The sequence below is a fragment of the Nocardia sp. NPDC055002 genome, assembly GCF_053608825.1.
This window is the reverse complement of the sequence record NZ_JBSGWE010000001.1, coordinates 114,361-170,480: the sequence shown is the minus strand read 5'-3', so window position 1 is coordinate 170,480 and position 56,120 is coordinate 114,361. Positions and strand designations below refer to the sequence as shown.

The 56,120-nt window shown below is 66.9% G+C and carries 57 protein-coding genes (2 of these 57 only partly in view); 32 read left to right on the top strand and 25 right to left on the bottom strand.

Annotated elements, in window-relative coordinates:
* The 9 genes from ACWF99_RS00845 to ACWF99_RS00805 all read right to left on the bottom strand — a co-directional run.
* Positions 1-176: the beginning of an aldo/keto reductase gene (locus tag ACWF99_RS00845; protein ID WP_452533814.1), read on the bottom strand. The gene continues 868 nt to the left of window position 1, outside the view; only the first 176 of its 1,044 coding nucleotides appear in the window; it begins with the start codon at positions 174-176; its stop codon lies off the left edge, out of view.
* 17 nt (positions 177-193) lie between these two features.
* Positions 194-1,531, bottom strand: coding sequence for an NtaA/DmoA family FMN-dependent monooxygenase (locus ACWF99_RS00840; RefSeq protein ID WP_452533813.1), 1,338 nt, complete (start codon positions 1,529-1,531; stop codon positions 194-196).
* Complete coding sequence (locus tag ACWF99_RS00835) at positions 1,531-2,871, bottom strand: LLM class flavin-dependent oxidoreductase (protein ID WP_452533811.1); 1,341 nt, start codon at positions 2,869-2,871, stop codon at positions 1,531-1,533. The genes ACWF99_RS00840 and ACWF99_RS00835 overlap by 1 nt, the downstream gene beginning before the upstream one ends.
* Entirely contained in the window at positions 2,868-4,058 is a 1,191-nt protein-coding gene (locus tag ACWF99_RS00830; RefSeq protein WP_452533809.1) for an acyl-CoA dehydrogenase family protein, read from the bottom strand. The genes ACWF99_RS00835 and ACWF99_RS00830 overlap by 4 nt, the downstream gene beginning before the upstream one ends.
* 293 nt (positions 4,059-4,351) lie before the next feature.
* On the bottom strand, positions 4,352-5,257 hold the full coding sequence (locus ACWF99_RS00825; RefSeq protein ID WP_301900819.1) for a LysR family transcriptional regulator: 906 nt from the start codon (positions 5,255-5,257) through the stop codon (positions 4,352-4,354).
* A gap of 110 nt (positions 5,258-5,367) precedes the next feature.
* Positions 5,368-7,149 (bottom strand): dipeptide ABC transporter ATP-binding protein, encoded by a 1,782-nt coding sequence (locus tag ACWF99_RS00820; RefSeq protein WP_452533806.1) that lies wholly within the window; start codon positions 7,147-7,149, stop codon positions 5,368-5,370.
* On the bottom strand, positions 7,146-8,009 hold the full coding sequence (locus ACWF99_RS00815; RefSeq protein ID WP_449983375.1) for an ABC transporter permease: 864 nt from the start codon (positions 8,007-8,009) through the stop codon (positions 7,146-7,148). Before ACWF99_RS00815 ends, ACWF99_RS00820 begins: the two co-directional genes overlap by 4 nt.
* The gene (locus ACWF99_RS00810; protein WP_378628609.1) at positions 8,006-8,959 is read right to left on the bottom strand and encodes an ABC transporter permease; all 954 of its coding nucleotides are present in this window, start codon (positions 8,957-8,959) and stop codon (positions 8,006-8,008) included. The genes ACWF99_RS00815 and ACWF99_RS00810 overlap by 4 nt, the downstream gene beginning before the upstream one ends.
* A 3-nt stretch (positions 8,960-8,962) precedes the next feature.
* Positions 8,963-10,618, bottom strand: a complete 1,656-nt coding sequence (locus tag ACWF99_RS00805) for an ABC transporter substrate-binding protein (protein ID WP_452533805.1) — start codon at positions 10,616-10,618, stop codon at positions 8,963-8,965.
* A 219-nt stretch (positions 10,619-10,837) separates the two neighbouring features.
* Here ACWF99_RS00805 and ACWF99_RS00800 point away from each other — a divergent pair, with 219 nt between their 5' ends.
* The 8 genes from ACWF99_RS00800 (at position 10,838) to ACWF99_RS00765 (ending at position 21,210) form a co-directional block, all read left to right on the top strand.
* Positions 10,838-12,472 carry an ABC transporter substrate-binding protein gene (locus ACWF99_RS00800; protein WP_452533803.1) on the top strand — a complete coding sequence of 545 codons (1,635 nt, stop codon included), beginning with the start codon at positions 10,838-10,840 and terminating at the stop codon, positions 12,470-12,472.
* Positions 12,473-12,481: 9 nt separating this feature from the next.
* Positions 12,482-13,525: an ABC transporter permease gene (locus tag ACWF99_RS00795; RefSeq protein WP_452533801.1), complete on the top strand. Its 1,044-nt coding sequence runs from the start codon at positions 12,482-12,484 to the stop codon at positions 13,523-13,525.
* Positions 13,522-14,406 (top strand): ABC transporter permease, encoded by an 885-nt coding sequence (locus tag ACWF99_RS00790; protein ID WP_452533800.1) that lies wholly within the window; start codon positions 13,522-13,524, stop codon positions 14,404-14,406. Before ACWF99_RS00795 ends, ACWF99_RS00790 begins: the two co-directional genes overlap by 4 nt.
* Positions 14,403-16,055, top strand: coding sequence for a dipeptide ABC transporter ATP-binding protein (locus ACWF99_RS00785; RefSeq protein ID WP_378628604.1), 1,653 nt, complete (start codon positions 14,403-14,405; stop codon positions 16,053-16,055). The genes ACWF99_RS00790 and ACWF99_RS00785 overlap by 4 nt, the downstream gene beginning before the upstream one ends.
* On the top strand, positions 16,052-17,353 hold the full coding sequence (locus ACWF99_RS00780) for an acyl-CoA dehydrogenase family protein (RefSeq protein WP_452533798.1): 1,302 nt from the start codon (positions 16,052-16,054) through the stop codon (positions 17,351-17,353). Before ACWF99_RS00785 ends, ACWF99_RS00780 begins: the two co-directional genes overlap by 4 nt.
* Entirely contained in the window at positions 17,350-18,726 is a 1,377-nt protein-coding gene (locus ACWF99_RS00775) for an acyl-CoA dehydrogenase family protein (protein ID WP_452533796.1), read from the top strand. Before ACWF99_RS00780 ends, ACWF99_RS00775 begins: the two co-directional genes overlap by 4 nt.
* A gap of 25 nt (positions 18,727-18,751) precedes the next feature.
* Positions 18,752-19,783: an aldo/keto reductase gene (locus ACWF99_RS00770; protein WP_452533794.1), complete on the top strand. Its 1,032-nt coding sequence runs from the start codon at positions 18,752-18,754 to the stop codon at positions 19,781-19,783.
* Positions 19,784-19,875: 92 nt separating this feature from the next.
* Complete coding sequence (locus ACWF99_RS00765) at positions 19,876-21,210, top strand: NtaA/DmoA family FMN-dependent monooxygenase (RefSeq protein WP_452533792.1); 1,335 nt, start codon at positions 19,876-19,878, stop codon at positions 21,208-21,210.
* 64 nt (positions 21,211-21,274) lie between these two features.
* Here the strand turns inward: ACWF99_RS00765 and ACWF99_RS00760 are convergent, their stop codons facing one another.
* The 3 genes from ACWF99_RS00760 to ACWF99_RS00750 are packed head-to-tail and all read right to left on the bottom strand — an operon-like array spanning position 21,275 to position 24,686.
* Complete coding sequence (locus tag ACWF99_RS00760) at positions 21,275-22,531, bottom strand: MFS transporter (protein ID WP_378628597.1); 1,257 nt, start codon at positions 22,529-22,531, stop codon at positions 21,275-21,277.
* Positions 22,528-23,589, bottom strand: coding sequence for an LLM class flavin-dependent oxidoreductase (locus tag ACWF99_RS00755; RefSeq protein WP_378628595.1), 1,062 nt, complete (start codon positions 23,587-23,589; stop codon positions 22,528-22,530). The genes ACWF99_RS00760 and ACWF99_RS00755 overlap by 4 nt, the downstream gene beginning before the upstream one ends.
* A gap of 26 nt (positions 23,590-23,615) precedes the next feature.
* Entirely contained in the window at positions 23,616-24,686 is a 1,071-nt protein-coding gene (locus tag ACWF99_RS00750; protein WP_452533789.1) for an acyl-CoA dehydrogenase family protein, read from the bottom strand.
* Between the two features lie 450 nt (positions 24,687-25,136).
* Between ACWF99_RS00750 and ACWF99_RS00745 the strand changes: the two genes are divergently transcribed.
* Together ACWF99_RS00745 and ACWF99_RS00740 are read left to right on the top strand one after the other, a co-directional pair.
* Complete coding sequence (locus ACWF99_RS00745) at positions 25,137-26,345, top strand: LLM class flavin-dependent oxidoreductase (protein ID WP_452533788.1); 1,209 nt, start codon at positions 25,137-25,139, stop codon at positions 26,343-26,345.
* A gap of 10 nt (positions 26,346-26,355) precedes the next feature.
* Complete coding sequence (locus ACWF99_RS00740) at positions 26,356-27,720, top strand: NtaA/DmoA family FMN-dependent monooxygenase (protein ID WP_452533787.1); 1,365 nt, start codon at positions 26,356-26,358, stop codon at positions 27,718-27,720.
* A gap of 160 nt (positions 27,721-27,880) precedes the next feature.
* Here the strand turns inward: ACWF99_RS00740 and ACWF99_RS00735 are convergent, their stop codons facing one another.
* From ACWF99_RS00735 to ACWF99_RS00715, 5 genes are all read right to left on the bottom strand, one after another.
* Positions 27,881-29,023 carry a serine hydrolase domain-containing protein gene (locus tag ACWF99_RS00735; RefSeq protein ID WP_452533785.1) on the bottom strand — a complete coding sequence of 381 codons (1,143 nt, stop codon included), beginning with the start codon at positions 29,021-29,023 and terminating at the stop codon, positions 27,881-27,883.
* An 83-nt stretch (positions 29,024-29,106) separates the two neighbouring features.
* Positions 29,107-29,940, bottom strand: a complete 834-nt coding sequence (locus tag ACWF99_RS00730) for a DUF1707 domain-containing protein (protein WP_452533784.1) — start codon at positions 29,938-29,940, stop codon at positions 29,107-29,109.
* 98 nt (positions 29,941-30,038) lie between these two features.
* Positions 30,039-30,656 carry an NPCBM/NEW2 domain-containing protein gene (locus ACWF99_RS00725; protein ID WP_452533783.1) on the bottom strand — a complete coding sequence of 206 codons (618 nt, stop codon included), beginning with the start codon at positions 30,654-30,656 and terminating at the stop codon, positions 30,039-30,041.
* Positions 30,657-30,884: 228 nt separating this feature from the next.
* Complete coding sequence (locus tag ACWF99_RS00720; RefSeq protein ID WP_378653133.1) at positions 30,885-31,421, bottom strand: hypothetical protein; 537 nt, start codon at positions 31,419-31,421, stop codon at positions 30,885-30,887.
* A 48-nt stretch (positions 31,422-31,469) separates the two neighbouring features.
* Positions 31,470-33,845 (bottom strand): NB-ARC domain-containing protein, encoded by a 2,376-nt coding sequence (locus ACWF99_RS00715; protein WP_452533781.1) that lies wholly within the window; start codon positions 33,843-33,845, stop codon positions 31,470-31,472.
* Positions 33,846-33,967: 122 nt separating this feature from the next.
* On the opposite strand from ACWF99_RS00715, the gene ACWF99_RS00710 reads away from it, so the two are divergent.
* From ACWF99_RS00710 to ACWF99_RS00680, 7 genes are all read left to right on the top strand, one after another.
* Positions 33,968-34,237 (top strand): hypothetical protein, encoded by a 270-nt coding sequence (locus tag ACWF99_RS00710; protein ID WP_378653137.1) that lies wholly within the window; start codon positions 33,968-33,970, stop codon positions 34,235-34,237.
* On the top strand, positions 34,234-35,061 hold the full coding sequence (locus ACWF99_RS00705; protein ID WP_452533779.1) for a Mov34/MPN/PAD-1 family protein: 828 nt from the start codon (positions 34,234-34,236) through the stop codon (positions 35,059-35,061). The genes ACWF99_RS00710 and ACWF99_RS00705 overlap by 4 nt, the downstream gene beginning before the upstream one ends.
* Positions 35,062-35,267: 206 nt before the next feature.
* Positions 35,268-36,323 carry an SEFIR domain-containing protein gene (locus tag ACWF99_RS00700; protein ID WP_452533777.1) on the top strand — a complete coding sequence of 352 codons (1,056 nt, stop codon included), beginning with the start codon at positions 35,268-35,270 and terminating at the stop codon, positions 36,321-36,323.
* 201 nt (positions 36,324-36,524) lie between these two features.
* Complete coding sequence (locus tag ACWF99_RS00695; protein ID WP_378653145.1) at positions 36,525-36,752, top strand: hypothetical protein; 228 nt, start codon at positions 36,525-36,527, stop codon at positions 36,750-36,752.
* A 17-nt stretch (positions 36,753-36,769) separates the two neighbouring features.
* Positions 36,770-37,093 carry a hypothetical protein gene (locus tag ACWF99_RS00690; protein ID WP_452533775.1) on the top strand — a complete coding sequence of 108 codons (324 nt, stop codon included), beginning with the start codon at positions 36,770-36,772 and terminating at the stop codon, positions 37,091-37,093.
* A 58-nt stretch (positions 37,094-37,151) separates the two neighbouring features.
* Positions 37,152-37,985, top strand: coding sequence for a hypothetical protein (locus ACWF99_RS00685; protein WP_452533773.1), 834 nt, complete (start codon positions 37,152-37,154; stop codon positions 37,983-37,985).
* A complete protein-coding gene (locus ACWF99_RS00680; protein WP_452533771.1) occupies positions 37,921-38,646 on the top strand; it encodes a GNAT family N-acetyltransferase in 726 nt (241 codons plus the stop codon). Before ACWF99_RS00685 ends, ACWF99_RS00680 begins: the two co-directional genes overlap by 65 nt.
* A gap of 46 nt (positions 38,647-38,692) precedes the next feature.
* On the opposite strand, the gene ACWF99_RS00675 is transcribed toward ACWF99_RS00680, so the two are convergent.
* Complete coding sequence (locus tag ACWF99_RS00675) at positions 38,693-39,058, bottom strand: VOC family protein (RefSeq protein ID WP_378653154.1); 366 nt, start codon at positions 39,056-39,058, stop codon at positions 38,693-38,695.
* Positions 39,059-39,208: 150 nt separating this feature from the next.
* The gene (locus tag ACWF99_RS00670; protein ID WP_378653157.1) at positions 39,209-40,006 is read right to left on the bottom strand and encodes a TetR/AcrR family transcriptional regulator; all 798 of its coding nucleotides are present in this window, start codon (positions 40,004-40,006) and stop codon (positions 39,209-39,211) included.
* 83 nt (positions 40,007-40,089) lie between these two features.
* On the opposite strand from ACWF99_RS00670, the gene ACWF99_RS00665 reads away from it, so the two are divergent.
* From ACWF99_RS00665 to ACWF99_RS00650, 4 genes are all read left to right on the top strand, one after another.
* Complete coding sequence (locus ACWF99_RS00665; RefSeq protein ID WP_452533769.1) at positions 40,090-41,595, top strand: MFS transporter; 1,506 nt, start codon at positions 40,090-40,092, stop codon at positions 41,593-41,595.
* A gap of 395 nt (positions 41,596-41,990) precedes the next feature.
* Positions 41,991-42,419: a DUF7144 family membrane protein gene (locus ACWF99_RS00660; RefSeq protein ID WP_378628582.1), complete on the top strand. Its 429-nt coding sequence runs from the start codon at positions 41,991-41,993 to the stop codon at positions 42,417-42,419.
* Between the two features lie 65 nt (positions 42,420-42,484).
* Positions 42,485-43,618, top strand: coding sequence for a carboxylate-amine ligase (locus tag ACWF99_RS00655; RefSeq protein WP_452533767.1), 1,134 nt, complete (start codon positions 42,485-42,487; stop codon positions 43,616-43,618).
* Positions 43,619-43,704: 86 nt separating this feature from the next.
* Positions 43,705-43,932 (top strand): three-helix bundle dimerization domain-containing protein, encoded by a 228-nt coding sequence (locus tag ACWF99_RS00650; RefSeq protein WP_378628578.1) that lies wholly within the window; start codon positions 43,705-43,707, stop codon positions 43,930-43,932.
* Positions 43,933-43,961: 29 nt separating this feature from the next.
* On the opposite strand, the gene ACWF99_RS00645 is transcribed toward ACWF99_RS00650, so the two are convergent.
* A complete protein-coding gene (locus ACWF99_RS00645) occupies positions 43,962-44,783 on the bottom strand; it encodes a class II glutamine amidotransferase (protein WP_378628576.1) in 822 nt (273 codons plus the stop codon).
* A gap of 83 nt (positions 44,784-44,866) precedes the next feature.
* Between ACWF99_RS00645 and ACWF99_RS00640 the strand changes: the two genes are divergently transcribed.
* Together ACWF99_RS00640 and ACWF99_RS00635 are read left to right on the top strand one after the other, a co-directional pair.
* Positions 44,867-45,037 (top strand): VOC family protein, encoded by a 171-nt coding sequence (locus ACWF99_RS00640; RefSeq protein ID WP_378628574.1) that lies wholly within the window; start codon positions 44,867-44,869, stop codon positions 45,035-45,037.
* Positions 45,038-45,197: 160 nt separating this feature from the next.
* Complete coding sequence (locus ACWF99_RS00635) at positions 45,198-45,914, top strand: phosphodiesterase (RefSeq protein ID WP_378628572.1); 717 nt, start codon at positions 45,198-45,200, stop codon at positions 45,912-45,914.
* A 17-nt stretch (positions 45,915-45,931) separates the two neighbouring features.
* On the opposite strand, the gene ACWF99_RS00630 is transcribed toward ACWF99_RS00635, so the two are convergent.
* Positions 45,932-46,450: a hypothetical protein gene (locus tag ACWF99_RS00630; RefSeq protein WP_452533765.1), complete on the bottom strand. Its 519-nt coding sequence runs from the start codon at positions 46,448-46,450 to the stop codon at positions 45,932-45,934.
* Positions 46,451-46,835: 385 nt separating this feature from the next.
* On the opposite strand from ACWF99_RS00630, the gene ACWF99_RS00625 reads away from it, so the two are divergent.
* On the top strand, positions 46,836-47,459 hold the full coding sequence (locus ACWF99_RS00625; protein ID WP_378628569.1) for a carbonic anhydrase: 624 nt from the start codon (positions 46,836-46,838) through the stop codon (positions 47,457-47,459).
* Between the two features lie 112 nt (positions 47,460-47,571).
* Here ACWF99_RS00625 and ACWF99_RS00620 read toward each other — a convergent pair whose 3' ends face one another.
* Positions 47,572-48,453, bottom strand: a complete 882-nt coding sequence (locus ACWF99_RS00620; RefSeq protein WP_452533763.1) for a hypothetical protein — start codon at positions 48,451-48,453, stop codon at positions 47,572-47,574.
* A gap of 244 nt (positions 48,454-48,697) precedes the next feature.
* Between ACWF99_RS00620 and ACWF99_RS00615 the strand changes: the two genes are divergently transcribed.
* Both ACWF99_RS00615 and ACWF99_RS00610 read left to right on the top strand, forming a co-directional pair.
* Positions 48,698-49,219, top strand: coding sequence for a hypothetical protein (locus ACWF99_RS00615; RefSeq protein ID WP_452533761.1), 522 nt, complete (start codon positions 48,698-48,700; stop codon positions 49,217-49,219).
* Between the two features lie 130 nt (positions 49,220-49,349).
* Complete coding sequence (locus tag ACWF99_RS00610) at positions 49,350-50,999, top strand: FAD-dependent monooxygenase (protein WP_452533760.1); 1,650 nt, start codon at positions 49,350-49,352, stop codon at positions 50,997-50,999.
* A gap of 45 nt (positions 51,000-51,044) precedes the next feature.
* Here ACWF99_RS00610 and ACWF99_RS00605 read toward each other — a convergent pair whose 3' ends face one another.
* The 3 genes from ACWF99_RS00605 to ACWF99_RS00595 form a co-directional block, all read right to left on the bottom strand.
* Entirely contained in the window at positions 51,045-51,446 is a 402-nt protein-coding gene (locus ACWF99_RS00605; protein ID WP_452533758.1) for a hypothetical protein, read from the bottom strand.
* 115 nt (positions 51,447-51,561) lie between these two features.
* Positions 51,562-51,963 carry an ester cyclase gene (locus tag ACWF99_RS00600; protein WP_452533756.1) on the bottom strand — a complete coding sequence of 134 codons (402 nt, stop codon included), beginning with the start codon at positions 51,961-51,963 and terminating at the stop codon, positions 51,562-51,564.
* 141 nt (positions 51,964-52,104) lie between these two features.
* Positions 52,105-52,740, bottom strand: coding sequence for a TetR/AcrR family transcriptional regulator (locus tag ACWF99_RS00595; protein WP_452533754.1), 636 nt, complete (start codon positions 52,738-52,740; stop codon positions 52,105-52,107).
* 236 nt (positions 52,741-52,976) lie between these two features.
* Between ACWF99_RS00595 and ACWF99_RS00590 the strand changes: the two genes are divergently transcribed.
* The 6 genes from ACWF99_RS00590 to katG form a co-directional block, all read left to right on the top strand.
* Positions 52,977-53,444, top strand: a complete 468-nt coding sequence (locus ACWF99_RS00590; RefSeq protein ID WP_378628559.1) for an SRPBCC family protein — start codon at positions 52,977-52,979, stop codon at positions 53,442-53,444.
* Between the two features lie 319 nt (positions 53,445-53,763).
* Positions 53,764-54,183: a phage holin family protein gene (locus ACWF99_RS00585; RefSeq protein WP_378653192.1), complete on the top strand. Its 420-nt coding sequence runs from the start codon at positions 53,764-53,766 to the stop codon at positions 54,181-54,183.
* Positions 54,180-54,587 (top strand): DUF3618 domain-containing protein, encoded by a 408-nt coding sequence (locus ACWF99_RS00580; protein WP_378653195.1) that lies wholly within the window; start codon positions 54,180-54,182, stop codon positions 54,585-54,587. The genes ACWF99_RS00585 and ACWF99_RS00580 overlap by 4 nt, the downstream gene beginning before the upstream one ends.
* The gene (locus ACWF99_RS00575) at positions 54,584-54,844 is read left to right on the top strand and encodes a DUF4235 domain-containing protein (RefSeq protein WP_452533752.1); all 261 of its coding nucleotides are present in this window, start codon (positions 54,584-54,586) and stop codon (positions 54,842-54,844) included. The genes ACWF99_RS00580 and ACWF99_RS00575 overlap by 4 nt, the downstream gene beginning before the upstream one ends.
* A gap of 687 nt (positions 54,845-55,531) precedes the next feature.
* A complete protein-coding gene (locus ACWF99_RS00570) occupies positions 55,532-55,960 on the top strand; it encodes a Fur family transcriptional regulator (RefSeq protein WP_378629990.1) in 429 nt (142 codons plus the stop codon).
* Between the two features lie 22 nt (positions 55,961-55,982).
* Positions 55,983-56,120, top strand: partial view of a catalase/peroxidase HPI gene (gene katG, locus ACWF99_RS00565; RefSeq protein WP_452533751.1) — the beginning only. The gene runs 2,094 nt beyond the window's last position; 138 of the gene's 2,232 nt are visible here — the first part of the coding sequence; the start codon lies at positions 55,983-55,985; the stop codon falls past the right edge of the window.

Below are 56,120 nucleotides of genomic sequence, written 5' to 3'. Positions count from 1 at the left end.
TCTCCCTGGGAGTACACGTCGGCGGTGTCGACGACGTTGATGCCCGCGTCCAGGGCGCGGTGGATGATCGTCGCCGCGTCGTCGTGGTCGGGGTTGGCCCAAGCGCCGAAGTTCATGGCGCCCAACGTGAGTGGGCTCACCAGTACGCCGGTGCGGCCGAGGTGTCGCAGTGTCATGGAGTGGGTTGTCACTTTCAGGTCGTGGAAACGGTTTCGCGGGCAAAGGAGTTCGCGGGTTCGGACAGGCCGAGGTGCCCGCGCAGGGTGGTGTGTTCGTACTCGCGACGGAAAAGCCTGCGCTTGCGCAGTTCGGGCACGACCTGGTCGACGAAGTCGGTGAGATAGCCGGGCAGGACGGCCGGGATGATGGTGAAACCGTCGATGCCCGCGTTGCGGTGCCACAGCTCGATGTGGTCGGCGACCGTCTGTGGTGTCCCGATCACCACGCGATGCCCGCCCAGGAACTCGGTGAGCAATTGCCGCACGGTGTGGCCGGTTTCGAGCGCGTAGCCGGTAAGTGAGGCGAAGAAGCCCTGCGGGCCGATCCGGTCGGCGGGCAGCGTGGTGAGCTGGTGCGGCAGCGGGGAGTCGAGGTCGAGTTCGACGTCGGGATAGCCCAGCCAGCGGGCGAACTGGCGCACCGGAGCGCTGTCGGGGTGCAGCCGCCCCTGCAACTCGTCGAACCGTGCGCGGGCCTCGGCTTCGGTGGATCCGATCACCGGGACCAGGCCGGGAAGGATCCGGATCGCGTCGCCGTCGCGGCCGGAAGCCACCGCTGCCGAACGGATCTCGGCCGAGAAACTGCGCGCGGCCGACAAGCTGAGCTGGGTCGTATAGATCGCCTCGGCGTGGGCGGCCGCGAAGGCCCGGCCCTGCGGGGACGCTCCGGCCTGCACGAGAACCGGGCGGCCCTGCGGAGAGCGCAGCACGTTCAGTGGCCCGGCGACGGAGTAGAACTCGCCCCGGTGGTCCACCGCGTGTACCCGATCCGGATCGGCGAAGACGCCGGCTTCCTGGTCGCCGATCAGCGCGTCGGATTCCCAACTGTCCCAGAGCTTCTCGATCAGCGAGACGTACTCGGCGGCGCGCCGGTACCGTTCGTCGCGCTCGGGCAGCTCGGCGAAGCCGAAGTTGCGAGCGGCGTTCGGTTCGAACGTGGTGACCACATTCCAGCCCGCTCGGCCCCCGCTCACGTGGTCGAGCGAGAGGATCCGCCGGGCCAGGTTGTAGGGCAGGTTCAGTGAGGTGGTCGCGGTGGGGATCAGCCCGATGCGCTCGGTCGTCACGGCCAGCGCCGAGCTGAGCAGGATCGGATCGAGCGTGGCAGCAGGCGCGCGGGCGATGCCGGGCTGCTGCACCGGGATGTCCGGGAACAGCAGGCCGTCGAGTCCGCCGCGTTCGGCCTCGGCTGCGACCCGCTGGTAGTGCGAGAGCTGGATGAAGGCGTCGGCGGGCAGGGTCGGTTCGAGCCAGGCGGCCGGGTGGTAGCCGGCGCTGCCGACGTTGACGAGGAAGTGCAGTCTGCGTGCCATCAGGCAGCCCCTTCTGCGATGGTGCCCGGGAAAGTGGGGACGGGCAGGCCGAGGTGACCGCGCAGGGTGGTCGCCTCGTAGTCGGTGCGGAACACGCCGCGCTCGCGCAGGATCGGCACGACACCGTCGACGAAGTCGTCGAAGCCGCCGGGCAGGACATCGGGCATCAGGTTGAAGCCGTCGGCGATGCCCGCCTCGACCCAGTCGATGATCGCGTCGGCGACCTGTTCCGGCGTGCCGGTGACGATGCGGTGGCCCGCGCCGCCGCCGAGGCGCCGCAGCAGCTGGCGCACCGTCAGGTTCTCGCGCCGGGCGAGGCCGAGGGCGATCTTGTAAAAGGTCTGTGACCCGCCCGCCTCGTCGGGGTCGGCCAGCAGGTGCCACGGGAGCTGGCCGTCGAGGGTGAGATCGTCGCGGTCGACGCCGAGCTGGGTGGCGAGCCGATCGAGCGCGTAGTCCGGTGGCACGAGCTCGGCCAACAGTTCACGGCGCTGGGCGGCCTCGGCTTCGGTGGAACCGAGCACGGTGGACAGGCCGGGCAGGATCAGCACGTCCTCGGCCCTGCGCCCGTAGCCGACCGCACGCGCCTTCACGTCGCGGTAGTACTCCCCCGCCTCGTCCGCGGTCTGGGCGGCGGTGAAGATCACCTCGCCGACCCGGGCGGCCAGTGCCCGGCCGTCTTTCGACGCGCCGGCCTGCACGACCACCGGTTCGCCCTGCGGCGAGCGCGGAACATTCAGCGGACCGGCCACGTCGAAGTGCGGGCCGTGGTGATCGACGGCGTGGATGCGCGTGTAGTCGGCGAAGCGGTGGGTGGCCTTGTCGCCGATCAGCGCGTCGGGCTCCCAGCTGTTCCAGAGCGCGCGCACCACCTCGACGAATTCGGCGGCGCGTTCGTAGCGGGCGCCATGGGCCGGTTCGGCGTCGAAGCCGAAGTTGCGCGCCGCGTCGACACCGGCGGTGGTGACCACGTTCCAGCCGGTGCGCCCGCCGCTGAGCAGGTCGAGCGAGGCGAAGCGGCGGGCGACGTCGTAGGGGTCGTTGTAGCTCGACGACAGGGTAGCGATGAGGCCGACGCGCTCGGTGGCCGCGGCGAGGGCGGCCAGGATCACGGTCGGTTCCAGGCTGTTGAACGGCCGGTACCGGATGTCCTCGCGGATGGCGGGCCCGTCGGCGAGGAAGATCGCGTCGAACTTGGCTTCCTCGGCGCGCTGGGCGATGCGCACGTAGTGGTCGAGGGTGAAACTCGCGGCGGGGTCGGTGCCGGGGAAGCGCCATGAGCCGCCGAACACGCCGGCGTTGAGAATGTTGACATTGAGGTGCACCTGTCGGCGGGTCACGGCTGTTCCTCCTCGGCACGGCCCGCCGCCAGCGCGGCGCGACCGAGATCGGCGAGCACGAAATCGCTCTGCGGGAAATGGATTCGCCCGACCATGGCATCGCGATGGTGGCGTTCGAGCGGATGACGGCGGTCGAGGCCGGGGTTGCCGGTCAGGTCGAGCGCGGACTCGGTGACCCGGATGGCGGTGGAGGTGGCGACGTGTTTGGCCAGTGCGGGCAGGCGCCCGTGCTCGTCGTCGGCCAGGCTCGCCACGCCCTGGCGCACCAGTGCGCGGCTGGTCTGGATCCAGGCTTCGATCTCACCCACACGGTCGTGGAAACGCGGCACGGTGGCCAGCGAATCACCCAGTGCGGTGGGCACTCTGGTGTGCAGGTAGCGCACCAGCCAGTCCCGCGCCGCGATCGCGACGCCGTTGTAGTTCGCGGCCAACAGCAGGGGCAGCGATTGGCGCCCGGCTCGGCGAATCTTGGCGGTACCGCCGTGGGGGTCGCGCAGGTCGACGAGCCTGGCCTCGGAGACGACCGTGCCGTCGAAGACCACCGACTGGGTGTCGGAAGCGCGCAGGCCCAGGTGATTCCAGGTCGGTTCGACGTGCCAGTCGGTGGCGGTGCGGTCGAGCAGGAAGGTCGCCACACGCGGGCTCGGCTCGGCGGTCCTGGTGGTGACGGTGAACCAGCTCAGCCCGGAAATGCCGGTGGCGTAGGCCTTCTCACCGTCGATGCGCCAGTCCCCCGACTGCAGCCGGGTGGCGGTGGTGGCCGGGATGCCGCCGCGGGAGAGGCTGCCCAGTTCGCGTTCGACGGCGAGGCCGTTGATCAGCGCGCCGTCCGTCGCGGCCGAGCGCAGCACCAGTTCCTTCAGCTCGGCGGGCCATGGACTGTCGTCGCGGAGCAGACTCAGATGGTTGGTGTAGTTCCACTGCAGGATCAGTCCGACCGACGGGTCGGCTGCGCCGACGCGTTCGATCACCTCGACCGCCTCGGCGAGACCCGCACCGAGACCGCCGTATTCCACCGGAACCGTGAGCGCGGGCGCGCCGATCGCGCGCAACGCCTCGAAGGCGGCGAACGGAAAGGCCCCCGCCCGGTCGTGTTCGGCGGCGCGATCGGCGATCAGCGCGAGCGCGTCGGCGAACGCGTCCTCGTCGAGACCGTGCACGGTGTGTGCTGGTGCCACAGCGGTCATGCGGGTGTCACTCTCCTGGTCGCGTCACGACCGCTCGGCGGCGGTCGAACGCAGATCTGTGCGACGCACCGGAATTCACCGGAAAGGGAACCGGGGCGCGATGAAGTGGATCGTCGAAATCAGCGACGACAGAGCGGAACCGTGGCGGCGGCCTCGATCCGGATATTCGGTAATTCCACGAGACCCCCTTTCCACGTTCGGCATCCGTAATCCAGTATCGGAACCTCCGACACCACCGAACAAGACAGCCGGTCTACCGGATTCGTTCAGTTTTTCTCGATCGTCGACCGCGATCAGGACGCCAACTGCTCGGGCGCGGCGATGGTGCGCAGCATCCGAATGGCCGCGGCGACAGCGGGCCGTTCCAGGGAAGCTTGCCGGTAGGTCACGCCGACCTGGCGCGACCCATTGGCGATGGTGCAGGCGACCAGGTGCCGGTACTCCGGTGGCACCGACATCTCCGGTACCACCGCCACGCCCAGCCCGTGGTCGACGATCTCGGCCATCCCGGCGAAGGTGCCGCTGCGGTGCTCGATCCGCGGGGCGAACCCGGCCTCACGGCAGGCGTACATCACCGACACGATCGACGGCGCGCCGTCGCGGGCGGCGATCCAGTCGGCGTCGCGCACCGCGGACAAGCCCTGCTGGCGGGCCCGTTCCCGCAGGCCGGGTGGGGCGAGCAGCACGAGCGGATCGTCGAACAGGTACTCCGAGGACAGCCCGAGCGGCAGATCCCGAGCCCGGAACGAATACGAATAGGTGATCGCGATGTCGACCTCCTGCTGGCGGACCGCGGGCACCGCGTCCACCGGAATCAGGTCGACCACCTGCACCCGAAGGCCGGGGTTCTCGTTCATCAGTCTCGCCGCGGCGGGCAGCGCGAGCCGGGTCTGCGCGGTGCGGAAGGTGGCCAGGGTGAGCACACCGGTGATGGCCTCCGCGGTGGCGGCCACCGCGCTCTCGGCTTCCTCGAGCGCGGTGATGATGCGCGAGGTGTAGTCCACCAGCACCCGCCCCGCGTGGGTCAGGCGCAACACCCGGCCTTCACGGCGGGTGAGCACCGCGCCCACTTCCTCTTCGAGAATGCGCAACTGTTGCGAGACCGCCGAGGTGGTGATCCCGTGCAATTCCGATACGGCGGTCATGGTGGTTCGCTCGGCGAGATCGCGCAACAGGACAAGGCGTCGAATGTCGTACATGAATTCCTCGCTTCGACCGGTTGGCGTCCGGATTCGCCCATCATCCGCAGTAGCGACATTCCAGGAAATCCTTACGATCAGAGCGATTCTGTGCAGCTGCGCTTCGCCGATCACGCCACCACGGCATCGACGGCGACGGACGTGCCCGCACCGACCGGTACCGCGTCGAGCAGCCGTCGGGTGTAGTCCTGGGTGGGGTTCTCGAAAACACTGGTGACAGAACCGGATTCGACCACCGCGCCCGCGCGCATCACTGTCACCTCGTCGGCGACCAGCCGCACCACACCCAGGTCGTGGGTGATGAACAGGTACGTCAGACCCTGCTGGTGCTGGAGATCGACCAGCAGACGCAGGATCTGTGCCTGCACCGAGACATCGAGGGCCGAGACCGCCTCGTCGAGGACGAGTACTCGCGGTCCGGCGGCGAGCGCGCGGGCCACGGCGACGCGTTGACGCTGTCCACCCGAGAGTTCGGCGGGCTTACGCGCCAGATGTTCTCGCGACAGGGCTACCTCGTCGAGCAGTTCACGCACCCGATCGCGGCGTCGCGGCCCACGCGGGAGCAGGCCGAGCGCGACGAGCGGTTCGGCGATGATCTGCTCCACGGTGAACTTCGGGTCGAGCGACGAATACGGGTTCTGATAGACGAATTGGACCTCGCGACGGATCGGACGAAGCTTCGCGCGCGAGAGCCCGTCTATGCGGGCACCGTCGAACCACACCTGACCCGAGTCCAGTGCGGTGAACCCCGCCGCGATCCGGGCGACGGTCGATTTGCCCGCCCCCGATTCCCCCACCAGCGCGTGTGTTGTTCCCGCGCGGACGGCCAGGGAGACGTTGTCGACCGCGCGCACGCCACCGTGCGCGAAGGTCTTGGTCAGTCCCCGGACCTCGAGCAGTGGCCCGGTCGCTTTCGGCACAGGCGTCGCCCGCCCCGGCGACGAGCTGATGGCCGTCGGCGCCGACCGCGCACGCACGGCCGACGATCCGGTCCCCGTCGACGAAGCCGATATTGCGGGAACCGGGGCCGCACCGGCGACGGAGGACTGGCCGCCTGCTTCGAGCCGGGGTTCACTGCTCGTCAGACGGGTGCTGTGCCGGGTGGGTGCCGCCGCGACCAGTCGGCGCGTGTAGTCGTGCCGGGGGTCGGCGAGAATGCGGGCGGCTCGGCCTTCTTCGACGATGCGGCCGTGTTGCATCACGATGAGGCGGTCGGACCGTTCAGCGGCCACGCCCAGGTCGTGGGTGACCAGCAGGACGCCGAGGCCGAGGGTGTCGCGCAGGTGGACGAGGTGGTCGAGGATCACCTTCTGCACGGTGACGTCCAGGGCCGAGGTCGGCTCGTCGGCCACCAGCAGCGCGGGGTCGTTGGCCAGCGCGATGGCGATGAGCACCCGCTGTTTCATACCGCCGGACAGTTCGTGCGGGTACTGCCGGAACACCCGTTCCGGTTCGCGCAATCCCGCCGTGGCCAGTTTCGCCACCGCGAGTTCGCGCCCCGGCCCGGATTCGACGCGCCGGTGCAGACGTAGTGCCTCGAGCACCTGGGTGCCGACCCGTTTGACCGGGTTCAGCGAGGTGCCGGGGTCCTGGGGCACGAAACCGACGAACGGGCCGCGCAAGCGGGCGAGTTTGCGGTCGTTCCACGACACGGTGTCGTGCCCGTTCAATGCCAGCGCCGTGGCCTCGACCGTTGCCGAGCGTGGAAGCAGGTGCAGCGCGGCGTGGATGGTAGTGCTCTTGCCCGACCCGGATTCGCCCACGATCGAGACGAATTCGCCCCGGCCCACCGTCAGCGACACACCGTCGACCGCGGCCTGCTCGTTCGTGCCACGGGTGCGGTACCTGACGGACAGGTCCGCGATCCGCAGCAACGTTTCCTTCTCGCTCATCGCTTCTCTCCCAGCGCTCGCCCGATTCGATTGGTGGACAGCACGACCACGGCGATCACGATGCCGGGCAGCAGCGAGATCCACGGGTAGGTGGCCAGAAAGTCCCTGCCCTCGGAGACCGCGAGGCCCCATTCCGGGTCCGGCGGCGGTGCGCCGTAGCCGAGGAAGCCCAGCGCCGCCACGGCCAGCACTGCCGTGCCGCATTCGAGCGCGGCCAGTGACAGCACCGCCGAGACCGAGTTCGGCAGTACATGCCGCACCACGACCCGTCCGAAACCGGCCCCGGAGCCGTAAGCGGCCTCGACGTAGTCGGTGCCCGCGACCTTGAGCACCTCCGAGCGCATCACCCGCGCGAACGCCGCCACCGCCGAGATGCCCACGGCGACAGCGATGTTCACCGTGCCGTAGCCCAGCGCGGTGACCACGGTCATGGCCAGCAACAGGCTCGGGATGGCCAGCAGGACGTCGACGAAGCGCATGATCACCGCGTCGACCCGGCCACCGAGGAACCCGCTGAGCAGACCGATCGCCGATCCGATCACGAACCCCAGGGCCACCGCGAGCAGGGTCGCGGTGAGCGTGGTCGAGGTGCCGTAGATGGTGCGGGCCAGCAGATCGCGGCCGAGGCGATCGGTGCCGAACAGGTGCTCGAGACTCGGCGCGCTGAAACTTGCGTCCGAATCCCCCTCCAAGGGTGAGTATTTCGTGAACAGGGACGGGACGAGCGCCCAGGCGAGCACGGTGGCGATCACCAGCCACGCCAGGGTCAGCCCCGGCGCGGCAGTGATCGCCGCGGTCGCGGTGCGCACGCGATCGGCAACCGTCGGTGCGGTACGGATGTCGTTGTCGAGGACGGTCATGCGGAGGTCCTTGCTCGCACACGGGACCGCAGCCGCGGATCCGCCAGCGGATAGACGAGATCGACGAGGAAGTTCACCGTGACGAACACCAGCGCTGCGAACACCACCACCGCCTGCACCAGCGGCACGTCCTGGGTACGCACCGCCGTCTCGGTCAACCGGCCCAATCCCGCACGGGAAAAAACGGTTTCGACGATCACCGCGCCGGCGAGCAGGTTGCCGAAGGTGACACCGGCGATCGTGAGCGCGGGCAGGGCGGCGTTCTTCAACACCTCCCGCACCAACACCCACAGCCGCGTCGCACCCTTGGCCACCGACACCGTGACGTACCCGGCGTGCAGTTCGGCGTCGAAGTTCTTGATCAGCAGCTGCGCGATCGGCGCCGACACCGGAATCGCCAGCGTCACCGCGGGCAACACCAGCGCGCCGAAGCCTTCGTTGCCGATCGGCGGGAACCAGCCCAGCTGGAACGAGAACACCTGCAGCAGTGCGAGTCCCACCAGGAACACCGGCACCGACACCCCCGCCGCGGGCAGGGTCGCGACCAGATCGGCGACCCATTTGGTGCGGGTGTAGCCCGCGGTGGCGGCGACGGCGAAGGCCAGCGCGACGGCGAGGACCAGCGCGGCGCCCGCCAGCAGGGCAGTGTGCGGCAGCACCGACACGATCAGCGGCCACACCTGCTCGCCGGTGCGGGTCGAGACCCCGAAATCACCGGTCAGCGCGGCGAACAGCCGGTGCGTGTACTGCCCGACCAGTTGCTGATCCAGGCCGAAGTACTCCCGTGAGTTCTGTTTGTCCTCCTCGGAGATCAAGTCGCCCTGCGACGGGTCGAACAGGAAGTCGACCGCGTCGTAGGGCAGCACGAACAGCAGTACGAAGGTGAGGGTGTAGGCGCCCCACACCACGAACACCGCTTGCCCCAGCTTGGCGAGCACATAGCGCGACATCGGTTACCTCGGCTCGATCCAGGTGTCGTAGAAGACGTTGCGCGACTGCGCTTCATAGCCCACGTTGTGCACCCGCGGGGACGCCGCGGTCACCTGCGCCGGGTTGTACACCGGCACGGTGAGCACCTGATCCACGAGCAGGAACCGCTGCGCCGCCTGGGCCGCCTCGGCGCGCTTGCCCGGGTCGAGGGTCTTGCTCACCGCGCTGAGCTTGTCGATCGCCTGCTGGTAGAGCGGGTTCTCCGGCGCCAGCTTCGAGGAGTTGGTGTACTGCGGCGAGTACACCTGCTCGAGCACCGCCACATCGGCGCGACTCTGGTTGGCCACCTGGATGTTCCAGCGTTTCTGCTGGGTGGCGGCGGCGGTGTAGTCGGGGATCGGCAGCACGTCGAGTTTCAGGTCGATGCCGATCTTGCGCAGATCCTGCTGGATCAGCTCGTAGGCGGGCTTGTTGTTGACCAGGTTGTTGATGCCGAGCAGGGCGAGTTCGAGTCGACGGCCCTGCGCGTCCACCCGGATACCGTCGGAGCCCTTCTTCCAGCCCGCCGACTCGAGGATCTGCTCGGCCTTCGCCCTGTCCTGCTTCAGTTCCGCGGAGAAGTCGACGTGGCCGGGCACGCGCGAGGAGATCACCGAGCTCGACACCTTGTAGCTCGAGGTGAGCACTGTCTTCGCGAGCGCGTCGCGGTTCCAGCCCAGCTTCACGGCCTCCCGCACGGCACGGTCGTCGGTCGGGAACCGGTCGGTCTTGAGGTCGAAGGAGATATCGCGCCCGGGAATCAGCTGCGCGACGATCCGGTAGCCCTCGGCTTTCAGCGGTGCCTCGTCGGTGTTGTTGACGTCGAGGATCGCGTCGACCTGACCCGCGCGCAACGCACCCGTGCGGACCGCGGCCTCGGGAATCACCGAGATCTCCACGGCGTCGAGGTAGGCCTCGCCGTTGTGTTTGCGGCTGGCGGGCGCCCAGTTGTATCCGGGACGCTTCCTCAGCACCGTTTTCTGCTGGTAGACGTGCTCGGCGACGACGAAGGGACCGGTGGTTACCAGATTCTGCGCCAGCGCGCGCTGCTCTTTGGTCAGCTGCAGGGTCGAGTGACCGACGATGCCGGAGAAGTACAGCGAAAGCGCTTGCAGGAAACCGGCATTCGGTCGATTGAAGACGACCTTGACCGTCGTCGGGTCGAGCACCGTGGTGCTGGTGTAGCCGACCCAGTACGCGGTCACCGGCACGATGCCCAGCGCCTTGTCACCGAATCCGAGCAGGTCGAAATTCTCTTTCACCGAATCGGCGGTGAATTTCGAGCCGTCGGTGAAGGTCACGTCGTCGCGGAGCCGGAACGTGAATTCGGTCAGCTCCGGGTTGATATCCCAGGATTTGGCCAGCCACGGTTCGATGGCCCCGGTTTCGGGATTCTGGTAGGTCAATTTGTCGGTGATGTTGCTCGTGATGAGCGACTCCGGATACGAGCTGCCCGAATGCGGATCGAGGTTGGCGGGTGCGTCGAGGACGGCGAAACGCAGAGTCCCACCGGCGACCGGCGGGCCCGCGTCGTCGCTACCCGCGACCCGGTTACCCGAGGCCGCGCAGCCCGTCAGCACGGAGCCGACGAGGGCGAGGGCTACGAGCACCGTCGCCGCGGAGAATGTTTTCGATGACATTTCGCGAAGTCTGCACAACGACAACTCCGCGAACAACCAAGTTGCACTTCGCGATTTGTTCAGTTTTAGTGAATCGGGAGCACTACACGATCGTGAAGCGAAACTTCAAAAACGGTGTAGGAATTCTTGGCGATCCGAAATCGCGGAATGTGGCGGTCGCGGACTTAACCTCCGGAGTGTAAGCAACACAGTCCGCTTCGACGAAAGACCCACGACCACATGAGGAATATTCGATCCCGTCACCTTCTGGCCACCGGCACCGCGGCCATCGCCCTCGCCACCGTGCTGGCCGCGTGTGGTGGGCCGTCGTCGCAGAACGAGGTGGGGGGCGACCCGGTTTTCGGTGGCACGCTGAACTTCTACGATCCCATCGAGTACGCGGCGTGGACGCCGGTCAACTCGATCTGGTCCAACAGCCAGGTCGCCAACAACCTCGCCGAGCGCCTGACCTGGCAGGATCCTGAGACCGGGGAGATCAAGCCCTGGCTTGCCACATCGTGGGAGGTCAGTCCCGACAAGCTGAAGTACACCTTCCGTCTGCGCGAAGGCGTCACGTTCAGCAACGGTGATCCGCTCGACGCGGCGGTCGTGAAGGCCAACTACGACCAGCACGCGCTCGGCGACAAAGCGCTCGGCATTCCGCCGGATCGGTTCTTCTCCGACTACCGGGCCTCGACCGTGATCGACCCGCTGACCGTAGAGGTGGCCTTCACCAAGCCCAATGCCGGTTTCCTGCAGGTGGCTTCGTTCTACCGGGCCGGCTCCATCCTGGCCAAGCCGTTCCTGGAGCGAGATCTCAACGGGCAGAGTCAGGCCATGAATTGGATCGGCTCCGGCCCGTTCGTGGTGGAGTCGGTCACCGGCAACACCGGGATCACACTGAAGCGGCGCGAGGACTACAACTGGGCCCCGGCGGGTTCGGGCCATCAGGGCAAGGCCTATCTGGAGCGAGTGGTGTTCAAGACCGTGCCCGAGGCCGGGACCAGGGTCGGTGCGTTGCAGTCGGGTGAGGCGCACATCGCGCGCAATATCAGCCCTTACGACGAGGAGACGGTGACCGCCAACGGTGGCCGGATCGAGGCGTTCGCCGTGCAGGGCCAGACCAACAAGCTCTCGGTGCAACTGGATTCGACCACGCCGGTCGTGGACAAGCAGGTGCGCCTGGCATTGCAGGCCGCCACCGATCGCAAGGAGATCAACGAGACGGTCCTCTCGCCGAGCTACCCGATCCCGAACAGCATCCTGGTCAAGGACACGCCCAACCGCGGCGACGCGAGCAAGTACCTGGGTTATGACCTGAACAAGGCCAATTCGCTGCTCGAGGGAGCTGACTGGAAGAAGGGTGGCGACGGCATCCGGGTCAAGGACGGCAAGCGCCTGCAGTTCGAGGTGTGGGTGGCGCCGTTCTACCAGGTGTCGCAGCCAGTGCTGGAACTGCTGCAGTCCCAGTGGAAAAAGGCAGGCGTCGATCTGGTGATCCACACCGTGTCGCAAACCGAATACGAGTCGATCCGCAATTCCCGTCCCGACAACTGGTCTCTGGTGCAGGGCCAGACCTCGCGCGCCGAGGCCGACGTACTGCGCACCGCATTCGACAGCACCGCGCAGAACGAGTTCTTCGCTCCCGTGCCGGACGCGACGCTCGACGAGTTGGTGCGCGCGCAGGCCTTCGAGTTCGATCCGGCCGCCCGCACCAAGGCCATTCAGGCCGTCGAGGACCGGGTCTTCGGCGAGGGCTACGCCATTCCGCTCTACGACGAGACACAGGTGTTCGGCCTGGCGCCGACCGTGCACGGTTTCACCACCGAGTCCACGGCCCGCACCTGGCTCTACGACACCTGGATCACCGGGTAGGGGCCGGCGATGCGCAGCTATGTCCTGCGGCGGCTGGTACAGGCGGTACTGGTCCTCTGGGCCGCCTACACCCTGTCGTTCCTCTTGCTCAGCGCGCTGCCCGGGGATTCGGTGAACAACCGCATCCAGAACCCGGAAGCGCAGATCACCCCGGAGGCGGGCCGGTTGATGCTCGAGTTCTACGGGCTCGACCGGCCGGTCTGGGAGCAGTACCTGCACGCGCTGTGGGCCCTGTTACGCGGTGACCTCGGATTCTCGCTCACCTCGGGGAGGCCGGTGACGCAGGCGGTCACCGAGGCGCTGCCCTCGACGCTGACCCTGACCGGGTTCGGCCTGGTGTTCGGGCTGGTCTTCGCGGGCGTCGTCGCGGTGGCGGCCAACTACGCGCCGTGGGCGTGGCTGCGCGGCGTCTTCGATTCCGCGCCTGCGCTGTTCGCCTCGGTTCCCACCTTCGTCGTCGGTGTGCTGGTGCTGCAATATCTTTCGTTCCGCTGGCACCTGATCCCCTCGGTCGACGACGGCACGATGCTCGCGCTCATCGCACCCGCTGCCACGTTGGGGCTGATCGTGGCCGCGCCGCTGGCCCAGGTGTTCGCCACCTCGGTGCGCACGACCCGGCAGCAACCCTTCGTGCACGTGGTGGCGGCCAGGGGCGCGGGTGAGGGCTATATCTTCCGCAAGGACGTGCTGCGCAATTCGTCGCTGCCGGTGCTCACGCTGCTCGGGCTGGCCTTCGGTGAGCTGATCGCCGGCGCGGTGGTGACCGAGTCGGTGTACGCGCGTCAGGGCATCGGCCAGCTCACCGTCGGTGCGGTCGACACGCAGGACCTGCCGGTGGTGCAGGGCGTGGTGTTGCTCTCGACGCTGGCCTATGTGCTGGTGAATCTCGCGGTGGACCTGGCCTATCCGTTCATCGATCCGCGGGTGCTGGTGGACGGGCGCACGCACCGGGTCACCCGGTCACAGGCGGTCGAACGCAAGCAGACCACTGTATCCGTTCCGGTCGTCGCGGCGGTCTCGCGTCGGCTGCCAGCCGAGGTAGCGATGCCATGACGGCACTCGAAAAGTTCGAAGCTGTGCCGGTCCGACCTGATTCGGCGGCAACTGCCGGTCGGGCATGGTCCACACTGCGATGGACCCGTCGGCACTGGACCGTCGCGCTGGCGTTGCTGGTGGTAGCCACCATCCTGGCGTGGGCGATCGTGCCGCAGCTGTTCACCGGTTACGACCCGCTGGCGGTGAATCCGGCCCAGAAGCTCAAACCGCCCTCGGGCGAGCACTGGTTCGGAACCGATCAGCTCGGCCGCGACCTCTACGCGCGCATCGTCTACGGTACGCGGGCCTCCCTGCTGGGTTCGGCGATCGCCGTCGGAGTCGGTGTGGTCGTGGGATCCCTGCTCGGCGCGGTCGCGGGCTGGTTCACCGGGTTCCCCGACAGCGCGGTGATGCGGCTCATCGACGTGGTGCTCTCGATTCCGGGCTTCCTGCTGGCCATCACCATCGTGGTGCTGCTCGGTTTCGGGGTGTGGCAGGCGGGGATCGCGGTCGGGCTCACCTCGTCGGCGACCTTCGCCCGGCTCATCCGCTCGGAGGTGGTCAAGGCCCGCACCAGCACCTACGTCGAGGCGGCAACCACGAGCGGGGCCTCGACCGGCGCGATTCTGCGGCGACACGTGATCCCCAATTCGATCGCGCCGACCGTCTCGCTGGTCACTGTGCAGTTCGGCATCGCGATCATCTGGATCGCCTCGCTGAGCTTCCTCGGGCTCGGTGCGCAGCCGCCGGACCCGGAATGGGGTCGGCTGGTCTCCGACGGGCGCAACTACATCGCCACGCGCGGCTGGCTGACGCTGTGGCCGGGGCTCACCATCGTGGTGATGGTGCTGGCGACCAATCACCTGTCCCGCCATCTCTCCAGGAGGGGCTCCGCATGAGCGTCGTCCACGAAATATCAACGCCTACCAGAGAAATCGATGTGCGGCCGGTGCTGCGCGTAGCGAACCTGCGCGTGGGCTACCGGGTGGACGACCGGGTCTCGCCGGTGGTGCGCGACGTCTCCTTCGACGTCCCGCCCGGCACCGTGCTGGCGCTGGTCGGCGAGTCCGGTTCGGGCAAGACCACCACCGCCCACGCCGTGCTCGGGCTGCTCCCCGGCAACGGCGAGGTCACCGGCGGCACCATCACCTTCCGCGACCAGGTCCTCACCGAGCTGAGCGCGAAAGGCTGGCGCTCGATCCGGGGGCGCGCGATCAGCCTGATCCCCCAGGATCCGACGGTCTCGCTCGACCCGGTGCGCCGGGTCGGCCACCAGGTCGAGGATGTGCTGCGGCTGCACACCGAGCTCGATGCCGACGCTCGCCGCGAACGGGTGCACGAACTGTTCGAGCTGGTCGGCTTCACCGATGTCGAGCGCCGCTATCGCCAGTACCCGCACGAACTCTCGGGCGGGATGCGCCAGCGGGTGCTCATCGCCGCCGCGGTCGCGGCCGAACCGGATCTGATCATCGCCGACGAGCCGACCTCGGCGCTGGACGCCACGGTGCAGAAACAGGTGCTCGACCTCCTCGACGAAGTCCGGCTGCGCACGGGGACCAGCGTGGTGCTGGTGACCCACGATCTCGGCGTGGCCGCCGATCGCTCCGATCTGATCGGGGTGCTACATCAGGGCGAGTTGGTCGAGTTCGGGCCGACCGCGCAGCTGGTCGCCGACCCGCGACACCCCTACACCCGGCGACTGCTCGACAGTGTGCCGTCGCGGCGGCCGTGGGTACGGGAGCGCGCACCGGTCGCGGTCGGCACCGAGACGGTCATCGAGGTCGACGAGCTGCGCAAGGACTACGGCGGCGTACCCGCCGTCGACGGCATCTCGTTCCGGGTGCGACGCGGCGAAACCTATTCCATCGTGGGCGAATCCGGCAGCGGGAAGTCGACGACGGCGCGGGTGCTGACCGGGCTCACCGAAGCGGACTCGGGTCGGGTCGCGCTGCTCGGTACCGACATCACCCGGCTGAGCCGCCGGGAGTTCCGTCCGCTGCGCCGGGACGTGCAGATCGTGTACCAGAACCCGTATTCCTCGTTCGATCCGCGCTTCGACGTCTACCACGTGGTGGACGAGCCGCTGCGCTCGTTCGAGCCGCGCCGTGGGCTTCGCCGCGGCAGGCCGAATCGGGATCGGGTGGTGGCCGCGCTCGAGGCCGCCGCCCTGCCCGCCGATTTCGTCGACCGGCATCCGCGCGAATTGTCGGGCGGCCAACGTCAGCGGGTGGCCATCGCTCGCGCGCTGGTGCTCGAGCCGAAGGTGATCGTGCTCGACGAGCCCATCTCGGCGCTGGACGTCTCGGTCGCGGCGCAGATCCTCGACCTGCTCCGCGGCCTGCAGGAAGAACGCGGGCTCACCTACGTCTTCATCTCTCACGACCTGGCCGTGGTGCGCGCGATCTCCGATCGCGTCGCGGTGATGCGCGAAGGCCGCATCGTCGAACAAGGCACCGTGGACCAGGTCTTCTCCTCTCCCGCCGACGATTACACCGTGCGTCTGCTCGACGCGATCGCCGGCCGCGACCTCATCGGAGGACTGACATGACCACCACCATCGCGCCCGCCACCCTGGCCGAGGCACTGCCCCGCATCCGGTCCATCCTGACCGAGTTCGTCCCGGGCACGGGCGAGCGCGACCTCGCCTTCGAGCATCCCGACGCGCTGATCCAGGCGCTGGCCGACGCGGGCTTCGGCCGATTGCGGGTGCCGGTGGAGTACGGCGGTTTCGATGTCGACCTGCCGACACTGTTCGGGCTGCTGGCCGAGGCGGGGCAGGCCGATTCCAATATTCCGCAGATCTGGCGCGGGCATTTCACCACCACCGAGATCCTGCGCGCCGAAACCGATCCGGTGGTGCGCGAGCACTGGTTCCGGGCGATCGGTGCGGGCGCGGTGTTCGGCAACGCGCAGTCCGAGCCCTCGGCGCTGGTCGCCGAAGCGGTGGGTGAATCCGCGGGCTGGGGCGTGACCACCACGCGCGCCCGGGTGGGCGAGGACGGCGTGCGGGTGGTCTCGGGCACCAAGTTCTACTCGACGGGCGCGCGATTCGCCGACTACATCCGCGCGGCCGTGGTCGACGACGAGGGCACCCGCGGTTTCGTGGTGATCCCCGCCCGGCACCCCGGCGTCACCCACGCCGACGACTGGGACGGCATCGGTCAGCGTCAAACCGGCAGCGGCACCACCTATTTCGAGAATGTGCCGGTCGAGGAGCACGGCGATATCGGCCGGTACAAGGAATCCTTGCGCGGACTGGATTCCTTCGTCCAGATCGTGCACCTGGCGAATCTGACCGGGATCGCGCGCAGCATCGTCGCCGAGACGGCGCAGATCGTGCGCGGTCGCACCCGCACCAGTCTGCACGCGCTCACCCAGCACGCCACCGAAGATCCCGACATCCTGTCGGTGATCGGCCTCCTCGAAACCCGCAGGCTCACCGCCGAAACCCTGCTGCGGCATGCCGCCGAGCAGCTCGAGGCCGCACACGCCGCCGGGGACGAGGCCGCCTACACCCGGGCCTACCTCGATACCTCCGCCGCGCAGATCGCGGTGATCGAGGCCGTACTCGATGCCGCGACAAGGGCTTTCGACGCGGGCGGGTCCTCCACGATCCGCAACAGCGTCCATCTGGACCGGCATTGGCGCAATGCCCGCACCCTCGCCTCGCACAACCCGGTCATCTACAAGCCGCGCGTGCTCGGCGACTTCGTTGTCAACGGCAACGCGCCGGTGCCGGGCTACTACCGGCAGCGTCCCTCGGTGGTCACACCGGACGCCACCGTCGCCGCGGCCAACGGCGAGGCGACGGCGGCAGCCGACGCCGCGCAGAACGGCGCGCGATGACCGCCGTCGACCAATCGGCGCCCCTGTTCGAACCCGGCGCGACCGGTTCAGCACCGGCCGCGTCCTCTCTCCCGGTACTCGACGCCGTGCCGGGTATCAGCAGCGGTAGCCTGCCGATCGGCCCGACTCAGGGCACCGCGCCGGATACCGAAATCGCAGGGACACCACAGCGTTCCCCGTCGGCAAGGCCCGACCATCCGCTCACGGTGGCGGGCATCCGAGCCGCCGCGGCGCCGATCCTGCAGCAGCTCGCCGAGACGGCGCGGCAACGCGAGATCGACCGCGACTACGCCTTCGCACAGGTGCGCGCGCTCGCCGAGACAGGGATCGCCTTGACCGGCATCGCCACCGCAGAGGGCGGGGCGGGCGGGTCGCTGCGCGAGGTCACCGACCTGGTGATCGAGATCGCGCGGGCCGATTCCAGTGTGGCGCAGGCATTGCGGGCCAGCTTTCTGCTCGCGAACCAGGTGGCGGGCCTGCCCGATCTGCCACACCGGGAGCAGGCGCTGCGACGGCTGCGCAACCGGGACCTGTTCGCGGGCACCAGCAATGAACGCACCGGCGGAGCCAGCGGGCAGGTCAACGCGACCGCCCGCCCTGACGGCGCGGACTGGGTGATCGACGGCGAGAAGTACTACTCGACCGGTGGGCTGTACGCGAACTGGTTCTCCACGCAGGCACAGACCGAGGACGGGACGGTGCTGCGGTTCACCGTGCCGGTGGATCGCGCGGGGGTGCAACGGCTCGACGACTTCGACGCGGTCGGCCAGCGCCTCACCGCCAGCGGGACCACCCGCTTCACCGGAGTGCGCGTGAGCGCCGACGAGATCACCCCGGCGCCGGAGATCGAACCCGACAATCCATGGCAGGGCTCCTACGCCCAGCTGTATCTGGCCGCCGTGCAGGCGGGCATCGCCGCGCGCGCCCGTGACGACGCCGTCGCCTACGTGCGGGAGAAGGCTCGCCCGATCAAACACAGCACCGCTACCAGCAGCCTCGACGATCCCTATGTCCGCCAGACCGTCGGCGAGATCGCCGCCCGCGCCCAGGCGGCGCGAGCGGTGGTCCTGCTGGCCGCCGAAACCCTCGAGGGCGTGCGCGGGCGCACCGGCGACGATGCCAGAGCCGCGGGTGCGTCGGCGGCGGTCGAGGTCGCACAGGCGGGCGTGATCGCCATCGAATCCGCGCTCGCCGCAGCCGAACTCGTCTTCGACGTGGGTGGCGGGTCGATCACCGACCGCGCCCTCGGCTTCGACCGGCACTGGCGCAATGCCAGGACCGCCGCCAACCACAACCCCCGCCAATGGAAGCAAGCCGTCGCAGGCGCGTTTCACTTGACGGGCGAACAACCCCCAACCACCGGTCTGTTCTGAACCACCGAGAGAAAGATCCAACCTGATGAGCTACGGCCCCTTCGACCGCACCTACACCGCCGCGGAAGACCGCTACGAGAAGGTCCCGTACCGGCGCACCGGCGCCTCCGGCCTCGACCTGCCCGCCTTCTCCTTCGGGCTGTGGCAGAAGTTCGGCACCGATTACGCCTTCGCCACCCAGCGCGAGATCATCCTGCACGCCTTCGATCTGGGCATCACCCACTTCGACAACGCCGACCGCTACGGTCCCCCGCACCGCGCCGCGCAGAAGAACTTCGGCCGGGTGCTCGCCAAGGACCTCGCGCCGTACCGCGACGAGATCGTGCTGTCCACCAAGGCGGGCAACGCGATCGGGCCGAGCCCGTACCTGCGCGGCGGCTCGCGCAAGTCGATCCTGAACTCCCTCGAGCACAGCCTGCGCGATCTCGGCACCGACTACGTCGACATCTTCTACCACCACAGCCCCGACCTCGACACCCCGCTCGAGGAGACCGTGGGCGCGCTGGTCAGCGCGGTTCAGCAGGGCAAGGCGCTCTACGTCGGCATCTCCAACTACCTGCCCGACCGCACCCACGAGATCGCCGACCAGCTGCGCGCCGCCGGTGTCCCGTTGCTGATCCACCAAGCCCGCTACTCGATCTACGATCGCCGCCCCGAGCAGAACGGTCTGCTCGACACCGCGACCCAGGACGGGTTCGGCGTGATCGTCTACTCGCCGCTGGCCCAGGGTCTGCTCACCGACAAGTACCTCGAGACCATCCCCGAGGGTGCTCGCGCGCAGAACAGCACGTTCCTGTCCCCCGATGTCATCGACGAGACCTACCGGCAGCGCACCGCCGAGCTGAACAAGATCGCCGCCGCGCGCGGGCAGTCGCTGGCCCAACTGGCGTTGCAGTGGGTGCTGCGCCGTCCCGAGGTCACCTCGGCATTGATCGGCGCGAGTTCGGTGACCCAGCTCGACCACAACACCGCCGCGCTGACCTTCCCCGACTTCACCGCCGAGGAGCTCGCCCTCATCGAGGAGCACGGTGTCCACGGCACCGGCCTGAAGCTCTGATTCCTGCCCGAACACGACGCCGATGACGTGGCCGAGTCCGCTTACGTCATCGGCGTCTCCTGTCTCACCGACCGCAGCAGAAGGCACCGACCATGTCCGGATTCCATGTGAACCTGTCCCTGATGACACCGGGACATTTCCGCCAAGCCTGGCGACTCGACCACGCCGACCCGCTCGCCTACCTCGACATCGACTACTTTCAGCGCCTGGCGAAGATCGCCGAAGCCGCCAAGATCGACGCGGTCTTCCTCGGTGACGCCCCGGCCCTGCGCGGGGAGATCGAGGAGGCGCCCGGTACCGGGATCGATCCACTCGTCCTGCTCGGCAGCGTCGCGGCGGTGACCGAGCACCTCGGTGTCGTGATCACCTCCTCGACCACCTACAACTCCCCTTACAACCTCGCGCGGCGATTCCAGGCGCTCGATCACGTGACGAAGGGGCGGGCGGCGGTCAATATCGTCACCACCGGAACACCGGCCGCCGCAGCGAATTTCGGCCTGACCGATCATCCGGAGAAGGAGACCAGGTACCGGCGGGCCTGGGAATTCCTCGACGTGGTCACCCGGCTGTGGGACAGCTGGGAACCGGACTGGCTGATCGCGGACAAAGCGACCGGCCGCTACGCCGACACCGACAAGATCCATCGCATCGATCACGAGGGCGAGTTCTTCTCGGTCGCCGGGCCGCTGCCGGTGGCTCCGGGCCCGCAGGGTCGACCGGTGGTCGTGCAGGCCGGCGGGTCCGAGGGTGGGCTCGAGTTGGCGGGTGCCTTCGCCGATGTCGTGTTCACCGTCGCCCAGACCAAGGCCAAGGCGGTCGCGTTCCGCAACGACATCCGGCAGCGTGCGGCCGCGGCCGGTCGTCATCGCGATGATGTGAAGATCTCGCTCGGCGTGGTGGTGCTGGTCGCGGCGACTGAGGACGAGGCGCGTCGGCGCGAGCAGGAGCTCTACGATCTGCTGCCGATCGAGCGGCTCACCACCGCACTGCTGGGTAACCTCGGCCTGCCCGCGGACTCTTTCGGCCCCGATGATCCGATCGGCGTCGACGATCTTCCCGACGCCGTTCCGGCCGGTGCGTTCTCGACCGGGTTCAGCATCTCCACCCGCGCGCTCATCGCGGAGGGACCGCGTACTCCGCGCGAGTTGATCCAGCAGGGCGCCGGCGGCTCCGGCCACCGCCTCCTGGTCGGCTCGGCCGAGCAGGTCGCCGACGATCTCGCGTCCTGGTTCGACGCGGGCACCGCCGACGGCTTCACCATCATGCCCGCCGAAACCGCCGTCGACCTGGAGAATTTCGCGACCCTGGTGGTGCCGATCCTCCAGGAGCGGGGGCTGTTCCACAACGAATACTCCGCACCGACATTGCGCGCCCGCTTCGGCCTTCCGTTCCCGGGGGACCGCGCGGCGGAAAGCCTGCCCGCGTAATCACCGCAGTCCAACGGCCGCCCCGCTCACCTTCGAGCGGGGCGGCCGTTTCACTGCCGGTCCGTTACGGGGTCGCGCCGCAGTTGGGCCCGGTGACCGCGTCCTGAGGCGGAACCGGCGGGTGGTCTACCGGCGGTGTGCGCGACAGCGGAATCAGCGCGATCGCGGCGAGGAGGGCGGCGAGCCCGATGGCTACCAGGAACCGCCAGTCACCGAGCCAGGTGGCGGCCAGGGGAGCGCCCGCACGCGACAGCGCGATCGGGACCGTCATCACGGCGAGGATCCCGGCGAACTGGGGGACGCCGAAACTGTCGGCGACGATCGACGGGCGCGCGATCACGCTGGTGCCGTAGCCGGTGCTGAAGGCGACGATGCAGGCCAGCGTGAGCGGCAGTGAGGTGCCTGCCAGCGGTAGAGCCAGCAATCCCGCCCCCTGGAGGGCGAAGGAAACCCCTGTCACGCTGGTCATCCCGAAGCGGCGAGCCAACGGGGCCAGGGCCAGGCGGGCGGCGATCTGGGTGACGCCGACGGCGATCGGGAGGGCGGCAGCGGACACGGGCGAATAGCCGATGTCGCGGAAGTAGGTGACCATCATCAGCAGGAAGGCCGAGGTGGACCCGCTCTGGGCGACGAAAGAGACCACCAGCAGCCAGAATTTGCGGTCACGGAGCGCGTCACCGAGGCGGACGCCGGTGCGTTGCGCGACCCGGCTGGTGTGCGCTGCCCGGCCCGGTACCGCCCACAGGTGGGCGGGCACCACGATCACCGCGAAACCGATCGCCAGCACCACCAGTGTTGTGCGCCAACCGAGTTGCGTTTCGAGCCAGCCCGCGAAGAAGTAGTACAGGCTGGTGGCCAGTCCCACGACCGTGGTCACCGCGACGATCGCCGAATCCCGGTGTTCCGGCTCGGTGGCCACAACGAGAACGGCGAACGCGGCCTCATAGGTTGAGGTGGCCAGCGCCAACCCGATCAGGGTGAACGCCGCGTACAGCTGGGCCAGGCTCTGCGCCTGCGACCACAGCAGAACCGCGCCGACGCCGAGCGCCGAGCCCGCCGTCATCAAGGCCCGCCCACCGTAGCGGTCGAGCAGATTGCCCACCGGCACCGCCGCCAACGCCCCGATCAGCGTGGAAATGGTGGCAGCGGCGGCGATTTCGGTGCGCGAGACCGCCAGTGCCTGTGACATCGGGACCAGCAGCACGGTGAACGCCTGGATCATCGCGCCGTAGCCGACGGTCTGGGTCACCGCGAAGACCGCGATGAGCCGGAACCGTCGACTGCGCACCGGGTCGACGGTCAGGACGGCGGCGGCACTCACTCCCCGAGCAACGGCAGCAGCTGGGAACCCTGACGCTCGATCTCGCGCAGATACGGGGTATCGGACAGCACGAAGTGGGTGATGCCGAGATCGCGGTATTTGCGCAGCGACTTGGCGACATCCTCGGCGGAACCGACCAACCAGGTGGTACCCGCGCCGCCGCCACCGTATTTGCCCGGCGCGGTGTAGAGATTGTCGTCGAGCACCTCGCCGCGCGCGGCCAGGTCGAGCAGACGCTGTTGACCGACGGCGGTGCCACGGTGCGGATTCGACCCACCCTGGCCGTTCTTCGCCATCTCCGCGACCTTCGCCTCGGCATCGGCCCACGCCTGCTCGGTGGTGTCGCGGACGAAAGTCGTGATGCGCAAGCCGAATTCGAGCGGTGCGTGCTCACGGCCAAGTTCGGCGCTCAGCGCGCGCAACCGTTCGATCCGCTCACGCACCCCTTCCAGCGGCTCACCCCAGAACAACTGGACATCGGCCTCGGTCGCGGCGACCCGTTCCGCCGCCTCGGAGGCGCCACCGAAGTACAGCGTCGGATGACGTCGATCGCCGCGCTGCTCGATGCGGGGTACCACCGTGGAATCGGTGACCTGGAAGTGCTCGCCACGGTAGGTGACGTTCTCCTCGGTCCACAGTTTGCGGACGAGCTGGAGGAACTCCTTGGTCCGGGCGTAGCGGTCGGCCTGGTCGCCCTCGCTGTCGCCGTAGGCGGCCAGATCGTCCTTGCCGGAGACGATGTTCACCCGAACCCGGCCACCGGAGAGGTGATCGAGGGTCGCCGCGGCGGAGGCGAAGTTCGCCGGGCGCCAATAGCCGGGCCGGATCGCGATGAGCGGCTCGAAGGACTCGGTCCGCGCCGCCAGCGCCGCGGCGACGGTGAGAGTGTCGGGGCGGCCCCAGCCGGTGCCGAGCAGCGCGCCCTTCCAGCCGTGCGCCTCCAGCGCCTTGGCCTGCGTGGTCAGCGTGTCCAGGCTGTTGTGGTCGGCGGCCACGGGCTCGCCGCGATGTCCTGGCGTGATCTGATTGGGGATGTACCAGAGGAATTCGAGACTCATTGTTCGGTGGTTCCGTTCGGTGGTGATCAGCGGGCCAGCGCAGCGAGCTGGGCGCGACGGACATCGGTGGTCTGGCCCTGGACCAGGACGAAGAGGACGGAGCGGGCGTGTAGTTGCGCGGTGTCGTCGCCACTGAGGCCACGGCCGGATCTGGCGATGAGCAGGGCGCGGCTGATCGCCGAGAGTGCCTCGCCGCTGGCGACTTTGGTGGCCAGGCGCTGGTCGAGGCGATGCGGTCCACCGCCCGCCGCCGTGGCTTCGTCAGCGAGCGCGTACGCGGTGGAACGGATCTCGGCGACGCGTGGGCGCCAGGTCGCCGCGACGTCGGCGGCCAGCGGCACAGTGCTGCGCTCCAGCTCGGTCAGGATGGTCTCGGCGAGGCCGAAGTGGTGGGCTCGTGCGTCGCTTGCGGTACCGGTGTCGGCGATGCGCGCTTGGTCGAGACTCTGTGTGGTGAGAACGTTTTCGTCGGAGACGAGAACTTCGTCCAGGTGCACGCGGACCGTTCGGCTGCCCGCGACCGCACCGAGCTCCAGCCCTCCGGTGCTGCGGGTTCGTTCCCCGACCGGAACGAGCGCGGTGACCACGGTTTCGGTATCGGGTTCCACGGCGGCCACCGTCAGCGCCGAGTTGAGACCCCACCCGCTGACCCAGGACAGGGTGCCGTCGAAGATCCAGCCGTTAGCAGCTTTGCGTGCCACGACATAGTGATCGGGGAACCGCCGCACATCGCTGACCCCGGCACCGAGCAGCAGCTCACCGCGCAGAATCCGTGCGGTCAGCGCCGATACCGGCGCACCCGCCGCGGCGATGCGCCCGGCCAGCGGCGCGTGCTGCGCCCAGACCAGCCAGGTGTTGAAGCAGGCGCCCGCGATGATCTCGTGCACGCGACGGTCGGTGTCGCGGTCGATCGCGAGTCCACCGAATTCCCTGGGCGCGAGGTGATTGAGCAGACCGAGTCCGCCCAGTTCGTCGATCCGATCCGCGGGCACCCCGGTGCGGTCCGTCGACAGTGCGGCGGGTCGCAACACCTGCTCGGCGTAGTCGCGCACTCGGACGAGGAATTCGTCGTTCGCGGTGTCGTGCGCTGCGTTCACGTCGAAAGTATCGACCCGCACAACGAGCGAAAGCCCTTATCTACCTCCGCTTCATGCCGCGCAGTACCGCTTCTACCTGCGTAGACAGCAGGTAAACGGAGATAAATTCCCGCAGAGCGAGAAGTCGGTTCGGCGCGCCTGGCGACAAGGATCTGCCGGTGGAGTTGCCGCAGGCCACGGTGCGGCATTCCTGATCCTCGCAGGTTCGGTGCGCGGCGATCTGCAGGGCGACAGCCTATTTCCTGTCGATCGGGCTGAATTCAATGGTTGACGTCGCCGCAGCGGACCGGTCGTGTTCACCCGGCCACCCCCGCTGGCCACCGGTGATCGTTGCCGGCATCGCTGTGCCGCCCGTATTCCGACTGGCCGCCCGGACCCGTCCTACTACTCGGTGCCCGGCATGGGACGTTGCATCAGGCACCGTTCACCGAACCACAGAAATGGCAGACGATGGCACCGAACCCACTGCACCTGGGTGTCGCGCTCGACGGCGCGGGCTGGCACCCGGCCGCCTGGCGAGCACCGAACTCGCGGCCCACCGAATTGTTCAGCGCCCGATACTGGGCCGACCTTGTCGGCACCGCCGAGCGCGGTCTGCTCGACTTCGTCACGATCGAGGACAGCCTGCGTGTGCCCGGTCCGCTGCACACCCGCGACGACGAGGCCGTAGACCAGGTCCGCGCCCGTCTCGACGCACATCTCATCGCCGCGACGCTCGCCCCGACCACCCACCACATCGGTCTCATCCCCACGGTGACGACCACCCACACCGAACCGTTCCACGTCTCCACCGCCATCGCCACCCTGGACTACACCTCCCGTGGCCGCGCGGGCTGGCAGGTTCGAGTCTCGGCCGGCGCCGAGGAAGCCCAGCACTTCGGGCGCCGCGAGATCACCGACCCGACACCCGCCGAGTTCGCCGACATCATCGCGACCGGCAATCTCCCCGTACACGCCGAAGCACTGTTCGAGGAGGCCACCGACGCCGTCGAGGTGGTGCGGCGACTGTGGGACAGCTGGGAGGACGGCGCCGAGATCCGCGACGTCGCCACCCGCCGCTTCATCGACCGCGACAAACTGCACTACATCGACTTCGAAGGCCGCTTCTTCAGTGTCCGCGGTCCCGCCATCACGCCGCGCCCACCGCAAGGTCAGCCGGTGGTCACAGCACTCGGCCACGCCGAGCGTGTCTACGAATTCGCTGCCGCGGCAGCCGATCTCGTCTTCGTCACACCCACACGCGAGCACGGACCGGCGGAGATTCTGCGCCAGGTCGCGACCGCCGCCGCGACCAGGGTGGGCGAACCGCTGCGGGTCTACGCCGACGTGGTCGTCTTCCTCGACACCGACGAGGACACCGGCGCGCAACGCCTGTCCCGGCTCAACGACCAGTCCGGTGCCGAATTCAACTCCGACGCGGCCATTTTCACCGGCAGCGCCGAGGAGCTCGCCGATCTGCTCGCCGACTGGGATGCCCAGGGTGTCGACGGGTTCCGGCTGCGTCCCGGTGTCGCGGTCGATGACCTGGCCGCGATCGCGGGCCGACTCGTGCCCGCCCTGCAGCATCGCGGATTGTTCCGCACCAGCTATCCCGAGGCTTCCCTGCGCGGACTGCTCGGCCTGTCGACCACCGTGCCCAACCGTTACGCCAGAGTGTGAGGTCCCACCGATGAGTACACCCCGCAAGCAGGTCATCCTCGGCGCCTACCTCGGCGGCGTCAACCATCACACCGCCTGGTGGCACCCGCAGGCGGGCAGCCAGATCGATTTCAGCTCCTTCGAACACACCGCGCGCACCGCCGAACGGGGCAAGTTCGACTTCTTCTTCCTCGCCGAAGGTCTCATCCTGCGTGAACGCGCGGGCCAGATCTTCGACCAGGACATCATCGGCCGTCCCGACACCTTCGGCGTGCTGGCCGCCATCGCCTCGGTCACCGAGCACCTCGGCCTCGCGGGCACCATCAACGCGACGTTCAACGAGCCCTACGAACTCGCCCGGCAGTTCGCCACTCTCGATCACCTCTCCGGCGGGCGCGCCGCCTGGAACGTGGTCACTTCCTTCGACGCGTTCACCGGACAGAACTTCCGGCGTGGCGGCTTCCTCGACCCGGCCGACCGGTACGTGCGGGCCGAGGAGACATTGAATGCTGTTCGAGCCCTGTGGGATTCGTGGAACGTCGACGATATCGTCGCCGACAAGGACAGCGGGCGATTCCTGGCCAGGCCCGATGCCGGTGCGTTCGAGTTCCGTGGTCGGCAGTTCGACATCTCCGGCCGGTTCACGGTGCCGCGCAGCCCGCAGGGCAGGCCGGTGATCCTGCAAGCCGGCGTCTCACCACAGGGACGCGATTTCGCCGCTGCCAATGCCGACGCCATCTTCTCCCCCTACGGCAAGCTTCCCGAAGCCGCGGACTTCTATCGCGACATCAAGGCTCGCGCGGTAGCGGCCGGGCGCTCGCCCGACGACATCAAGATCCTGCCGTCGGCGAGTTTCGTCCTCGGCGACACCGAAGCCGAGGCGATCGAGAAGTACCACGCCATCCGCAACGAACAGGTCACCGGACAGACCGCGCTGATCCTGCTCGAACAGATCTGGAACCGGGACCTGTCCGGCTACGACCCGGAGGGCCCGATCCCCGATATCGAGCCCGATCCCGATGCGGCACCGTTCATCCAGGGCCGCGCCTTCCTGCACCAGGACCGTTTCGCCACGGTCGAACGGTTGCGCGAGGTCTCCGAGGCCAAGAAGCTGACCCTGCGCGAAACGGTGATCGACCAGTTCGAGCGCGGTCCGATCGTCGGAACACCGGCCCGGGTCGCGGAGAAGATCGACGATTTCGTCAGCAGCGATGGCTCCGATGGTTTCATCCTCGGTTCCCACCTCGTCCCGACCGGCCTGGACGAATTCGTCGACCGCGTGGTCCCGCTGCTCCAAGACCGCGGCGCCCTCCGCACCGAGTACACCGGAACCACCCTGCGAGACAACCTCGGCCTGCCCGACCTCCGATCGGCCACCGTATCCGTCGATGCCTGAGTGATGGTGCTGCTGTGGGCATCTCGTGCCGGTGCTCACAGCAGACCGCCCGCACCTGGCCGCGATCTCACGGATCCGCGGCGTCCCCTGGGTCCTAACAGCACTGGCCGCCGGCGCGGTACTCGTCCTTGCCGCGCCGGATAGGACTACGACACAGGCCTTAGGGTGCCGAGCAGGCGGCAGCGTCCAAAGCGCGCGAGCCTTCCTGGTAGCGGTCATCCATCAGATCCTGGTTGAGGGCGATCGTCATGGCACGGCCTGTGGTGAGGACTACGCCGTCATAGGTCACCATGCCCGAGAGACCGCCGGTATGGCCCCAGAGCTCGTTGCCGCACGACATGGTGATTCGCGCCAGGCCGAGACCGTAGGCCCATTTGCTGTCCACTCCGGTTGGCCGGACGTTCTTCATCTCCGCCAATTGCGCGGGCGGGAGCAGCTTTCCGTCCAACAGGGCGAGGAAGAAGTGGTTCAGATCCGCGCCGGAGGCGACCATCGCACCGGCCGCGCCGGCCCACGATACGTTCTGGCTGGTGTAGTCGACTCGTACGCCACCAATTTCGGTGTACCCCTTCGGATGTGGGCCACGGATGTCGACTTCATCCGAACTCGGATAATAGGTGTTCTGCAAGCCGAGGGGCTCGATGATGCGGTGAGTGACCTCAGCGCCCACCAGGTTTCCGGTGACCTGCTCGATCACCATGCCGGCGATGGCGTAGTTCGTGTTGGAGTATGCCCATCGCGCACCAGGCTCGAAATCGGCGGGCGCGGTGAGCGCGTTGCGGACCACTTGGGCGATATCCGTTATCCCCCACCGGACTTGCTCGGTGAGGCCCGAGACCTGGCCCGGCTTGGGCGGCGCCCCGAACTCGGCCGCATATTCGGGCAGTCCACTGGTGTGCTGCAACAGGTTTCGGATCGTGATCCGATTGCCGTCGATGCCCGGCCCGTGCACCACCCCCGGCAGATACCGTTCCACCGGCGCATCCAACTCGACCTTGCCCTCAGCCACCAACTGCAGCATCACGGTGGCGACGAACGGCTTGGTGTTACTGGCAATCCGGAGCCGATCGTCGTCGGAAAACGGCCTGCCGGTATCCAGGTCGGCCACACCTGCGGTGACTGTCCAGGTATGCCCGCTATCGGTGATCACCGCCTGAGCCCCCGGATAGCCCTGGCGCACCGCACTGTTCAGCGCGTCCGTGATCTCTGCCCGCCCCGCTTCCGTGGCACCGGGCGAAGTATCCACGCCGCACGACGTGGCTATCAAGACCGTCATCCCCAGCATCGCAAGTTTCATCCGCATCCCATGAAACTAGGGAGAACGCCCTGCCACGAGAAGCCTGCCGACTCCCCAAAACCCGGTAGTGCTGACACCACCGACGACGACTATCGAGTGGCGCGCAGATCTCCGAAGACTCCGACGCAGTTACCGCCGGTCGTATCGGTCACTTGAAGCCGTAGGCGCAGCGGCTTGTCGAATTCGAGATGGACCGGCACCGTGGCACCGAGTTTCACCACCACATCGGTGAGCAGCGCTCCGTCGGCGTATATCTGGAACTGCACAGCGATGTCGCTGGGCGTCGAATCGTCCTGAATGCCCAGCACTCCATCGAGCCGGGTGAACTTGCGCCCCAGGTCGTACTCGACGAACGCCAACTGCTCGAAGTAGGGCTCGAGCAGGACAGAGCGACTGTAGGACGTCCCCGACACCTGGCTGGGCCCGACCTCGAGATCCGAGTACTTTCCTCCGGACAGGGCTTTGAAATCCATCACGTACTGCACAGCATCGGTGCTCACATCCGACAGGGCACCCGAGGTGGAACTCGAGGTCGTCGTCGAAGTCGAAGTGGCCGTGGCAGATCGGGACGAAGTCGCAGCGGTGGCAACGGCACTCGCCCGCGGCGGGGTCGTGGAAACGGGCGCCGCTACTTCGCTCGTCGTGGCGGCCGAGCGCTGCGTGGCCAGTACCACCACCGCGCCGATCAGCAGGACACACGTGATCCCCAACGCGACGGTGGCCACGAGCCACGGATTGCGTCGATCGTCCGCGGGCGACGGCAGGTCCGCGAAGATGGCGTCCAGGTCCGCTTGGGTGACAGCGGAGGTGATCTGTTGAGCCCGCAGATCGAATTCCCGGAGATCGATGCGACCGGCCGCCTGATGCTCGGTGAGAACCGCCAGAGCGCGATCCTTTTCGACTGTCCCGATCCGTGGAGTCATTTTCTCTTCCGATGTACGGAGTGCGGGAAATCCACACTCAGCCGATAGTTTGCTGAAGTAGTAACTTTGACGAAGGAATTACCCCGCCGACGCCCGGCTCAGCGCTTGCGACCGGGGGGTTCAGTGCAGTGCACCCGGGGCTTTCCCCACGCGTTCTTGGCATCCTGGGATCGCCTCGTGTCGAGCAACGTCAGCCGGACGACACCGGAAATGTCGATATCGACCTCGCGGGCGGCGTCCGCCATCGACATCTCGCCCGCGAAGGCCTCTCGATCATCGGTCTGCACAACGAAACGGCCCACACCGTCGGACGAAGCGGAATCGGCGTCCTTGCCGATCCAGACCGAGAAGCGATCACACTTGCCGCCCACCGCCCATATCGCGCGGTTCATCGGGTCCGATGTCGTGGACGGGTAGTACCCGACGATGCTGCTGGGGAAGCTCGCCGAACCGATCCGAACAGGATCGACCGGGTCGAATCCGTTGTTCCAGGTGACGGATCGGTACGAGGTCAGCTCGTACCACCCAGCGGAGGGCGCAACCGTCGGGGACACGACTTTCGACGTGGGAACGACGGACATGGTGGGCGTCGGCGCGGCGGTGGGCAGGGCACGCTCGTCCGTCGACGTCGGGTCCGGCGATGCCGAGGTCGCCGAGGTGAGTCGCTCCAGAAACGACAACGCGCCTTCGGCATTCGCGAGAGCTGCGACCGCCAAGGCCGACACCGTTGTAGCGGCCAGCCATCGCGATCGCCTCGCTTTGATGAAACTCAAGACATGCTCCAGTCCAGATCCATGACAGTGGTGACACTGTTCGCGGCAGCGTTGCCGACAGCACACCCACCGGGTAGATAAATACGTCACTATTTGTTCTGCCGCAACCTGATCGGCGAAATCAGAACGCCCGAATCGATACTGTTCGGAATTGAATTCCGGTCGGTCGGGTCAATCCACCGCGCGAACCAGCTTCTGTTGTTCGGTTTTGAGTTGTCCGTAGGTGTCGCGCACATAGCGCACGTAGGTCGCACCCGGGTGCGGCACCAGGGACCGAACGTGCACGCCGTCGGATTCAGCCGCCAGTTGCACTTCGACCGACGCGACATGCGAACAGAACGTCAGCAGCGGTTCCGGTACTTGGTAGTCCGGTACGAGATCGGCGTGTTCGATGATCAGATCACGCATCGCCCGGTTCACCGGCATCAACGCGTGGTCGCGCCACCGACGCCAGTTGTCGGTGGCGAGGTCGGGACGGCGGTGGGACGCGGCGGGCAACTGCGATTCACGCAGCTTCTCCCAGATGCGCTCGTTGATGTCGACCATGACGTGCAGCGGGCCGTACAGCTCACGAATCTGCCTGCTGATCCTGAGCAATCGCGCCTGCCGGCGTTCCTGCGCGAGCTGGCCGCGCTGGTTGAGCAGGTAGGCGAGTCCGGCGACCGAAACGGTCGTCACGGCCGTGATGAGAGCGGCGACCATGTTCACGGATTTCACCGTAGTGACGGCGAGGCCGAATCGGGATAGTGCTGGTGTTCAGGCGATTACAGAGTTTTCCAGCCGACTTCCGACAGGAGTCGCCGTCCCCTCTGAACGAGACTCGATCTTTTCGGCTCGGGCCGCGATCTCGGCGACACGAGCAGTGTCACGTACCTGGGTGCACAGATCGATCGCAGTGCGCCAGTGTTGTCGCGCAACCGCCGTTTCGCCCCGGGCGCCCGCGACCTTTCCGAGCCCGTCGTGGCCACGAGCCTGCTCGACGGGACTGCCCGCCATCCGTCCGAGCGCGACAGCGCGGTCGAAGGCCTCCCACGCGTCAGCGAGATCGTCCAGCGCCAGATAAGCGTCGCCGAGCACGTTCGAGGTCATGGCCTCGTCGACGAACAGGTTGAACGTCCGGAACATCTCCGATGCTTTCAGCAGCCTCGGCACGGCGTCGAGAAATCGGCCGATGTTCACCTCGATGAGGGCGGTATCACGCAACAGGATGGCCCTGTTGCGTGGAGTGCCGTGCACGTCGACGAACGCGAGTGCGCGGAGACTGAGCTTCAGCGCCTGCTCGAATTCCCGCCTGCGCACGTGCACCCATGCCTGGTGGGCCACAGCGGTGTGTTCGCCGTGCCGATCACCGAGACGCACGAACAGCAGCCGGGCTCGCTCGTACAGCGCCGCAGCAGCCACGTCGTCACCGGCGGTCATCGTGGCGAGACCGAGGTTGTTGCAGGTCACAGCCTCCGCGTACTGATTGCCGGCCCGCACCGCAGCGGCCACAGCCAGCCGATGGGTTTCGGTCCACAACTCGATGTCCTTGGTGATGAACGCGAACCCACGCACCGCGAAGGCGAGCTGCCAGCACTGCTCGTCGAGCCCGTACCGGGCCGCGGCACGTGCCACGGCGACCATGTTGTCGCGCTCGGCGGTCATCGCCCGCATGGCCTCCTGGTAGGTCGATACCGTCGCGTCGAGGCCGAGCGAGCTGGGCGCCATCTGCGCGCGATGCCGAGACGGGGTCAGGATCCGGTCCATGCCGTCGGCGAACACGGTGTACCGGTCGACGAGGCGAGTGACGGCCACCCGCGTGGTGACATCGTCGAAGCATGCGACGGCGCGACGACGCGCGAAGTCGCGCAACAGATCGTGGAATCGGTATCGCCCGCGCGCGTCGGGTTCGAGCAGGTTCACCTCGACCAGCAGGCGCAGGTGCCGCCACATCGCCGAGGGCTCCACGCCCATCAGCGCCGCGCCGCTCCGGAGGTCGAAACTCGTCCCCGGGTGCAGGCCGAGCACGGTGAACGCGCGCGCCGAATCCGCCGGCAGGCGAGCCACGGAGTGCTCGAACAACGTCGCGACATCGCGATCGCCGTCGTGCAGCATCTCCAGCTCGACCAGCGGCTCGGCGCCTCCTCCCGCGGATGTCGGCCACATCTCGCTGCGCAGGATCGCCGCGGCGATCCGCACAGCCACCGGCAGTCCGTGGCACTGCCGAGCGATCGCGGCGCTCTGCTGAGGAGTCGGTGTGCGCTCAGCGGGCAGCCCGCCCGTGAGGCGATCGAGCAGCGCTACCGAATCCTCGTCCGCCAGCCGTCCGATCGGCACTCGATCCACCTCGTCGAGTCCGTTGAGCGTGCCGCGGCTGGTGACCAGAATCGTGGAGGCGCCCGCTCCCGGCAGCAGCGGCGCCACATGGGCCGCGTCCAGGACATTGTCGAGCAGAACGAGATATTTCCCCGCACCGAGCATCTCCCGCAGTAGCGAGATTCGCGAATCCGGTTGAGCGGGAACTGATTCAGGATCTAGACCCGACTGGCGTAGCAGCGCGCCCGCGGCTACTTCCGCTGCCACGACCGGCCCTGCGGCGTATCCGTGCAGGTCGAGAAACAGGCAGCCGTCGGGAAATCGGGGCAGCAGACGGCGAGCGGCGCGAACCGCGAGCGCGGTCTTGCCCACACCTCCGAGACCCGACAGCACACAGACCGCGCTACCGGCTCCCGCTATCGCGATCACTCGGTCGAGTTCGCGTTCGCGACCGTGCAGAACCGCGATGTCGCGCGGCAGGTAGGTGTGCTGGTTCGCAACCCCTGCCGAGGTCTCGGGATCGCGACCGTCATCGGCGGTTCTCTTGACACCCCCGGACTCGCCGCGCCGCTCGATCTCGAGCGTGTCTCGCAGATCGGTCAGCCGCTTGGCCTCGTCCCCCGAGATGTGCAGCGCCGCCAGCAATCTGTCGAGACGCCCGGTGCTCGGCAGTGTGCTTCCTTTCAAATACGCGTACACACTGCTGGTAGAAACGTTGAGCTGCTTGGCTATTCGTGAGCACTCCACCCGGCCGTGCGTCTTCTCGGCTCGCAGTGCGGCAGCGTTCAGCTCACCGGCGAATCGTTCCATCTCCGGTGTTCGCTCCTTGCCGCCCATCGTCAGCCTCCTGCTCGGACCGCACAGCACCGCTCAGGGTTTTCGAGTGCTTTCCAGAACCCCAGGCGCCTCGCACCTCGATCGTGCTGGCATGACGGCTCAGTCTACCGAAGGAGACGACCGTGTCCGATGCGATGAGTCGACCGAAATCCCTGGAACATATCCCCTTCGACGACACCACGGCGGGGCCGAGTGGCGCCCCGTCCCGTCCGTACGGTTTGGTGCTGGACACCGACGGGCGAATTCTGCTGGTGGACAGAACAGAGGAACTCCTCGACCGCCAGTTCTCACAGGTCACCACCGAGACGTTCGACGCGCCGACCGCGACGGCGCGACATCGACTACCCGTGGACCGCAACGGGTTCCGGCGCGATGCCCACCGGGGCGCGTGAGCGGAGTGTTTCGCCACATATCTCTCGTCGACTCCGTCCTCACCGCGATCGACCGGCACGTCGCCGCCCACCCGCCGGAACGTGGCGGCGGACTGCTCGGGCCGTTGGGGCTTCCCCTGATCACAGCGTTCCTTCCGGACCCGGACGCGATCTCGACCGCGACGACCTTCCGCATCTCGACCGCGTTCCAGCGAGAGCTCACCCGAACAGAAGAGACCGAGCCCGACCTCGAACTCAAGGGAATCGTGCACTCGCACGCCAAGGGCGCGGAGCACCCCTCGGCAGACGACCTGGAGGCCATCACCGATTGCCTCCGCCTGGCCCCCTGGCTCGGAAGGTACGTCACTCCCATTGTCACGCACCAGAATCAGCGCACGAGAGACCACCAGGTGCTGCTGCCGAACGGTCTCCTGTCCGTCTTCGTCTCGGTGCCGACCTCGCTGGGGACGGTCGAGGTCCGTCCCGCCCGAGTTCAGATCCTGCCGGTCGGTCGCGACTGCACGAGTCTCGCGACAGCACTCGGCACATCGGTCTCCACACCGAGAACGGTCGATGTCGAGGGAGTCGTCCACGTCACGGCGGTGATGCGTACGGCGGGACTGGAGTTGACGCTGCTGTTCCCACTGCTGTACCCGACACAGGCGCCGATGGTGCTCGCCGAGCGCACTGACGAATTCGACAGTGGCAGGTCGACATTGCTGGATCGCTTCGGCATCGACCACCGACACCACCGCATACTCCCGCTGCCCCTCACCTGGGACCTGACCGTTCCAGCGGAATCCCGGTTGGCGCGTGCGCTACACGTCGCGCCGGATCCGTGGTGAATTCCTGCCGCGATGCGGCCCGGAACCCGGTCCCGGTCGCCTACCATTCTGGGCCGTCACCGGCTTCGGATGGGTGGAGTCCTTATATCTGCTAATCGTATTCCACTCGGGCAGAACGCATTCGGGACGTTTATCAGAAGGGAAGAAATGAAGAACACGACAATGATGGCACCGACGCGGGCTGTTGAGCAGCCCACCGCGCTCCAGTGAGTACCGAGCAGGACGCGGCCACCCCGGCGGCTGGCGACAACGTAGCTCCCCGGGTGTTCGTCTCCTATTCGCACGACTCACCCCAGCACAAGGAACTGGTGCGCGAGTTCAGCACATTCCTCCGCAGCGAGGCGGGCGTCGACGTCCGGCTCGACGCCTGGGACGATTACGAGCGCCGCGACTGGTCGCTGTGGGCCATCGAGCAACTGACCAACGCGGACTTCGTCCTCGTCATCGCCTCCCCCGCCTACAAACGCCGCGCGGACGGCACCGCCGCCGCGGACGAGGGGCGCGGCGCACAGTTCGAGGCGGCGATCATCCGCGACGGCCTCACCAGAGATCTACGCGGGGAAACCCGACGGATCCTGCCGGTCATCCTCCCGGGCCGCTCGGTCGACGAGGTCCCGGTGTTCCTGGCTGCCCATTCCACCACTCACTACGAGATCAGCGAATTCACGACCGAGGGCATCAACGATCTGCTCGCGGCGTTCAGCGGAGTCACCGAACATCCTGCCCCGCGTCGCGGCAAGTGGGTCGGCCCGCAGTTCGGTAGCCGACGCACCGAACCGCAGAGTTCCGACGCACCGCGTAAACGCAAGGCACAGCTGCTCACCGACGCTTTCGACCCGATCACGCGAGGCCCGGATCTGCAGATCACCGGAGCCGATCTCAACGGAATCCACTACGGCAACAGCATTGTTCACCGCTGCGCGAACTTCTGCGGCGACCCGCGCAGCCCGATCGAGTACAACCTGCGCCGGTCGTTTCGAGAGTTCGAAACCGTGGTCGGCGTCCTCGACGACGCCGTGGACGCACGGCAGATCGGCTACTTCCAGGTCTTCCTCGACGGCGAGGCGCAGAAACAGGTCGAGGTGGCCCATGGTGAGCCGGCGCGCATCCGCTACGACGTGAGCGATGTCCTGCGGCTTCGCCTGGTCGCCTATCGGCCTGACACGGTCGCCAATCCGATGCTGGCAGGCTTGGGTGCCGCTGTCGGGCGCCCCAGCAAATTACCAGCCCTGGCCTGGGGAAACCCCACGCTGTTCACCTGAGCCGACCTCTCGTTTTCCAGTGGCGTTCAGCGTTTTCCAGCGTTTCCACGCCACGCGCCGGAACATCGCCGCGGCCGTGCATCCTCGATTCGGCAACGCCCATGGCGTCGTCACGAGAAGGCCCGCCGATTCGGGCGCCGGGCGGGGTGCGCTCGAATCGGCGCACCTCCGCCCATCGGAAAACGGATAAGAGGATATCGAATGCGATTTGTCAACGCATTGTTCGTAGCAGTATTCGGAATCATGCTCTGTGTAGCGGGATTCAATTTCTACGGTTCCGGCGCGATCGTGCTGATCGCCCTGGGTCTGCTATCCGTCGGGTACGGCGGATATATCGCGTTCTCGCGTGGCAGCTACTTCATGACGGATTGGTTCTACGCGCTCCCCATCGTCGGCGGGCTCGTTCTCTTCGCCGGCCTCAATCGTTGACAGGGAGCGGAACACACATGACATTCCGACGCATCCTTTCGGTGACCGTAGGCATCCTCGTGGCTCTGACACCCGTCTCGTGCGGGCAGGACCCCAAGGATGTGACCTGTTCGGAGTTCGCCGCGATGAGCTACGAGGACCAGAACGACACCCTCGACGACCTACTGGCCGACCATGATCTGGAGACGCTGTCCACCGCCAACACCATCGGTGTGCGCAGTGAAGTGGACTCCTATTGCGGCACCTTCGGATTCAGCAAGGACACCGGCGGCAAGGCAGGCCGCAACGGCGCGGAGTCGATCGACAACGCCGTCGACTGGGACTCCGGGACATGGGGCTGAACCCGCCCGCCGCGGACCACCGCGGCCGGATCCGCATTTCGGGAAAGGTGAATACGCAATGACCGTGGAAATTGCCGTCGCCATGTTGATCGCCTGGGCGGTCGGCAAGGCCAACCGGGTCGGGAAACCCATCAATGGACTCACCGACGAAGCGCTGGACCTCGCGGTGAATCGAGTACGCAACGCCGTGGTTGCCAAGCTCGGTGGCGACCCGGCCGTACAGCAGTTGCTGAACGAGGCCCGCGCGACCAACGGTGCGGTGTCCTCGGCCACGCAGGTCGCCGCCGAACGGTCCATTTCGGTCGCGGTCGCCGGCGACAGCGGCTTCAGTGCCGAACTCGACCGGCTGACCGCACCGCCGACTCCGCCACCTGCCCCGGCCGGTTCCGGGTCGCAGTACAACAACTCCGGCACTTTCGCCGGTGTGATGGGCGGAATCAGCGCCACCGGCCCGGTCAATGTGAAGAGCAAGATCGTGCATCAGGCCAAGCGCCATCCGGTACTCACGACGTTCGTTGTCGTCGGTGCGGTCGCGCTGCTCGGCTTCTCCGCCGACCGGCTGATGAGCGATCCGACCTCGGGTCCACAGCCGGGTGGTGGCGCAGAGGCCATGGCAGGCACGTGGACAGCATCCGACGGTACCGGAACCAAGACCTTCAATTCCGACGGTGGCCGGTGCGACGGATTCTTTTACAACAACGGCGAACCGCTCGACATCGGCGGACCGATGACATGCTCGATATCCAGCAAAGCCGATACGGAGGGCCGGTACACGTTGATAGTGACGCAGAGCCCCAATCGAGCGAAATACCTCGTCGAGTTCACAGATGCCGAGCACGCCTCCGTTTTCGATGCGTCCGGGACCGAGCTCTACGATCTCGAGCGTTTCTGACCGGAAGGAGCGGACCGCGGCGGCGCTGAACGGCGATACGCGCCGCCGCACCGATACGTTCATCACTGCCGCAGCGAGGTTCTCCGCTCGCACACGGATCTCCGCTGTCGACTACGCGTACAGCGTTACGGCAGGATCGAGCCGACGCCACTTTCCACATCGAAGCCCAACTCCAAGCCGGGCTCGGAGAGGTCGACCGCCAACCCACCCAGCTGAACCGATCCGGGACCTTCGAAGGTATCCGAACAATGTTCGGACGGCCGAGTCCATCGAGCAGGTTCGCCAGTGGATTCGCCAATGGCGCTCGGCCTGGTCCAGCGGCAACGGTCAATGGGCTGTCACCAGCAACGGAGAAGTCGCCGGACGCATCGGATTTCGGCAGTCGGACCTCACCGAGGGCGTCACCGAACTCGCCTACTGGACCCTGCCCGCCCGGCGCGGGCACTCCATCGCGCCTCGCGCCGCAAACATGCTGACCCGTTGGGCTTTTCACGACGTCGGATTCGATCGGATCGAGCTCACCCACTCGGTCCACAATCTGCCATCGTGCCGGGTCGCAGCCAAATGCGGATTCCTCTTCGAGGGCACACTGCGTGGAGCCGGCCGCCACAGTGACGGCCGCCATGACATGCACCTCCACGCCCGACTCCGCACCGACTGATACCCGGCCCGGTCAGCGAGGACACGCGAGGGCGGGGCAGGGCTACTCAGTCGAGACAGAACTCGTTGCCCTCGACGTCCTGCATCACCAGACACGACTCGTTGACGCCATCGGCACGCAGTAGTCGCAGGCGCACCGCGCCGAGTGCGATCAGCCGTGCGCATTCGGCTTCGAGTGCGGCGACGCGCTCCTCACCCACGAGCCCGGTGCCCACCCGCACGTCGATGTGAAGCCTGTTCTTGACGACCTTCCCCTCGGGCACGCGCTGGAAGTACAGGCGCGGGCCCACACCTGAGGGATCGACACATGCCGAGCCGGTGTGCTCGTACCCCAATACCTCGGACCAGAAACGAGCAACACGCTCGGGCTCCGCGCAGTCGAAGGTGACCTGGATCTGTTTAACCGACACCATCGATCCACCATAGAGAGCAAGTCTCGAGTCGTCTCCACTTCGGATCGTCACGCTCACAACACGGGCAGTGCGCGCCGCAATGACAACTCAGGTTGTCAATCTTGGCAGACTGAGTTTCCGCCGTCGAAGTCGCGCCGATCGTTGACAACTTCAGTTGTCAACGGCCGTGGCAGTTGGCCACCGTTTGCGGGCCGCCTGTCGGCTGATCCCGACCAGTCGGCCCACATCACCGTAGGACGCGCCGCCGGCCAGCGCGATCCTGGCGCACTCGTCGACCCGTTCAGCAGCAGCCCGACGCGCGGCGTCCGCTTCGGCCAGCGCCGCCAGGGCCGTGCTCGGCTCTTTCGGCTCCGGCGGCAAACCATCCATCACCAGCGGGCGCAGGCACGGTCCGACCAACTCGACCAACCGTTCCGCCGGCGCATCGGATACCCCGGGAATGTGCACCATGTAGCGCGCGACCAGCACTCCGAGCACCAGCGTGCCGATCAACGCGGACCGCCGCTCAGCATCCGGGCCGACCAGCACGCGCGTCCACGGGCTCGTTTCCGGATTCACGATCGCGCAGCGCACGGCATGGGCGGCCTCCGGATGGGTGAGCATCGACCGCAGTACCGGCATCGTTCGGTCGTCCTTGCGGTCCACATCCGCCAAGGCGTGCCGAAGCAGGCGTTCACCGAGTTCCTCCGGCGGGCCTTCCAACGCGTCGTCGAGGGTGATCGGAATGCCCGAGACCGCATCGAACAGTGCGTTCTTCGCACCGAAATGCTGCATCACCAGCGCCGGATCGACATCGGCGCGCTGCGCGACGGCCCGAATCGTGGTCTCGAGGTAACCACGCTCGGCGAAGAGCTCGCGCGCCGCGTCCAGGATCAGTTGCCGGGTCTGGCTGCGCCGCTCGGCCCGGCTGACGGGCGCAGACGCCGCGTCGAGTTCGTGCCCTGTCATCGCAACCTCACTCAACATCTGTAGACGAAATAGGTGGGCGTGCCTATGCTGATCTCAGTCTACAAGCGTAGAGCAGACGCGCAGTGCCGCGCAGCAGCTCGACCTTTCCCGAATCCTTCGAACGGATGTCGATGACCAGCCGAGATACCCAGCCCGCCACCCGAGCTCACGACGAGACCGCGCAGAGCGCGGGCAGACACAACCGCCGCCTGTCGATCGTGTTGGGCATTATCGTGACCTGCCAGCTCATGGTCGCGGTCGACAGCAATGTCGTCAATATCGCCCTGCCCGAAATCCGTTCCGGACTCGACATGTCCGGACCGGCACTCGCCTGGGTGTTCAGTGCCTACTCACTGGCCTACGGTGGCCTGCTGCTGCTGGGCGGCCGGGCCGGCGACCTTCTCGGCAGGCGCCGGATGTTCATCTGGGGACTCGGCCTTGTCGTCGCCGCCTCGATCCTCGGTGGCGTCGCACCCGATGAGAGCTTGCTGATCGCCGCGCGGGCGCTGCAAGGCGTCGGCTTCGCCTTCGCGAGCCCCGCCGCCCTGTCGATGATCGCCGCCACCTTCGCCGATGGGCCCGAACGCACGCGCGCGCTCGGGGTGTTCTCCATGGTCACCGGATTCGGTATCACGCTCGGCTTGATCCTCGGCGGCATCCTCACCACCCTGAGTTGGCGTCTGGTGTTCTTCGTCAATGTGCCGATCGGCGTGCTGACCATCGTGCTCGCGCTGCGCTACCTGACCGAAACCGAGCGCCACACGGGCACATTCGATCTGCTAGGGGCGATCTTGTCCACGCTCGGCATGGTCGGTGTCGTCTACGGGCTGACTCACGGGTCCGACGGTTGGGCCGAGCCGGTCACCGTGGTACCGACCGTTGTCGGCATCGTGCTCATCGCGGCGTTCGTCCGCGCCGAACGGCGCGCCGATCACCCGATCATGCCGTTGCGGCTGCTCGGCGATCCGGTTCGGGCCGGCGCCTACCTCACATTCGTTCTGCTGATGGCGGCCATGGCGGGCACCTACATCCTGCTCTCGCTCTACATCCAGGAAGCGCTCGGTTTCAGCCCGCTGATCGCCGGAATCGCCTTCCTTCCCATGGCTTCGGTCCAGTTCGCCGTCGCGAAGGCGGCGCCGAGACTGATCGCCCGATTCGGCCGCAAGCAGGTATTGCTCACCGGGGTGGTCCTGATGATGCTGGAAGCGATCTGGCTGACCACCACCCATGAATCGACCAACTACTTCACCGGCGTTCTCGGCCCCTTCGTTCTGCTCGGCGCCGGCCTGAGCCTGGCCTTCGTCACGCTGAACATGACCGTGCTCGGCGGACTCGAGCCTCGCGACATGGGCGCCGCGTCCGGGCTGCTCCAAGCGACCCAGCAGCTGGGACTTTCGCTGGGCGTGGCCATTCTGACCACCATCTATCAGTCGGCCCGAGCCGAACGGGCCCAGGAAAGCACCGGGGCCGCGGATATCCTCGCGCACGGCATGTCCAGCGCCGTGATCGCTGCCGTGATCTTCACGGCGGCGGCCCTGCTGATCAGCCTGTTCGTTGTCAAGGTACCCGAGCAGGCGGTCGCGGCCTGACGTCCGTTCGGCCCCTGCGGACGTAGTTCGACAGCGACCAGACGAAGTGCTTGCTCCCGCACCTGACCCGCGACCGTAATTGTTGCGGGTGAATGCCGATTGCCGCCTCTCGTCGGACCGCGCCTTGTTAAGAGGAATCCACTCCGGTAAACTCTGAGCAACCCACGAAATGCGGATACTGCACCCCCGCAGACAATTTCGCTGGGCATGTGATCCTCGATGATGCACCGCGACACCGAGCAAACAGTCGCGCACGAATAGAACCCCTCATCGCGACGATATCCACCACACGTGGTCCACGGACAGACGATTCGAAAAGTAGAAGTTTCCGACAGGACCTGCTTCCATTCAACCGCGTCGAGTGGGCGGTCCTCAGTATCACCGAGGAGTCGATCATGACCGGCAACCCGTCACCGGTATACAACGCCCCCGAGGAAGAGCCCTTCCAGCGGGAGGCGGTCGCCGAGGGCATATCCATCGCCGCCGCGTTCATGCTTGTCATTTTGGCGGCGGTCTCCATTCTGCAGGGCATCTCCGCGATCGCGGACGACAAGTTGTATGTCGCCGGAATCGAATACGTCTACGAGTTCGACACCACGACGTGGGGCTGGATCCATGTCGTGCTGGGCGCCGTCGCGCTGATCTGTGGCGTCGGACTCGCGATCGGATCGACATGGGGTCGGTACGGCGCGCTGGGGATCGCCGCACTGGTCATCGTCGCGAACTTCATGTCCCTGCCGTACTACCCGGCATGGTCCATCGTGATCATCGCGCTGAGTGTCGTGATCATCTGGGCTGTCTCCACCTGGCGACCCGAACGCTGAGTCCTCGTCGGATCTCTCCCCGATAGCTCGTCTACCGGTGGGCGCGACGCCGACCAGGAGGAACGATGGCGTCCCTGTCGATCGACCGACGCGATCGGTCACACCGCAACGATCTGCGCGCGTTCACCGTCGGCGTCGAGGAAGAGTTCGTGCTGATCGACCCCGCCACCGGGCGCCCTTGCCTGACCAACACCACCGTCGCGGCCGCCGGGACCGACGTCGAATTGCAGCTGGAACTCTCGCGATGCCAGATCGAAACCTGCACTCCCGTCTGCGCGAGCATCGAGGCGGTACACCGCGAGGTTCGGCGAGCCAGAGTCACGATCATCGACGCCGCGGCTCGCTCCGGCTCGCTTCCGCTGGCGGTGGGGGTACCGATCTGGGGGCCGCCTGCCGGTTCCATCACCGACACGCCGAGATACCAGCGCATAGCCGAACACTTCAAGGCACTGGCCGACCAGGTGACCTGTGGTTGCCATGTCCATGTCTGTGTTCCCGAGCGCGACCTCGCGGTGCAGGTCAGCAATCACCTGCGTCGTTGGCTGCCCGCGCTGTTGGCGTTGACAGCGAATTCCCCGATCGCCGAGGGCACCGATACCGGGCACGCCAGTTGGCGCCACATGGTGTGGGCGCGGTGGCCCAGTGCCGGCCCACCACCGTATTTCCAGTCGGCAGCGCACTACGACGACATCGTCGCGGGACTCGCCGAAGACGGGCAGATCCTCGACCCGGCGATGGTCTATTGGGATGTCCGATTGTCGGCTCACCTGCCGACGATCGAGATCCGGATCAGCGACGTGCCCGCGACCGTCGTGGAAACGACACTGTTGGCGAGTCTGGTACGGGCCCTCGTCATCACCTCGGTCGCCGCCATCGGCCGTGGGCACCTCGCCGATCCGATCGCCCGGACGCATCTGCGCTCGGCATGCCGCTACGCCGCCCGCAACGGGCTTTCCAGCCCACGATTCCCCACGACCATCGTGGGTCGGCACGATACCCGCCACGCCCTGACCCAATTGCTCTGCCACGTCCGTTCCGCCCTGGAGGAATCCGGTGACTACGAATTCACCCGCGCTGCGTTGGCGGCAGTGCTCACCAGCGGCAACGGCGCCGTCCGGCAACGCGATGCACTACGGGCAGGCGGCCTGGCGAACGTCTTCGCTGTGCTCGCACGACTGACCGTCGAAGGGTGCGAATAGACCGGCGATTCCCAGCGGAGCAGATGACACGACCGGCGAGTTGAGAGCGAGCAGGCGGGTGGATGATGCGCGACGACAATGAATCTGTGCAGATCGATCAGGTGATCGAACGCTTGATCGCCCGTTTCCCGGCAGAGTCACCGGCGGGGATCGAGCTCCTGGTTCGCCGTATTCATGAGCGATTCGCCGACGCCCGTGTCCGCGATTTCGTTCCGCTGCTCGTCGAGAAGGCCGCTGTGCAAACTGTCGGCGTCTACCCGATCGAGGTCACCGGTGAGGACCCGCACAGCTCCGAGGCGATGGCCACGATCTAGCGCGGTGTCACAGATCTCGATTCGCCGGCTCAGACCGGCGAAATGGGCTCGAACCCCAGGAGTTCATCCGCCCCGGCCCGCACGATTCCGGCACACGATTCGGGAACTTCGTTCCACGCGCCGGGAAGGTCGCGCAGCGGTTCGGAAACCACGAAACGGGTGTGGTCGCCGAGACGGTGCAGCACTTCCACCTCGGGGTGCAGCGCGCGCAACTGAGCGATCTTCGTCGAGAAGAACAGCGATCTCGACTGACGTTCACTGGAGTAGCGGAAGACCCACAGTGACTGTCCATCGGTCGTCGCGACCGTCATCTGGACCGGATTCTCCACCTGGTGCGCGCGACCTACGTCTTCGACGAATCCGACCGCGCGGGCGACCGCGCCGAGTGGATCTTCGGTGAGACCGAAGGTCAACGCCAGATAGAACAGTGTTTCCGAATCCGTCGATCCTTCGAGGTCGGGAAACAACGCCGGGTCGATCGCGGTGACCAAGTCACGGCGGACCTCGCGAAAGCCACGCAGTGCTCCGTTGTGCATCCACAGCCACCGACCGTGCCGGAACGGATGGCAGTTACTGCGCTGTACCGGCGTCCCGGTCGACGCGCGAATATGGGCGAACAACAACGGCGTACGGATCTGACCGGAGACCTCACGCAGATTTCGGTCGTTCCACGCCGGTTCGATGCTCTTGAACACCGCGGGTTCTGCACCCTCCCCATACCAGCCGATACCGAAACCGTCACCGTTGGTCGTCGTGGCTCCGAGTCGGGAATGCAAACTCTGGTCGATCAACGAGTGCCGCGGCGTGAACAACAGTTCTTCCGCGAGGATCGGCTCCCCCACGTACGCCATCCATCTGCACATATATCCATTCAAGCAGACCGGATCGCCGATGTTAAGGAGTCGAATCCGACAGCAGTTTCGAATTCACCGCAATGAATTTCGTCTCCGCCAGTGCCCGATTGTGGCTGCCGGCCCGCTACCGGTGGAGTCTCGGCGCTACGCGCGTGACCGATGCTGTCGGCGAAGACCGCTTCCGGGTATTCCGCGATCCCGCAGGTCATACGTTCTGCCTCGGGTGGGGAATTACGGCCGGCGATACCTGAGCGATCGCTCTAGTTCGGAGACGCTGGAGCGCGCGACAAGCGCGTGGTGACGACACTCTTCTCACCAGATCGACACTTCCGATCGCCGGACAGCGATTGGGCTCCGTCGCCGGGGGTAGGCGCACCGTATGACCACCACCGTGACAGGAGACCAGCGCCGATGATCGATATGCACCGTGTCGCCGAACTACCGAATACCGTTGTCCGCACCACCTTCCAGACCGGGGCTCGGTTGCGGCACGCACGGGTGTTCCACCCGCGCGGTGTCCGCCTCGCGGGCCGATTCCGTGCCACCAGCGCCTACGAGCCCTGGTTCGGACCCGGCGACCGCGCGGTCATCGCCCGGCAATCGAAAGGCATCGGCAGCCCCGGCGGCGTGCCCGACGTACTCGGGCTGGCTTTCCGGGTCCTCGATCGCGACGAACGTCCCTGGGACTTCGCGCTGGCGACCACCGGTCGCAGTGCGATGGGCCGGTTCGTCATCACCCCCGCACGCGCCTGGGCCACGGCCCGTTTCGGCACGCTGCTGCCCTACCGATTCGCCGACGCGTCACCGGTCTGGCTCTTCGCCGAACCGCTCGACACCGACGACCTGCCGAACACAGCGTCCCTGCGGGCCCTCGACGACCACCTCGACGACCGGGTGCTCCGGTTCTCGATCACCGCCGATGGCATCGGCCGCCCACCCGAAACCGTCGGCGAACTCGATCTACGGCGAGCCGAGCCGGGCGAATACCGCACCGACTTCTTCGATCCGATCCTCAACCATCCTGCCGACGTCACCTTGATGCCTCAGGTGGTGAACTGGCTGCGCGAAAACGCCTACACCGGAAGCCGCCGCGGCCGCACCGACGACGGCGCCCAGCCCGCGATCTGATCGGCGAGCCGGTCACGTCAGCTCGGACGTGAATAGAAGTGGATTGTGGCGAACTGAGAGTCCCGAACGATCGTCACCCCGGGGTAGTCGGGGCTGATGTCGCCATAGGGCGCGCTGGCGAACAGTTCGATCGCGTTCGCGCAATCGAACTTCCAGTCCTTGCGCTCGGTCGTCGGCTGGAATCCCAGCCGCTTGGTCAGCTCGGCGCAGGTAATCTTCTGCAGCGGTTGGGTATACGTCGAATCAGTGTACATCGCCCGGTAGTCCGGGAAATGTTCCGCTGGTGCGACATAGCTGCCCGCGTAGCCGCACATCCCCGCCAACGGCGGGCACCCGAATCGGCGCATGCTGACCAACTCGAACGAGTCAGGTATCCAGATACTTCGCCGTTCCATGACCCGTCGCGCCTCCTCGGCGGAGAGGTCCTTGTCCAGTTTCGGTATGACAACGGAGGCGGCGCACCCCCACAAGAGCGCTCCACACGTCACGAGCGTGAGGACGGACCAGAACCACCGTAAATTCGGGCTTTTCGACACGACCTTCTCGCTTGTCAGTGGGCACGTAGCCGGTTCGAGGCGGGAAAGTACTCGAAGGTGCCCTGGGCGCCGATCGCGACCAGCATACGTCGCTGCGGGGCCGGACCGTCGGCTCGCAAATTGCCTTGCCCGGCTCGGTGTTGCCAGTCGACGTGGCGCGAGCGGCACAGCGTCGCTCGGCCACGCCGACCGGCGTGCCACCCGGGCGCTGCGCAGTCAGCCACCGAGCATCAGTGATTCGCAGTCGCGGTCTCGCCGGATCGGCGTCGTCGCACCTCAGGCCACCAGAGCCTCGACCGGTACGCCATCGACCTCGTTGTCGACATCCAAGGAGCCGACCACCACCCCGAGGGTCGCGAACCCAGCGCATGTTAGAACTGGACATATGCCGCATACGAGTCCTGTTGCCGCCTGGAAGACCCTCCGCGAGGGAAACGATCGCTTCGTCGAAGGACGACTGCAGCATCCCAACCAAGGCGCAGCGAACCGAACCGAACTCACCACCGGGCAGCACCCGTCCGCGATCCTGTTCGGGTGCGGCGACTCCCGAGTCGCCGCCGAGATCATCTTCGACCGCGGCCTCGGCGACATGTTCGTCGTGCGCACAGCCGGCCATGTCGTCGACGGCTCCGTGCTCGGATCGATCGAATACGGTGTCGAGGTCCTCAACGTTCCACTGATTGTCGTCCTCGGGCACGACAGCTGCGGTGCGGTCCGCGCGACGATCGACGCCCTCGATTCCGGCGCCGTGCCCGGTGGATTCATTCGAAGTGTCGTCGAACGAGTCACCCCGTCGATCTTGCTGGGCCGCCGCGAAGGACTGAGCTCCGTCGACGAACTCGAAGCACGGCACGTGGAGGAGACCGGCCTGTTGCTGACGCAACGGTCGAGCGCCATCGCCGAGAAGATCCAGGCCGGAAAACTCGCCATCGCGTGTGTCACCTACAACCTGTCCGAGGGAAGGGTCCAACTGAACCGGGTGATCGGCAACATCGGCGAACTCGAGTAGTCGCGGCGTCCGCATCGGATCCGCTACGGCGGCAACGTCTCTCAGTGCGGATCAGCCGCCGCCGCTCTCAACCGAGTCAGCCGATGAAGCGGGCCGAAGGCGATGCCCACGATCACGCTCGCGGTCCGAAGAACTCGGCTCGGGCGGCGGCGATACGTGCCTGGGCCTGTGCGGCGCCTTGGAAACTGACCACGGCCGATCCGCCGCCGGCGAGCCCCAGAGCGATGAGGCCACCGATCACCGAGAGGAGATTCGGCTCGGGGAGGATCCCCGTGTCGCTGGTGGGTCGGACCTCGTGGGCGGGAACCGCCGCACCGCCGCCGGGCGCGGGCGCGGCGGGCGGATCCCCTGCTCCGGCGGGGGCCGGTGACCGGGGTGACTCTCCGGCTCCGTTGGGAGCTGATCCGGCCGGCGGTGCGGCGCCGCCACCGCCCGGTGAGTCGCTGCCCGGTGCACCGCCGGGTTCGGCGGTGTCGGGCTGGGCGCTCTCGGACTCGGGGCTTGCACGGGGCGCCGGGGCTTCGGGGGCGGATTCTGGGGCAGGCGCCCGCGGTTCGGGTGCATTACCGGGGTTCGCGTTGTTGCCCTGGTTTCCGCCGCCGTTTCCCTGGTTGCCGTTACCGCTGCCGGGGTTCTGATTCCCGTTGTTGCCCTGGTTACCGCCGCCGTTTCCCTGGTTGCCGTTACCGCTGCCGGGGTTCTGATTCCCGTTGTTGCCCTGGTTACCGCCACCATTTCCCTGGTTGCCGTTACCGCTGCCCGGGTCCGAATTCCCGTTGTTGCCGCCGTTGCCGTGGTCTCCCGGACCTGCGACCAACCGAAGAGTGTCGCCGTCGGCGAATCCATCACCGCCGGGAACCTCGGTGGAGCCCAGTCCCTCGGTGACGCCGATCTTGTCCCTGGGGACGACGGTCGGCTCACCAGCCGCAAGCCCGCCGAAGCCGAGCAGCCCCAGAGCGCCCACCGCCCCTGCCACCACGGCTGTCCGTCTCATCCGACCGACTGTCACGCGCCTCCGACCTGTCCTCGATAGCCCTGCTCCCACCATTGCGGTCGCATCCGGCTCCCCCCGCGTTACGCATCACCGCGCCCGAGCACCGGCAACCCGGCGGATCACACAGTTCGAGGAACCGCATGAGTCAGGGAGGTCCCTGATGTGGAATCAGGGCTGTCGCCGGATGTCGTCGCCTCCGAGCCTGCCTACCGTCGACAGCAGAACTTCAGAAAAAGGGCGCTCCATGCGAAAACTTACCGCGGCACTCGCAGCCACCACCCTGTATGCGGCACTGGCGACCTTGGTGTTCTGCACCATGATCGCCGAAACCGACTTCTTGTATCCGAACTACTTTCACGACATTCCGGCGTCATTGATCGTGGCCGACGAATTCACCGCCGTCGTCTCGGTCGGCAGCGTGATGCGTCCGCTGGGCGCTGCGCTGATGCTGACCGGCGTGGTCGCTGTCGCAGCCACTCTGTGGTCGAAGACATCACGAATCTGGACGCTTGCCTCGATGCTGTCGCTGGTCTCCGGACTGTTCCTGCTCTCAGCGCTGTACTTGTGGCCGCGGTGGACGGTTCTGTTCGATGATCGCGCGTTGTATACCGTCGACGAATTGCACCGCACGGCCCACGAAATAGGGGTCGCGCACTCGGTGCGTGTGGTGCTGGGAGCACTCACCGCGTTGTTCGCTGTCGTCGCGGCACTGCGGGTCTACCGCGACCGGATTCTGCAGGCTCAGTGCCAGCGCTCGGAATCGTGATGTCGAGGTGACCGGCCCCGATGACTCGATTCCCGGTGACCTGTCGATTCGTGGGATTCCGCAGGCCGGTGCCAGGCGTACGATCAGCGAACAACATGAGGCGGGGGCTTCCAGCGCGAGGTGATGTCGCATGTTCGATACCGATGTTCTGATCGTCGGCGCAGGTCCGGTGGGCTCGGCCGCCGCCGTCGAGGTGGTCCGGCGCGGCGTCCGGTGCCGGATCATCGACGCGCAATCCGATCCGCCGCGGTACGCGAAAGCGGTCGGCGTCCAGCCCCGCACGCTGGAACTGTTCGAGGCGATGGGCATCCTGCGCGAGGTCCTCGACGCCGCGATCCTGTTGCGCGGCCAGATCGTGTACGTCAACGGCGCCGAGACCGACCGCATGGATCTGGCGCTGCCCTCCGAGATTCCTTTCGGGTTTCTCGGACTCCCCCAATACGAGACCGAGCGGATCCTGCGCCAGCACCTGGAATCGCTGGGCACCCGAGTTGAGCGTGGAGTTCGGCTCGTCGGGTTCACCCAGGACGAGGACGGCGTCGCCGCCGTGCTCGCCGGACCCGAGGGCGAGCACACGGTGCGGGCACGGTATCTGGTCGGCTGCGACGGTGCGCACAGCACCGTCCGCAAGACGCTGGGCCTGACGTTCGAGGGCGCGGCCTTCGCCGAGCAGTACATGCTCGGCGATGTCGAGCTGGATTGGTCACAACCGCACGGCTACACCGTGCGGTCGATGCACCAGACCAACGGCGTCACCGACGACGTGCTGGTGTGTGTCCCGCTGCCCGGCCACCACCGCTACCGGGTGTCGATGCGGGTTCCCGCGGAACTGACGTCCGACAACTCCGTCGGCGGCGACAAGGTCGAACACGGACTCGGCACCGGGCCCGGACCTGCACTGGCCGATATTCAGGCGGTGCTCGACCGGCTCGCGCCCCAACCGACGACTGCCTCGCACTTGCGCTGGTCCTCGGTGTTCCGGATCAGCCATCGCATCGTCGACTCCTACAGTCGGGGAAGAGTTTTCGTCGCGGGCGATGCCGCCCACATCCACCCGCCCACGGGCGCCCAGGGCATGAACACCGGCATCCAAGACGCCCATAACCTCGCCTGGAAGCTCGCCCTGGCCGTCGCGGAGCTGGCCGCACCGACACTGCTGGCCAGCTACGACGCCGAACGCAGACCGATCGGCGAGGAGGTGGTCGGCCGCACCGTCCGCGACGCCCGCGACGGAATCGGTGCCGGCGAATCGGACCCCGAACGCGTTCTGCTCCGCGAGGCGCAACTCCTGATCGACTATCGCGACAGCCCTATCGTCACCGAATCCCCCAGCGGCGCAACGTCTCCCCTTGCGGGCAGCCGCGCTCCGGACGCGATCGGACTGACCCGGGACGGCGTGACGTCGCCGTTCCGGCTCTTCACCTTGCTCACCGGCCCCGACCACACCGTGCTCTGGTACGTCGGCAACACCTGTGACACAGCCACTCTCACCGAAATCGAACGCCACGTCGACCTGCTTCGAAAACTGACCGACGGCCACCTCGACACCTACCTTGTCGCGAGCCCCCGCGCCACCGTCGACCCGACGATCCTCCCGGTCATCCGTGACAGCGACGGCGACTTCGCCCGGCAGTATCACTGTGCCGCCGGCGCGGCCTACGTCGTCCGCCCCGACGGCTACCTCGGCTGTGCCGCCTCCCCGGCCGCCCCGGACGACCTCATTCGACATTTCGAGTCGACCTTCGCCCCGTCCCCCGAAAGTGTTCTGGGCACCGCCTGATTCGCCAGCCCAGCAACAACATTCCCTCGCCAAAGCAAGGATGATCTACCAGCGGGGATGGAGGCGCGCGTGCCGCAATTGGTGCTGCGTCACCGTTTCCGTTGCCAACTCTCCTGGCAGAATTTCGAACTCGACCGAACTGCGCACCCTTCGATCGCTCCAGGACCCGGAGTTGAAGATCGACTTGAGCGCCCCGCAGCGCTGTGACTCCCGGGTGCCGGTGAGCTCAGTCAGGAACTGCGGAATCGGCGCCGGTATTCGCGTGGACTCACGCCGAACACTTCCCGAAATCGGGCCCGGCGCGAAAAGGTGCATACGGACATCCTCGTGCGCGGCGACCTCGGCGCGACCGTCGAGCAAGCGCGCGACCGCCCGGAAGCAGCCACCGTTCTCCCCTGCGCTGATCTTCACCGCCGAACGACAGGCCGGTGCGACGAAGGTGGCCATGGAGATCGCCGGTGAAGCCGGTCGGTGGGGCAACTAGCTGGTGGGCGGGTCCGTAGGGGGATCGGTCGTCTTCACCGACCGAGGGCCGCCGGGACCGCGGATTCCGCCTCTTCCATCAACTCGTAGCGCCGGAGACCAGTTCGTCGCGCAGCGTTGCGCCGAGGTCTCCCCAACACCGTGTGATCAATCCTCCTTCGGTGCGGTACATCGCCAGTTCCTGGACGCGGATCACACGGCCGGTCGCGGCAAGTCCCCGGAACGGGCCCGTATGGGTTCCGACACCGAGCAGCCGCGCGGCGATCCATGTGCCGTCTACGAGCAGATGCCGCAGGTCCCACCGGTAGTCGGCGAATCCGGTCACGACCGCTTCGATCCCCGCGACGTAGTTGTCGATGCCTTCGGCAGTCTCGGAGGCGATCACATCATGCGCGACGAATTCGTGGAGTTCGTCGAATCGGCGCGCGTTGCAGTGACTTATGTAGGTTCGATAGCGATCACTGAGGTCGCTCGCACTCATTTGTCGTGGCCTCCCACCGTCGATCGGTCAGCGATCATGTTCTGTGCGGTCGGGCACCGATGCTGGTGCCCGACCGCTCGGGCGAGTCGAGTACGACGCGAGAGCGGTTTCGAATGCGCGACGCGTCAGCTTCTTCGGGCACTATGCGGGCGAATCAGCCTGTGCCACTGAGGTTATCCAGAGTCCGATCATGTCGGCGGTCTGATCGATCACCGCGTCGCGGTCCATGCCCTCTTCGTCCATCTTGACCGAGCGCAGCGCGGTGGAGAAGCCCGCGTTGAGCACGATGTAGGCCATGGTGTCGACGTCGAGGCCGTGGGTCGGACCGAGCGACTGGATCAGGTAGAGCTTGATGAGCATTCGCAGCCGCGGTTCGAATTCGGGGATCCCGCTGCCGTAGAACTGCAGGTCGGCCACCAGGGCGCGCACGAGGGGGCCGTTGGCTACGAGGATTTCGACGCCGACACGGATGATCTCGGCAACCGTGTCGCGCCGAGGTTTGTCGGCGACCGACTTGGTGAGCAACCGAGCGTATTGTTCCTCGGCCTGCACGAACAGGCTGTCGGTGACTTCCTTGACGATCTCTTCCCGGTCGGTGAAATACCGGTACAGCGTGCCGATGCTCATGCCGGCTTCGGCGGCGATCCGGTTCGTCGAGGTGTTACCGATACCTCGATCTCCGAAGAGCTGAGCGGCCACCTCGAGAATCCGCGCCTTGGTCTCCTTCGCGCGATCCTGCTGAGGGCGTTTGCGCTGTTGATCGGCGTGGGTTGGCATCAGGTAGACCTCGAGAGCAGGTGGAACAACAGTGAGCGAGAACTCACACCGCCATGATCATGAAAACACCGGAATCGGTCAATTACCACCCCGAAATCCGGGTGCCGCACTCCTGTTTGCACTTTCGGGCCCCGGGTAGGCCGCCACTGTACGAGTTGCAGCGCCTCGAGGGCGTGCAGCTGCGAACGAATCCAGTCTGTGGCGGCGACGCAGGCAGGCTGGGGAACGGAGTACTCGTGAGCACAGTAGCCGCAACTGTCGATGTAGACGTCCCGATCCGTACCGCCTACAACCAGTGGACGCAGTTCGAGACCTTTCCGCAGTTCATGGAAGGCGTCGAACAGGTCAGTCAAGTCGACGACCGCCACACGCACTGGCGCATCCACGTCGGACCGTCGACACGGGAATTCGACGCCACCATCACCGAACAGCACCCGGACGAGCGGGTCGCGTGGAGGTCCGACGATGGACCCAACCACGCCGGGGTGGTCACATTCCACCGTCTCGACGACACCCATACACGGATCACCGCGCAAATGGATGTCGACCCGGAAGGTTTCGTCGAAACCGCCGCCGACAAGCTGGGCGTGCTCGAACACCGAGTGAACGGCGACATGAAGCGCTTCAAGCAGTTCATCGAGAGCGAGGGCCGCGCAACCGGAGCTTGGCGTGGCGATATCCCGCGCCCCGACGCCGGGATCTGAACTGCGACGCCTTTCCGGCGGAGCATGACAGGCCTCTCTGTTGGGCCTCGGGGGTAAGACCGGTAGCCGTGAAGATCGTCCGGCCGCCGACTTCCACCGTGTGATCGGCGACCGCTCGTAGTAGCGGCCCGACAAAGTCACGTCGACAACCACCGCCTGACTGCCGTGCTCGTCGTCGGCGAGCACGGCAGTCAGCAGTTCGCGGTGTAGTCGAGTTCGACGCCGAACCGGCCCGCGGACGCCGCATCGAACAGGGCCAGGCACCCGAGCCGAACCCGTCCTTCCCTCGAGAGACGGCCCCGAACAAGGAGGTCACGCTATGGCGACCGCACAAACCGGACCACCCGCCACCTCATCCAGCCGCTCGGTGACCGAGCTGGTCGACGACGCCACCCAGCAGATCACCCGGCTGGTTCGCGATGAGATCCAGCTCGCCCGCGTCGAGATGCGGGGCCGTACAAAAGGAATCGCTCGCGGCGCCGGCATTGCCGGTGTCGGCGGGTTGCTCGCCTTCTACGGCGGCATCGCCCTCACCGCAGCCGCTGTCCTCGCCTTGGCGCTCGTCCTGCCTAACTGGGCCGCCGCGCTGATCGTCGGTGCGGCGCTGCTCCTGGTCGGCGCGGGTCTGGGACTGCTCGGCAAAAAAAATGTCACCGACGCCGCGCCGCCGGTCCCGCGAGAAGCGGTGCAAGGCGTCAAAGAAGACATCGAGATCGTGAAGGACGGGAGTAGACGATGAGTGATCCCAACGATCCGAAGGCTCTACGCAACGACCGCGAACAGGCACGTCAGGAGCTCAGCGAGACCGTCGCCGAGCTCGTCGACAAGCTGGACGTGCCCGCACGCGCGAAGGACAAGGTGCACGAGACGGCCGAGGTGGCCAAAGAGCGGGTCACCGCCGCGAAATATCAGACCCTCGCCGCCGGTGACCAGGCGAGGGACAAGGCAGAACAGGCGCAAGCCGTTGCCAAGGAGAAGACCCTGCAGGCAGCTGAGAAGGTCGAGTCCTCCGTTCCCGAGCCGCTGGCCGATCGAGGCAAGCAGGCAGCTGGGGTGGCACGCCGGAACCCGGTGCCTGTAGCTGCCGGCGCGGTATCCGCGGCGGCACTGATCTGGTGGCTCGCGCGGAGAGGGCGGTCATGACGACGCTGTACCGTCCGCTCGGCATGATCGTCGGGGTGGTCGGCGGTATCGCCGCCGGCGCGGTGTTCAACCGTGTCTGGGGTGTGGTCGCTGGTGGCGAGGAACCGCCGTCGGCCACTGCCCGCGACCACACCTGGCGTGAGGTCCTGCTCGCCGCCGCGCTGCAGGGTGCGATCTTCGGTCTGGTCAAAGCGTCCGTGGACCGTGCGGGCGCAACCGGCTACAAGTCCCTGACCGGAACCTGGCCCGGCAATTAGGCGCGAGCCCGAGCTCAGAAGCTTCGGGCGTATTCGTCGGCTTCGAGGTCAGGTGGGGCGCGATGCTCCGCAGCAGGAATCAGAGCTCTTCGGTGTTCCGCAATGCTTCGGCTACCGCTTCGAGCCGCCACTGAGCCCGGCTGGATAATCCGGCGGCGCACGTACACAGCCTGCGTAGACCCCGGTCTTGGAGGTGGGCGACAAGCTGGTTGTCGTGCGACACCATCGCCGCAGCGGTCTCGATATCACCATTTTCCGGAGTTCTGACGAGCTGCTGAGCTGGACCAGAAATCGGCATAAGCGGTCTCCTCGTGTCCCGCACGGCAAGGCCACCGGCGCGGCGAAAGTTCTTCTGTTGGGGTGCACACGGAATTCCCTTCTCCGACAACATCAAACAGCCAGAAGTCGACCTGAGATCGCAAACTTCGGGCTATTTTTCGGCGTGTGGACATACCCCGTTGGGCACCGCCGCCGCGCCTCGTGCGCGAGCAGTGTCCGCCACCGCACCGGCCGAACGCCACAGTCACGACGACAGCGGCGACGCCAGGCGGCGGAAATCCGTGCCGGGTGTGCGGAGCGCCGACACCGACGCGGTCAGCGCGAAGACACGGCGGCCAGCAAATACTTGACTGATTCCAGAAAACGCGCAAAACTGCTGGTGTGCCCACGGACGCGGAGTTCCAGCAGATGCTGCGGGGAGTTTCTGTGCGGGTGACAGCACCGCGCGTGGCGGTGCTGAGCGCCGTGCACGCCCACCCGCACTCCGACACGGATTCGATCATCCGTGCCGTTCGGTCACGTTTGTCCGCGGTCTCGCATCAGGCCGTCTACGACACCTTGCGCACGCTCACCACTGCTGGACTGCTCCGATGCATCCAGCCTCGCGGCCTGCTGGCCCGCTACGAGGCGCGAGTAGGTGACAATCACCACCACCTGATCTGCCGAACGTGTGGCGCGATCGCCGACGTCGACTGCGCGGTCGGCGAAGCACCCTGCCTGACTGCCTCCGACGACTTCGGCTTCGTGATCGACGAGGCCGAAGTCATCTACTGGGGTCTGTGCCCCGAATGCGCGAACTCCGCGCCCAGCGAACACAACTCCGCTCCCAGCCTGTAAGACCCGTCCAGGAAGGAATATCGTGACCTCCGATAGCCGCCCACCCGCTCCTGACGCCGAAACTCTCAGCAACAGCGAGAGCGAGAACCCGGCGATCCCCTCGCCCACCGCGGACACCGACCACCGCCCCCACTCCAACAAGGACTGGTGGCCCGAACAG

Excerpts from the sequence above, each read along its gene's own strand:
- ACWF99_RS00810 (WP_378628609.1), bottom strand. The coding sequence starts at position 8,959 with ATGTCGCGCTATGTGCTCGCCAAGCTGGGGCAAGCGGTGTTCGTGGTG.
- ACWF99_RS00575 (WP_452533752.1), top strand. The coding sequence starts at position 54,584 with ATGACGACGCTGTACCGTCCGCTCGGCATGATCGTCGGGGTGGTCGGC.
- ACWF99_RS00715 (WP_452533781.1), bottom strand. The coding sequence starts at position 33,845 with ATGGGCGGCAAGGAGCGAACACCGGAGATGGAACGATTCGCCGGTGAG.
- ACWF99_RS00670 (WP_378653157.1), bottom strand. The coding sequence starts at position 40,006 with ATGACAGGGCACGAACTCGACGCGGCGTCTGCGCCCGTCAGCCGGGCC.
- ACWF99_RS00570 (WP_378629990.1), top strand. The coding sequence starts at position 55,532 with ATGCTGCGGGGAGTTTCTGTGCGGGTGACAGCACCGCGCGTGGCGGTG.
- ACWF99_RS00830 (WP_452533809.1), bottom strand. The coding sequence starts at position 4,058 with ATGACCGCTGTGGCACCAGCACACACCGTGCACGGTCTCGACGAGGAC.
- ACWF99_RS00825 (WP_301900819.1), bottom strand. The coding sequence starts at position 5,257 with ATGTACGACATTCGACGCCTTGTCCTGTTGCGCGATCTCGCCGAGCGA.
- ACWF99_RS00680 (WP_452533771.1), top strand. The coding sequence starts at position 37,921 with ATGCCGAGCACGCCTCCGTTTTCGATGCGTCCGGGACCGAGCTCTACG.
- ACWF99_RS00770 (WP_452533794.1), top strand. The coding sequence starts at position 18,752 with ATGAGCTACGGCCCCTTCGACCGCACCTACACCGCCGCGGAAGACCGC.
- ACWF99_RS00605 (WP_452533758.1), bottom strand. The coding sequence starts at position 51,446 with ATGGCCACCTTCGTCGCACCGGCCTGTCGTTCGGCGGTGAAGATCAGC.
- ACWF99_RS00595 (WP_452533754.1), bottom strand. The coding sequence starts at position 52,740 with ATGCCAACCCACGCCGATCAACAGCGCAAACGCCCTCAGCAGGATCGC.
- ACWF99_RS00690 (WP_452533775.1), top strand. The coding sequence starts at position 36,770 with ATGACATTCCGACGCATCCTTTCGGTGACCGTAGGCATCCTCGTGGCT.
- ACWF99_RS00675 (WP_378653154.1), bottom strand. The coding sequence starts at position 39,058 with ATGGTGTCGGTTAAACAGATCCAGGTCACCTTCGACTGCGCGGAGCCC.
- ACWF99_RS00585 (WP_378653192.1), top strand. The coding sequence starts at position 53,764 with ATGGCGACCGCACAAACCGGACCACCCGCCACCTCATCCAGCCGCTCG.
- ACWF99_RS00645 (WP_378628576.1), bottom strand. The coding sequence starts at position 44,783 with ATGGCGTACGTGGGGGAGCCGATCCTCGCGGAAGAACTGTTGTTCACG.
- ACWF99_RS00655 (WP_452533767.1), top strand. The coding sequence starts at position 42,485 with ATGGCGTCCCTGTCGATCGACCGACGCGATCGGTCACACCGCAACGAT.
- ACWF99_RS00615 (WP_452533761.1), top strand. The coding sequence starts at position 48,698 with ATGCGAAAACTTACCGCGGCACTCGCAGCCACCACCCTGTATGCGGCA.
- ACWF99_RS00735 (WP_452533785.1), bottom strand. The coding sequence starts at position 29,023 with ATGCGGATGAAACTTGCGATGCTGGGGATGACGGTCTTGATAGCCACG.
- ACWF99_RS00755 (WP_378628595.1), bottom strand. The coding sequence starts at position 23,589 with ATGAGTCTCGAATTCCTCTGGTACATCCCCAATCAGATCACGCCAGGA.
- ACWF99_RS00625 (WP_378628569.1), top strand. The coding sequence starts at position 46,836 with ATGCCGCATACGAGTCCTGTTGCCGCCTGGAAGACCCTCCGCGAGGGA.
- ACWF99_RS00685 (WP_452533773.1), top strand. The coding sequence starts at position 37,152 with ATGACCGTGGAAATTGCCGTCGCCATGTTGATCGCCTGGGCGGTCGGC.
- ACWF99_RS00635 (WP_378628572.1), top strand. The coding sequence starts at position 45,198 with ATGATCGATATGCACCGTGTCGCCGAACTACCGAATACCGTTGTCCGC.
- ACWF99_RS00805 (WP_452533805.1), bottom strand. The coding sequence starts at position 10,618 with ATGTCATCGAAAACATTCTCCGCGGCGACGGTGCTCGTAGCCCTCGCC.
- ACWF99_RS00640 (WP_378628574.1), top strand. The coding sequence starts at position 44,867 with ATGAATTTCGTCTCCGCCAGTGCCCGATTGTGGCTGCCGGCCCGCTAC.
- ACWF99_RS00780 (WP_452533798.1), top strand. The coding sequence starts at position 16,052 with ATGACCACCACCATCGCGCCCGCCACCCTGGCCGAGGCACTGCCCCGC.
- ACWF99_RS00795 (WP_452533801.1), top strand. The coding sequence starts at position 12,482 with ATGCGCAGCTATGTCCTGCGGCGGCTGGTACAGGCGGTACTGGTCCTC.
- ACWF99_RS00775 (WP_452533796.1), top strand. The coding sequence starts at position 17,350 with ATGACCGCCGTCGACCAATCGGCGCCCCTGTTCGAACCCGGCGCGACC.
- ACWF99_RS00580 (WP_378653195.1), top strand. The coding sequence starts at position 54,180 with ATGAGTGATCCCAACGATCCGAAGGCTCTACGCAACGACCGCGAACAG.
- ACWF99_RS00620 (WP_452533763.1), bottom strand. The coding sequence starts at position 48,453 with ATGAGACGGACAGCCGTGGTGGCAGGGGCGGTGGGCGCTCTGGGGCTG.
- ACWF99_RS00695 (WP_378653145.1), top strand. The coding sequence starts at position 36,525 with ATGCGATTTGTCAACGCATTGTTCGTAGCAGTATTCGGAATCATGCTC.
- ACWF99_RS00840 (WP_452533813.1), bottom strand. The coding sequence starts at position 1,531 with ATGGCACGCAGACTGCACTTCCTCGTCAACGTCGGCAGCGCCGGCTAC.
- ACWF99_RS00765 (WP_452533792.1), top strand. The coding sequence starts at position 19,876 with ATGTCCGGATTCCATGTGAACCTGTCCCTGATGACACCGGGACATTTC.
- ACWF99_RS00730 (WP_452533784.1), bottom strand. The coding sequence starts at position 29,940 with ATGACTCCACGGATCGGGACAGTCGAAAAGGATCGCGCTCTGGCGGTT.
- ACWF99_RS00600 (WP_452533756.1), bottom strand. The coding sequence starts at position 51,963 with ATGAGTGCGAGCGACCTCAGTGATCGCTATCGAACCTACATAAGTCAC.
- ACWF99_RS00815 (WP_449983375.1), bottom strand. The coding sequence starts at position 8,009 with ATGACCGTCCTCGACAACGACATCCGTACCGCACCGACGGTTGCCGAT.
- ACWF99_RS00740 (WP_452533787.1), top strand. The coding sequence starts at position 26,356 with ATGAGTACACCCCGCAAGCAGGTCATCCTCGGCGCCTACCTCGGCGGC.
- ACWF99_RS00610 (WP_452533760.1), top strand. The coding sequence starts at position 49,350 with ATGTTCGATACCGATGTTCTGATCGTCGGCGCAGGTCCGGTGGGCTCG.
- ACWF99_RS00785 (WP_378628604.1), top strand. The coding sequence starts at position 14,403 with ATGAGCGTCGTCCACGAAATATCAACGCCTACCAGAGAAATCGATGTG.
- ACWF99_RS00745 (WP_452533788.1), top strand. The coding sequence starts at position 25,137 with ATGGCACCGAACCCACTGCACCTGGGTGTCGCGCTCGACGGCGCGGGC.
- ACWF99_RS00790 (WP_452533800.1), top strand. The coding sequence starts at position 13,522 with ATGACGGCACTCGAAAAGTTCGAAGCTGTGCCGGTCCGACCTGATTCG.
- ACWF99_RS00660 (WP_378628582.1), top strand. The coding sequence starts at position 41,991 with ATGACCGGCAACCCGTCACCGGTATACAACGCCCCCGAGGAAGAGCCC.
- ACWF99_RS00800 (WP_452533803.1), top strand. The coding sequence starts at position 10,838 with ATGAGGAATATTCGATCCCGTCACCTTCTGGCCACCGGCACCGCGGCC.
- ACWF99_RS00820 (WP_452533806.1), bottom strand. The coding sequence starts at position 7,149 with ATGAGCGAGAAGGAAACGTTGCTGCGGATCGCGGACCTGTCCGTCAGG.